Source organism: Pseudomonas sp. MHK4 (assembly GCF_054600775.1).
Map to the genome: position 1 here is coordinate 1,031,491 of NZ_BAAIAK010000001.1, position 54,993 is coordinate 1,086,483.

The window sequence follows — 54,993 nt, forward strand, 5'->3', positions numbered from 1 at the left end:
GGCGTACCTGTGACGTTCTGCAATGAATGAAGTGGCTACTAACGTAATAGCGGATTTTTGATCTTTTGCTAGCCATGTTCAGTAATTGCGACACGACTCCAGCCGCCCGCGATAGACCCCCGGCGCACACCCCAGCCACCGCAAGCACGCCCGGTTGAAGCTCTGCACGTCGCTGTAGCCCAAGCGGTCGGAAATCTCGACCAGCTCCAGGTCCGCCTCTTGTAAAAAATCTTCGGCGCGGCAGCGGCGGTACTCGTCCAGCAACTCGGAAAAACTCCAGCCCAGGGACTTCAGGCGCCGTGCCGCGGTGCGCTCAAGCATGTGCTGGCTTGTGCAGAACTGCTGCCAATGGGCGCCGGCCAGGTCGGCGATCACATAGTCGCTGACCTGCTCGAGCAGGGTCGGCTCACTGTTGCGCCGGGTTTGCTCCAGCAACTCCACGAGGGTCTGTTCCAACTCATGATTGCCGGGGGTGAGCGCGGTGACGAACAGTTGAGGATCAAGGTGAATCGCATGCTGCGCCATCCTCCAGCGTACCGGTACCCGGAACGCCTGCTCGTGATCCTGGGGGTTGGCTGGACAGGCGCCGACCAGGCAGATCGCGAGGATCGGATCACGCGCCAGGCCGCTGGCGAGGAATTTTCGGCGCAGCATGCTGCACAGGCTGATGAGGATGTAGTCGGCAATCGACGCACAGGCCTTGACGCTGCCGCCATCGAGCAGGCGCAGTTCGACCGCGTCCTTGTCGCGTACCACCTGTGCCTGGAAATGCCCGTTGAAAAACGGAAAGAACCGCTCGAAGTATTGACAGGCGCTGTCCAGGGACGCCGCGACGTCGAACAGGTAAGTCAGGCCGTTGGTGGCGGTGGACACGAAGCGTCGGCCGGCCGCCAGGCCGATCAGCGGGTCGCCGGTCTGTTCCAGCGCAAACGCCCAGAAGCGCCGCGACAGGAACAGCGGAACCCGTCCCAGATGACCTTGCCGGACGCATCCTTGACCTGGCCCTTGAACGGCGCGATCAAGCCCTTGCCGACCGACTCGTAATCGATGCGATCGCTGAAGGGCAGTTGTTGCAGCACGGCGCTGTTGCTGGCCGCGGTTTGCGCGCTGGCCGCCACAGGTGCATCGGCGGCGTAAACCGATTGCGCCAGGCAGGCGGTGATCAGGCAGGCCAACAGGCCGTGGGGGCTCAAAGTGAAACGAGGCATGGCGTCTCCGTTTTTTATCGTTATGGTTAGACCAGCCTCGAGGGTAGGGCGGTGGCCGGGCAGGGCCACAATCGGCAACGGACAAAAACCATTCCGGGCCGCTATCCTTGGCCCACGCTCATCGAACGGGTTCTCCCATGCTTGAAGTCCAGGGTGTCTTCAAAAGCTACGCCACCCCGCAAGGCCCATTGCCGGTGTTGCAAGGAGTCGACCTGAGCCTCAAACCCGGCAGCAGCCTGGCGCTGATGGGCGAGTCGGGCAGCGGCAAGAGCACCTTGTTGCACCTGATCGCCGGGCTGGACAAGGTCGATCGCGGCAGCATCCGCAGCGGTGAGCATCGGCTGGAGCAGATGAGCGAAGGGCAACTGGCGAGCTGGCGACGCAGCGAAATCGGCCTGGTGTTCCAGCAGTTCAACCTGATCGGCAGCTTGCGGGTGGAGGACAACCTGGCGTTTCAGGCGCGCCTTGCCGGCCGCCACGATCCGCGCTGGCAGGCGCATCTGGTGCAGCGGCTGGGCTTGGGCGATCTGCTGCGGCGCTATCCCGAACAACTCTCCGGCGGCCAGCAGCAACGGGTCGCCTTGGGCCGGGCCCTGGCCTCGCAACCGAAGTTGCTGTTGGCCGACGAGCCCACCGGCAGCCTCGATGAAGCCACCAGCGACGAAGTGCTGAAGTTGCTGCTGGAGCTGCTCGACGACAGTCCGACGACCCTGCTGATGGTCACCCACAGTCCCAGCGTGGCGGCGCGAATGGCCGAAAAAGTGGTGCTGCACGGCGGTCGGCTGGCGGCAGTGGACGAACGCTGAGATGCGCATTCTTCGCCAGACCCTGCGCGCGCTGCTCAGTCATTGGCGGCAGCACCCGGTGCAGTTTTTCAGCGTGCTGACCGGGCTGTGGCTGGCCACCAGCCTGCTCACCGGGGTGCAAGCGCTGAACAGCCAGGCGCGGGACAGCTATGCCCGGGCCAGCCAGCTGATCGGCGGTGAACCCCAGGCCAGCCTCAGTGCGCCCGGTGGCGGGACGTTCGCCCAGCAGTGGTTTGTCGACCTGCGCCGAGCCGGCTGGCCGGTGTCGCCAGTGTTGCAGGGCCGGCTGATGCTCAAGGGCCATGAAGATCAACGCCTGCAACTGATGGGGATCGAGCCCGTGTCGCTGCCGACCGGGTCCGAGGTGGCGGGGCGGGCATTGGCCATCGAGCAGGTTGTCGAGTTTTTCTCTCCACCGGGCAGTACCTGGATTGCACCGCAGACCTTGCAGGGACTGGGGCTGAAGGAGGGCGAGCGGCCGTTGGCATTGAACGGCCAGGCCTTGCCGCCGCTGCACGCTCAAACGGACATGGCGCCGGGGGTGTTGCTGGTGGACATCGGGTTTGCCCAGCAGGTTCTCGGTCTGCCGGATCAGTTATCACGTCTGCTGTTGCCCAAGGATTTCACCGCGAAACTGCCCGATCAGTTCAAGGGACAGTTGCAGTTGAAAACCAGCGGCGAAGAAAACAATCTGGCGCGCCTGACCGAGAGCTTTCACCTGAACCTGGACGCCCTGGGGTTTCTCTCGTTCGTGGTCGGTTTGTTTATCGTGCACGCCGCGATAGGGCTGGCGCTGGAACAGCGTCGCGGTTTGCTGCGGACTCTGCGCGCCTGCGGGGTCAGCGCGCGGATGCTGATCACCTGCCTCGCCGTCGAACTGGGCGGCCTGGCCCTGATCGGCGGCGTGGCCGGGGTCGTCAGCGGTTATCTTTTGGCCAGCGTGCTGCTGCCGGATGTCGCCGCCAGCCTGCGCGGGTTGTACGGTGCCGAGGTGGCGGGGCAGTTGAGCCTGAGCCCGCTGTGGTGGCTCAGCGGCGTCGGCCTGAGCCTGCTCGGTGCGGCGCTCGCCGGCGCTAACAGTCTGTGGCGGGCAGCGCGCTTGCCGTTGCTCGCCCTGGCTGATCCGCAGGCCTGGCATCAGGCCCATGCGCGCTGGTTGCGCCGCCAGGGCTGGGTGGCGGCGCTGGCCTTGTTTATTGCGTTGCTGGCATTGCTGCGCGGTGACAGCCTGGCCAGTGGTTTTGTGCTCATGGCCGCGTTGTTGCTGGGCGCCGCATTGGCGTTGCCGGTGGTCCTCAATGCCGTGCTCAATGGCTTGACCCGCCGCACGGCTTCGGTGCTCGGCCAGTGGTTTGTCGCCGATTGCCGCCAGCAATTGCCGGCCTTGAGCCTGGCGCTGATGGCGCTGCTGTTGGCCCTGGCGGCCAACATCGGTGCCGGCAGCATGACCGCCGGTTTCCGCCAGACCTTCAGCAACTGGCTCGAACAACGGCTGACCGCCGAGCTCTACCTCAATCCGCAAAACCCGGCCCAGGCTCGGGAGATGTACGGCTGGCTCAAGCAACAACCGCAGCCCACGGCAGTGTTGCCCAACTGGCAGGTCTCGATTCAATTGCAAGGCTGGCCCGCGGATGTGTTTGGCGTGATCGATCACCCGACCTATCGGCAACACTGGCCGTTGCTGGAAGCCCTGGACGACAAGCCCTGGGATCGCCTGGCAACGGACGACACACTGATGCTCAGCGAGCAATTGGCGCGGCGCTTGAAAGTGAAGCTCGGCGATCACTTGACGATAACCACGCCCAACGGCCCATGGTCGCCGCGCATCGTCGGGATCTACGCCGACTACGGCAATCCCAAGGGCCACCTGCTGGTCAACGTCGATCACTTGCTGCGCGGCTGGCCGCAACTGACGCCGAATCGCTTCAACCTGCGCATCGAGCCGGCCTTGATAACACCCTTCGTCACCGCACTGCAGGCACGCTTCGCCCTGGAGGACAGTCGCATCGTCGATCAGGCCCGGCTCAAGGGCTGGTCGACGCAAGTGTTCGAGCGCACCTTCGCCGCCACCGCCGCGCTCAATAGCCTGACCCTTTGCGTGGCCGGCGTGGCGTTGTTCATCAGCCTGCTGACGCAAAGCCAGAGCCGTCTCGGGCAACTGGCGCCGCTGTGGGCGCTGGGCGTGACGCGCCGGCAACTGATGCTGCTCAACCTCGGGCAAACCTGGCTGCTGGCTGTGCTGACCCTGGTGCTGGCGTTGCCGTTGGGCATCGCGCTGGCCTGGTGCCTGGACGCGGTGATCAACGTCCAGGCCTTCGGTTGGCGCCTGCCGCTGCAGGTGTTTCCCGTGCAATTGCTGCAGTTGATGGGGCTGGCGTTGTTGGCGACTTTGCTGGCGTCGGCGTGGCCGCTGTATTCGCTGTATCGCACGCAACCGGCGGACCTGCTGAGGACCTTTGCCCATGAGGATTAAGTTCGGGCTGTGCCTGGCCGTAGCGTTGCTCGCCGGTTGCGATCAGCCGGCGCCGGATGAAAAGGGTTTCGCCGGACTCGGCAATCAAGCGGTCGCGTTTACGCCCGTAGTGACCGGTCGGGTATTGAGCTTCCCGGCGGATCATGGCCCTCACGACGGTTTTCGCATCGAATGGTGGTACGTCACCGCCAACCTCAAGGATGAGCAGGGCCGCGAGTTCGGTGCACAGTGGACGCTGTTTCGCAGTGCCTTGAAAGCCACGCCAGAGGCGACTGGCTGGGGCAACCAGACGATTTGGCTGGGCCACGCGGCGGTGACCTCGGCCTCGGTGCATCATGCTGCCGAACGTTATGCCCGTGGCGGCGTGGGCCAGGCCGGCGTGAGCCTGACGCCGTTCAACGCGTGGATCGACGACTGGCATTTCAGCAGTCAGGCAACGGGCGCCGATCCCCTGGCCGATCTGCAACTCAGCGCCCGCGACAAGGGCTTTAGCTATCAACTGCGGCTGACTGCGAATCGACCGCTGGTGCTGCAGGGCGACAAGGGTTTCAGTCAGAAGTCCGAACAGGGCCAGGCTTCCTATTACTACAGCCAGCCATTTTTCCAGGCCAGCGGCACGCTGGAGATCGATGGCCAGCGTTTTCAGGTCAGCGGCCCCGCATGGCTCGACCGGGAATGGAGCAGCCAGCCCCTGACCGCCGACCAGAGCGGTTGGGACTGGTTTTCCCTGCACCTGGACGGCGGCGAGCAGGTGATGCTCTATCGCATGCGGCAAAAAAACGGCGAACCTTACCTGACCGGCACCTGGATCGACGCCCAGGGCCAGCCGCAACGGCTCAACGCCGACGACATCCACCTCACCCCGCAGGACACCGCCAGGGTGGCCGGGCGTTCGATGCCCGTGCGCTGGTCGATCCAGATCCCCGGCAAACACCTCGACATCGTCATCAGCGCCCTGAATCCCGATAGCTGGATGGCTCTGCGCATTCCCTACTGGGAGGGGCCAGTGCGCTTGAGTGGCAGCCATGGCGGGCAGGGGTATTTGGAAATGACCGGTTATTGAGGCGGAACTCTCGGCAAAGCGCTGCCCTCCTAAGTCAATAAGCCCTTTGCCCGGAGCCCGCCATGCGCGAAGACCTCACACCGCCCGACCTTGACGCGTGGCAGCGCCTGTTCGAAGACGAGGCTTACTGGCAGCAGTCTCCCGACTCCTATTACATGGATTTGCAGCGGCTGGCCGACGATCTGTTGGGGCAGGGGGCCATTGATCTCGAACAATGGCAGGCGCTCAAGGCCCGGGCGGAACAATCACACAAGGATTCACCAGCGATCAACGTTGCCCGGGAACTCGATGATCCCAAGGCATGATTGCCAGCGGCGAATCAACGGCACAAGAAACTGCGAACACTCCCTGATCAGCGTCTATGCTCATCCCTCACACGGCGTTGAAACTTCGTATCAGCGCCGTTTGTCATCCTCCATCACAGGGAATGTTCTGCCTATGAAACTCAACGCACTGACCAAAGCCGTCACCCTCGCCACCTTGCTGTCTGCCGCCAGTTTTAGTGCCGTCGCAGAAGACATCCCGTTGTCTGCCGTCGTGGAAGCTGATCAGATCAGCACCGAAGTCGTTTCGGTCGATGCCGCCAAACATCAAGTAGTGCTTAAGGGGCCGGAAGGTCGTCAGGTCCAGATACAACTGACCGACAAGGCGAAAAACCTCGACAAGCTCAAGGCCGGCGACCAGGTCGATATCAAGGTCACCCGCTCCGTCGCGGCCTACCTCGACACCGACGTCGACAAGGGCTTGCCAGGCAGCTCGGAGCGTGCCGGTGAAGCCCGCAACGCACCCGGGAACGTCCCTGGCGGCGAAGCTTATCGTCAGGTCCAGGTCCAGTTGCAAATCACCGGCATCGACCTGAAGACAAACCAGGTGTCTTTTAAAAACCCGCAGGGGCAGACCAAAACCATCACTGTCGAAGATCCGAAAGTTCAAGCCAAGCTCAAGGACCTGAAAGTGGGGCAAAGTGTCTACGTGACATACACCGACATTCTGCAAGTGACCACCAAAGCCAAAAGTTGATTGATCTATCCATTGATTGTTCCTGTACAAATTTTGTATAGGAACAATCAGTTACTTTGGTCGAGCTGGTGAGTTTAAGTTGTTGGTTTCGAATTGTATTTCAGGTGAAATATTATAAAAATTCGTATCAGCAAATTTCATGTTTCAGGCGCGGACATATCCATAAACATCTATTAAAATACACCCCGTTCGCCCAGTGTCAGGGTTCTTTACCAGTGCATGGAACGCCGAGGCCATAGCACTGGGCGAACACCTTTCCTCGAAATACGACTGCATGTTCAATCGAATGAATGGCGCAGTTGTGGCGCTCTGCATATTCCCCCAGGTTTAAACTCGTAACTGATTGTTATCTGTTTTGCCTGCAGCCCCGAGATGGAGTGACGACGACATGAAAATCCTGATGGTTTTAACGTCCCACGATCAATTGGGTAACACCGGCAAGAAAACCGGCTTCTGGCTGGAAGAATTCGCTGCACCCTATTACGTCTTCAAGGACGCCGGCGCACAACTGACCCTGGCCTCGCCCAAGGGCGGCCAGCCACCGCTGGACCCAAAAAGCGACGAGCCGGATGCACAAACCGAGGCCACCGAACGCTTTCGCCAGGACCCCGCGGCGCAATCCGCGTTGGCCTCGACCGTCGTACTGGGCACGGTGAAGGCCGGGGACTTTGATGCGATCTTCTATCCAGGCGGTCATGGACCGCTTTGGGACCTGGCTGAAGATCGTCATTCGATCGCCCTCATCGAAGCCTTCTACAACGCTGGCAAACCGGTCGCGGCGGTCTGCCATGCGCCGGGTGTGCTGCGCCATGCAAAGGACGCCGACGGCCAGCCACTGGTCAAGGGCAAGCAGGTGACGGGGTTCACCAACAGCGAAGAAGAAGCGGTACAACTGACCACGGTCGTGCCGTTCCTGGTGGAGGACGAGCTCAAGGCCAAGGGCGGGTTTTTTTCCAAGGGGCCTGATTGGGCGAGCTACGTGCGAACCGATGGGCTGCTGCTGACTGGGCAGAACCCAGCGTCTTCACAGGCCACGGCCGAAGCACTGTTGGCGAAATTGAAATGAACACTTTGTAGGAGCCGGCTTGCCGGCGAAGGCGTCCTCCAACATTGCGTTGATCTTGCGGACTTTTCGCCGGCAAGCCGGCTCCTACAGGGGAGGTTGTCAATTAACCAATGTGGCAAGACACTGCTCAATCGAGCGCTGTTGGGTTTGTGCATACAACTGCAGTTCATCAATCGTCGAACGCCCCAGGGCTTTTTCGAACGCCTGCTGGTTGGAGTGCTCGCCGTAGTGGGTTTGCGCAGCATCTCCCAGGTTTGACTGGAAGATCCCCGCCGCGCTGACCGGCAGGAAATCCTCGTACACCAACGGTTCAACTCGCAAATACCCGCCGCTGACCAGCGCTTCAAGGCTCAAGGTTTTCAGCCCATCGGCCACCAAGCCTTTTTCCGTCACGAAGTAACGAAAAAACGCCAGCTCCTGTTGGCGCATGCCCTCATGGGTGTCGGGAAATTCGCTGAAGTGCTGCGCCATTAATTCGTTGTAGCGGGCGGCGTTGGCTTCGTTGGGGAAATCCTTGAGTTCATCCCGTGCGGCATTGAGCAAACGGTCGTACAGCGCCCGGCCCTTGGGCGTCAGTGCCGCGCCGCGTTGTTCGATTTCCCCGAACCGGGCGCTGTGGCTGCCGCGAGTGTCGGCTTGATCGGTGAACGCGACCGGTTCGTCGAGTGCCTTGAAACTGGTCTGGCGCAGCAGGATAGGGCACTGGCGGCGGGGCGGACCTTCGATCACCGCTTTGGGGGTGATGCCGTGCGCCGGCATTTGTGCCTGCACGATGTCGATGTCCAGGGTGCGCGGCGTCAGGTGATTGATGTGTGGGCCCTTGAACGCCACCACATCGGCAATCAGCCGATGCTGGGCGCTGAGTTGCCGATATTGCGCGGCGGTGACCGTGGCGCTGTGGTGCCAGCGGAAGGTTTCCAGGGCCTGTTCGACGAATTCGTCGGCCTCTGTTGCGCTGAGGCCGCCCTGGGTTTCGGCGCGATCGATGAGCGTGAGCGCGGCGGGGGTGAAGATCGAGCGCTTTTCCAGCACCGACTGGGCAAACGCCCGCAGTTCCAGGTCTTCGATCAGTTCCAGGCGCAACAGCGAGGTGAACACCCGGAACGGGCTGACCTGCAACGCTGCCTCATGCACCGCACGGAACGCGGTGGAATGCACCGGCACCCCGGCCGGGGTCAGGTCGTAGTAACCCACCGGCTGCATGCCCATGACGGCGAACAGGCGGGCGAGGGTGGCCAGTTCCGCGGCGGTGCCGACCCGGATGGCCCCGTGGCGCTCAAGGTCCAGGCGCTCGATTTCCCCGGTGCTGTGCAACTGTTGGGCGATTTGCGGGTCGTTCTCCAGCACGTGGCGGTTGGTCTGTTCCACCAGTTCCATCAGCGCGCCGTACAGCGGCACTTCTTCGCGGTACATGTCGGACATCGCTTTGGAAAAGCGTTGGCGGATCAGGTCTGGACTGACGAAGCTGGGGTGGCTCATGAATGAATTCCTGGCGCGTTGACGTGAAGGATGGGAGAAAAGATCGCAGCCTTCAGCGACGCCGGCAAACGAAGTTTCTGACGAACTTCATTCTGCAAAGGACTGCCAGCTCAGTGCAGTCGTTGATCCTGCGGGCTTTCCGAGCGCAGCGATGCCAAAAACTCCCGATACAGGTGCGCCGAACCGGCAGGCGCCTCGACCATTGGCATGTGCCCGATGCCTTCCCATATCTCCACCCGCAGATCCGCCAGGCCTTTGCTCCAGATGGCCACGCTGCTGACATCGATCAAGCGATCCTTGCGCCCCCACAGCAACAGCGCTGGCGCCTTGATCGCCGGAAGTTTCGGTTCCATCGGTGGACTGGCGCGAAACTCGCGGAAGATTTCTTCCAGTTCGTCGCGCGACTGCTGGTAGCGATGGGCGATGGCATCCAGCACCACCCGCGGCACCCAAGGTGGTTCGGCCATGGTCATGCCATAGAAATATTTGAATTCTTCCCGTGAATGAATCAGGAACGGGTTGTGGCCCTTGGCCAAGTGCCGTTCCAGGTCACTGGGTTCCGGCGCGGCCACCCCGGCCGGGTCGAACAGGGCGAGCGAGGCAATGCGCTCCGGATAGTGGGCCGCCAGCCAGGCGGCGATGTAGCCGCCCATGGAGTTGCCGATTACATGGACTTTGTCGACTCCGCAGACATCGAGCAACTGGATCATCCGCTTGGCCTGCAGCGGGATGTCATAGCCGCCACCGGCCTTGAAGCCGGTTTCGCCATGCCCGGCGATGTCCGGAATGATCACCCGGTAGTTGCCGACGAAGTGCCGGGCAAATCGCAGCCAGAGATTCTTGTCGGCACTGAAGCCGTGCAGCATCAACACATTGCTGGACGCCTCATACGGCCCGCCTTGCCAGGTCGAGACGGTCATTTCGGCGATGGGCACGACAATCTTGTGCAGTTTGTACAACTTGGCCTCGACGGCCACGCTCAAGTCATACAGCCAGTACCCGATGGCCGGGTAGCTCAACCAGCTCCAGGCGGCGAAAACCGCGATAGCGACAACCAGTAAAAGCATCAGGCGCCTTCCTTCTATCTGATCAGGACACTATGTGATCGGCCGGTTTCAGGGTTCGGGTCAAACGGTGAAAGCTGAAACTGAACCCTGGAAACATGGCAATCACATGACCGCTCTTGCTTTGATACCAACTGTGGCAGCCTCCGGACTTCCACACCGTGCGCTGCATTTCTCTATGGATCATTTCAGTGTAGGTACGTTCTGCCTCGGGGCGTACTTCGATGCTGCGCAAACCTCGTGCTTTTAAGGTGCGAATACAGTCGAGGATGTAGTTCATCTGCGATTCGATGATAAACAGCGCCGATGTGTGGCCGATACCGGTGTTCGGGCCGGTGACGATGAACAGGTTGGGAAAGGCCGGCAGGCTGGTGCCGAGGTAGGCCCTGGGGTACTGCGCCCAGACGTCGCTGAGGCGGATGCCGTTTTTTCCGCTGACGGGGTAGGAAATCACCCCGTCAGTGGCGTCGTAACCGGTGGACCAGACGATAAGGTCCAGGTCGATGTGCTGGCCGTCCTGCATGACGATGCCGGTTTCATCGATGGCTTTGATGCCCTGTTCGCGGCTGTGCAATGTCACGTTGGGGCGACCCAGCGCGGGGTAAAGCGTGCTCGAGAGAATCACCCGTTTGCAGCCGATGGTGTAGTCCGGAGTCAGTTTTCGCCGCAGTTCGGCGTCCGGCACCTGGCGCTTGAGAAAGCGCTGGGCCTGATGTTGCACCATGCGGATGGCCGGTTTCGAGTATTTGAAGGCAATCACCCGGGTTTCAAATTGCCAGTAGATCATCCAGCGCAGCAGCGTGTAGGCCGGTTTGAGCCCGAGCAACCAGCGCTGGAAGCGGCCAAAGGTGCGGTCGGCCCTTGGCAGCACCCAATGCGGGGTGCGCTGGAACACATGCAGGTGCTCGACCTCCTTGGCTATCGCCGGAATCACCTGGGCTGCACTGGCGCCACTGCCGACGATGGCCACGCGCTTTTGCCGGTAATCGTAGGAATGATCCCAATTGTTGGTGTGAAAGCTCTTGCCCTGGAAGCGTTCCTGGCCTTCGAAGTGCGGCACCACGGGTTGGCTCAGGGGCCCGGTGGCATTGATCAGGAACTGCGCATGAAAGGTGCCCCTGGCGGTGTGCACCGCCCATTGTTTCTGCGCTTCGTCCCATTCGACGCGCTCGACATTGGCTTGCAGTTCCACCCGGTCCCGCAGGCCGAAGTGCTCCACCACGTAACGAGTGTAGCGGTGCAGTTCAGCCTGTTCGGCGAACATCTGCGTCCAGCGGTAGGGGGCGAACGACAGCGAATAGAGCGGCGAGGGCACGTCGACCGCCGCGCCCGGGTAGGTGTTCTGACACCAGGTGCCGCCGAAGAAATCCCGTCGTTCCAGCAGGCGAAAGTCGGTGATGCCGGCCTTGAGCAAATTGACCGCTGCGCACTGGCCGCCAAAACCACTGCCGATGATCAGTACTTGAAAGGTCTGCATGGGCCTCCTGTTCCGGCTTGTGAATCAATCCTTACCTTCATGTATAGCCGTTTATGCAGGTACAACTATGCAACAGGCGACGGTCGTTCGTTCCGTCAGGCGGTGATGGCTATTTGATCTTGCCCTGTTAGACTCCGAGCACACTTGCAATCCCGGTGTGAACAGGTTTCGTTCTGTGGTGCAGAGGTTCCAATGGGAAAGAAGGGAGGAAAAGGACTTTCACTGGCCAGGAGGCTCTACACATCACGCATCCTTGGCCTGGTGTTGGGTCTGATATGCGTGGGTGTGGCGATGTACCCGCTGGACCCGGCACCCTGGGTATGGGGGCTCATGCTGTTCAACGGCCTGCTCTGGCCGCACCTGGCCTACCTGTGGGCGCGACGCGCCAAGGCCGCTTATCACGCGGAACACCGCAACCTGTTGATCGACGCGTTCATGGGCGGCTTCTGGGTCGCCGCGATGCAGTTCAATCCGCTGCCCAGTGCAACGACCATTTCCATGATGGCGATGAACAACGTGGCCATCGGCGGACTGCGTTTTCTGCTGGCGGGTACGGTCGCGCAAGTGCTTGGGATCGGCGTCGGCTGGTTGATCTTCACGCCCCTGTTCATCCCTGAAACATCCCCGCTGCAGCTCTACGCCTGCTTGCCCCTGATGTGTCTCTACCCGCTGGCGCTGGGCCTGATCTGTTTTCGCCAGGCGCATACCCTCGGCCAGCAAAAGCGAGAGCTGCTGGCCCTGAGCCGCACCGACAGCCTGACCGGCCTGCTCAATCACGGCGCCTGGAAGGATCAGCTGGAAATCGAGTACCAGCGCTGTCAACGCCAACAACAGGGCGCGGCCATCGCGCTGATCGACATTGACCATTTCAAAAGCATCAATGACACCTACGGCCACGTGGCCGGTGACAGGGTGCTGCGCCAGCTGAGCAAGATGCTCAAGCAGAACCTGCGGGCCACCGATGTGGCCGGGCGTTATGGCGGCGACGAGTTCTGCGTGATCCTTCCCGACCTGCCCCTGGGCAGCGCCGCCACGGCCATGGACGCCCTGCGTGACCGCTTCGCAACCCTGGGCTACGAGCAGAGTCCGACCCTGAAAGTCAGCCTGAGCATCGGCCTGGCGGCTTTCAACACGCGCCACAGTGATGCGACCCTGTGGCTCAACGACGCTGACCAGGCGCTGTACGAAGCCAAGACCACGGGGCGTAATCGCGTTATCTGCTGCAGCAATGACCGGCCTCATCACGAGTTGCTCGACTCGGTCTGACCGTCACCGCGAAATCCCTGTAGGAGCGAGCTTGCTCGCGATGGAGGTCAACGATGACGCGAGGAACCTGACACGCCGTGGTGCTCTCAGGTTTTTCGCGAGCAAGCTCGCTCCTACAGGGTAGAGGTGATCCCAATGTAGGCGCTGCCGCAGGCTGCGATCTTTTCGGCGTCGGCGATTACTCTTTGACGTGCATGAACTCTTGCGCCCAACGGATATATTCCTCCGGCTGGGTGTAGGTATGCGTCAGTTCTGTCGCGCTCAGGTCCGATGCCTGGGTGAATATCTGACGCTGTTCGCGCAGGCTGTCGTACGTCGCCTTGATGGCGGCGAAGTAGGCACCATGGCCGTCGATGACGACGCGTACGCCCAGTTCGGCCAGGCGCTTGTCGTCACGCAGCAATGGATTGCCGTAGGTCACCAGCATCAGCGGTACGCTCAGGTGCTCGGCGATTTGTTCCAGGTGGTCGAAATCCTTCACCCCCACCATGCAGATGCCGTCCGCGCCCGCAGCCTGATATTGCTTGGTACGGCTGATGATTTCCTGGACCGGCAGAATGCCCGCGTGGGTGCGGGCGATGATGGCCATTTCCTTGTCGCACCGGGCCTCCAGTGCTGCGCGAATCTTGCCGACACCTTCGGCGACCGTGATCAGGTCCGTGGACTTGCGGCCGAATTGGGCTGGCAGCAAGGTGTCTTCGATGGTCAGGGCGGCCACGCCGGCACGTTCCAGTTCGACGATGGTGCGCATGACGTTGAGCGCGTTGCCGTAGCCGTGGTCGGCGTCGGCGATCACCGGCAATTGGGCGACGCGGCCGATGCGAGTGGCCTGCTCGGCGAACTCGCTGAGGGTGATCAAGGCAAAGTCAGGGGCGCCCAGTACCTGCAAGGACGCGACCGAGCCACCGAGGATCCCCACCTCGAACCCGAGGTCCGCGGCGATGCGTGCCGACATCGGGTCGAAGACCGACGCGGTGTGATAGCAGGTGTTGGACGCGAACAGTTGACGAAAATTGCGGCGCAAATCTTGATGAGAAAGCCTGGACATATGAGTTCCACCAATGGAAATGGAAGGGCTTGAGCAAAAGTGTCAACGCCGAAGATGTGAAAGGCTATCACGGGGGCAGGTCTGGAATGATGACGAATTTAGCGGTTTTCCGGCCACGGGCGACAATCTTGCAGCGAAGCCGGGCTCAATTACGCCGCCACGGCCTGCTGCTGTCGATTGGGCAACGGCACCGCACGCACCGAGTCGCCGGGTTGCAGCTGCAGGCGTTTGGCGGTAAGGCGGTCGACCAGCAGGCTGTCGCCGGTCCGTCGCGCCGGGGCGGCGGTGATGCGGCAGTTTTCCAGGCGGCGATTGTGGATCAGCCAGGTCGGTGCCTGGTCGTCCGGGGTGCCGATGGCCAATGCCAGGTGTTGACTGTCGCGCACGCTGCGAATGGCCGAAACCGGCGCTTCGATGACCGGGCCCGCGTCAAAGATGTCGATGTAGCCCTGGTGGGAGAATCCTTCGGCAGTGAGGATTCTCAGGGCCGCCTCGGCATCAGGATGTGGCTTGCCGATCACGGCCTGGGCCCGCTCGGTGAGCAGGCAGGTATAGAGCGGTTGACGTGGCATCAGCTCGGCGATGAACGATTTGTTGCCCAGTCCCGACAAATGCTCGGCATGACTGAAATCCATCTTGAAAAAGTGTCGGCCCACACTGTCCCAGAACGGCGAGCAACCTTTTTCGTCGGCACTGCCGCGCAGCTCGGCGATCAGTTTTTCGCCGAACAGGTGCGGGAACTCCGCCGCCAGCAACAGGCGCCCCAGCGAGAGCAGGCGGCCATTACTGCCCCGGCGCTGATCGGGGCGCAGGAACAGCGAGCAGAGTCCCGATTGACCGGTCATTTCATTGTTGAGGAACAAGGTCGGGATCTGCCGCGAAATACCCAGGTTGGGTGAAGAACTGACCGTCAGCCCGACCCGATAGTTGTACCAGGGCTCGCGCAGGCCAACCGCGCCGCTGATGGCGCTGACGCCGAGCACTTGCTGGTCGTCGTCTTCAAGGACAAACAGGTAATCGGCGTCGGCGCGTTCGACCTGTTCGGCGAAGGTTCTTTTGGCCCAGCGCAAGCGGTGGCTCAGGCGCTCTTCATTGACCAGAGGCGTCGAGCCGCGACCGGCCAGGCGTCCCAGCGCCAGCAAGGCGGGCAGGTCGGTCACCTGGACCGGGCGGACAATCATGCTGGCGTGCCTTGTGCACGGCCGTTCGGGCGTTGTCGATACTCGCTTTTGCTGCTCACAGGGCGATCAGCCGGATGCTGCTGCCTTCGGTGACCTGCAGCGCCTGGCACATCCCGCTGTCCAGCCCCACGGGTTGTCCGGCACGGTAGTCGAGATCGGCGACGATGGCGCGATAATGCTCAAGCGCATCGTTGCTGACCAGATAACGTCCGCGGGCGTCGATGGACGACACGGGCAAGACCTGTGCGGTTGCGCTCTGCGCGATCGAACGAATGTCGCCGGTGCGTGCCTGCAGCGTCGGGCCGCCATCGAACAGGTCGACGTAGCTGTTGGTTTCGAACCCTTCGCGTTCAAGGATATCGAAGGCTTCCTGGCCATCGGGGTGGATGCGCCCGATGCAGTCTTGCGCGGCCTGGGGCAGCATCGGCACATAGATCGGGTATTGCGGCATCAGGTGGGCGAGGAACGACCGGCTTTCCAGGCCGCAAAGCCGCTCGGCCTCGACGTAAGGCAGGTCGAAGAAGTGCTTGCCCACCGCATCCCAGAAAGGTGAGCGGCCGTCATCGCTGCTGAAGCCGACGATTTCGCTGATCACGGCGTCGGCAAAGCGTCGAGCATGGGCGGCAATGAACAGCAGGCGTGCCCGCGACAACAATTCGGAGTGCGGCGTGCGCACCAGCGCCGAATCGATATGAAAGCCGCGCAGCAAGGTGTGGCCGTTGAGGTCATGGCACAGCGACAGGGCAGGCACGCCGTGCTCGATGTTCAGCTCGCGCGAGGCGCTGGTAAAAGGGCGGTTGCGCAGGCTGTAGAAGGGTTCGCTGAAACCGGCCGTGGCGACGACTTCCGAACAGCCCACCAGGCGCCCGTCCGCCTGGTCTTGCAGGACGAAAAAGTAATTCTGCGGGCCGGGGCTCTCGGCGTTTTGTTCCAGCGATGTGCAGGCGTCGACAATCCTGTCGCGCAAGCGGGCGCTGTCATCGGGCAAGGATGTGACGCCCACCAGGCTTTCGCGGGCCAAGCGCTGCAATTGGGGCAGGTCGGTCAGTTGCACGGTGCGCAAGACCAGCATGGGTGCACTCCTGTATCAAAGAGCTCGGTGACCGGCCTTCGCATGAGGGCATCCCGGCTCCTGCTGGATGAGGTGTTTCGTTAATCCGTTGAAAACAGTATTTGTATAAGGCGCACTACATGTCTAGTTAATTTTGACGGGACATTTCCACGGTCGAACAGGCGGGAAATAGCTGTCAGCGGCAGACGAAGGGGATGTTGAAGTATCGTGTAGGGCGCCGCCCTTGATGCGCGTTTGAATCGTTGAAATGACGCCCCCTGACGAACTTTCTTACGGCACAATTGGCATCGGCTGACGGCCAGTTGCCGTTTTTCCTTTCTATCCCACAGAGTGATTTTTTTCGTGCAGGCGACCCGTCTGACCTTGATCTGCCACGCTCGAACCCTTGCACAGAAACTGGCGCGTTTTCCTGTGGACGAACCCCTGGAGATGGATTGGCAATCGGCGCGGGGTTCCCGGGGCGCTCGATTCAAGGAGGCTTCGCGCCTGTTGTGCGGGCCGGAGTTGCGCACCCGGCAGACCGCCGAGCTGTTCGGCAAGCCAGTGGAGATTGTCGCGGCCCTGCGCGATTGCGACTTCGGCGATTGGCGCGGCATGCGAATCAACGACCTGCAAAAGAACCAGGCGGAATCACTGCAGGCCTGGCTCGCCGACCCGCGCTCGGCGCCCCACGGCGGCGAGTCGGTGGTGCAAGTCGGCGAGCGCGTCGCCGCCTGGTTGAAAACCCTGGAAGCGCTGCCCGGCCATGTGATTGCCGTGACCCATCCATTTATCATGCGTGCCGCGTTGATGTACGTGTTGCAGGGGGCAGCATTCAACCTGATCGATGTCGAACCGCTGTCGATGATAGAACTGCAGTTCCATGGTTGCTGGCGGCTGCGGCTGCCGTGCAGTGATAACGAGGGGATGTCTTGATGAAAAAACTATTGGTCATCGGCATTGGTGCCGGCAATCCCGACTACATCACCCTGCAGGCCGTAAAGGCGCTGAATCGGGTCGATGTTTTTTTCATCATGGACAAGGGCCAGGACAAGGACCAGCTGATCGACCTGCGCCGCGAACTCTGCGAGCGCCATATCTCCGATCCGCACTACCGCTTTGTCGAAGCCCAAAGCCCGGAGCGCGAGCGCGGCGAGGTGGACTACAGAACCAGCGTCGATGAGTTGAACATGGCCAAGCAGCAGATCTTCGAGCGCCTGATCAATGAGGAGCTGGCGGACGACCAGTGCGGCGGTTTCCTGGTGTGGGGCGACCCGGCGTTGTACGACAGCACGATTCGCATCCTGCAGGCGATCCTGACTTCAGGCACCTGTGCTTTCGAGTTCGAGGTGATCCCCGGCATCACCAGCGTCCAGGCGCTGGCCGCGCAGCACAAGGTGACGCTCAATCAAATTGGCCGTTCGGTCGAGATCACCACCGGCCGACGATTGGCAGCGGGGCAGGTGAGCGACGCCGACAGCCTGGTGGTGATGCTCGACGCTCAGGATGCCTACCAGCATGTGGCGGATCGGCAGACGCAGATTTACTGGGGCGCCTACCTGGGGACGCCGGATGAAATCCTCATCAGCGGCAAGCTCGAGGACGTGGCGCAGCAGATCGAGCGGGTGCGCAAGGCAGCCCGACAAGCCAATGGCTGGATCATGGACACCTATCTATTGCGCAAACCCTGAAGTACGCGTGCGCCCAAACCGTTCCCGGTACACCGACGGCGGCACGCCGACCACGTTGCGAAACGCCACGCGAAAGCTTTCCACCGAACGATAACCGCAGTGCTGGGCGATCTGCTCGGTGTGCTGGTCGGTGCTTTCCAGCAATTCCCGGGCACGACCCAGGCGTTCATGTTGCAGCCAGGTCTTGGGCGACTGGCCGCTGGCTTCGGTGAAACGGCGCAGGAACGTGCGCTCGCTCATGGCGGCTTCGCTGGCCAGGTCGCGAACCTCCAGCGGTTCGTGCAAACGCTCCCGCGCCCACTGCATGACGCGCGAAAGATCGCTGCGCGGCGTTGGACTGACCGGCGTCGGAATGAACTGCGCCTGGCCCCCGGTGCGTTGCGGTGACATCACCAGGCGCCGCGCCACCGAGTTGGCGACCTGGGTCCCGAAGTCCCGCGCCACCAGGTGCAGGCAGGCGTCGATGCCGGCTGCGCTGCCGGCCGAGGTGATCAATTGACCCGAATCGACGTACAGCACGTCCGGGTCCACCAGGATGTTCGGGAAGCGTTCGGCCAGTTCCGCGGTGTAGCGCCAGTGCGTGGTGGCGCCGCGACCGTCGAGCAAACCGGTGGCGGCCAGCACGAACACCCCCGAGCAGATTGACAGCAACCGCGCGCCCCGCGCATGGGCCTGGCGCAGGGCGGTCAGCAGTGCCTCGGGTACGGCTGCCTGGCGATCGCGCCAGCCGGGAATGATGATGGTCCGCGCCTGTTCCAGCAGTTCCAGGCCACCATCGGCCAGTACCTGAATGCCGCCCATGGCGCGCATCGGGCCTTGGTCGACGGCAGCGATCTGATGGCTGTACCAAGGGAAGTCGAACTCTGGCCGAGCCAGGCCAAAGATCTCCACGGCGATGCCGAATTCGAAGGTACACAGGCCGTCGTAGGCCAGGATCGCGACCAGTCCTGGAGAATTTTGCATTTGGCGGAAAGTTCCCGGTGAGTGTCTTGTGCGCCACTTTAGCCGCTGAGGGCGGGCAGATAAAGTCTGTTCACACCCACCGCCATCCCGGAGCTCTACCCATGACCAGCCTCGTTCGCGAAATTCCCGCCGCCCCTTCGGCCATCGCCTTGATGCATTTCAGCAACCGCCTGACATTCGAAACCGATTGTTCCGACGTTTACGCCAGCCAACAGGCTGGGGAAGTCGATTTCATTCTGGTGGACGTGCGGGGGCCGTTGGCGTTCGAGCGGGGGCATGTGCCGGGTGCGATCAACATTGCGGGGCGACTGCTCACTGCCGAAGGTTTGCGTGGCTATCCGAAAACCAGCCTGTTCGTGGTCTATTGCGCAGGCCCCCACTGCAACGGCGCGAACAAGGCGGCGGTGAAGCTGGCGGCGCTGGGGTACCCGGTGAAGGAGATGATTGGCGGGGTGACAGGGTGGCTGGATGAAGGGTTTGAGTTGAGTGCGCCGAGTACCGCTATCGGCTGCGCCTGCTGAGCCCCCTGTAGATCCTGGTTTTCGGGTCGGCGCATCGCGGCGATGGCGGCGAAATGGCCACCATCGCATCGCCAGTAAGCCGGCTCCTACAGAGTCGCGTAACGCCACAGATTCAACATGGGCCCTGTAGGCGCTGGCTTGCCAGCGATCGCCTGCGGCTTGCCGGCCACTTTCTATAACTATTTGTCGCTTCGTAATAATTTACCCTGTGATAGCCGCTCTAGACTGCCGGCCACTTCGGTCCCCCGGCCACAAGCTACCGACCGAAAGCTGCCAATAAAAGTCTCCGCACACAGGAGTTATAAAATGAACAAGCTAGTGATGTTCGGTGCCCTGGCACTGTCGATGTTGTCCCTGACCGCCGTGGCCGCGGATATCAAGCCAATTCGCATCGGTATCGAAGCCGGTTATCCGCCATTCTCGATGAAAACCCCTGACGGCAAGCTCACCGGCTTCGACGTGGACATCGGCGACGCACTGTGTGAGCAGATGCAGGTCAAGTGCACCTGGGTCGAGCAGGAGTTCGACGGCCTGATTCCGGCACTGAAGGTCAAGAAGATCGACGCCATCCTGTCGTCCATGACCATCACCGACGATCGCAAGAAGAACGTTGATTTCACCATCAAGTACTACCACACCCCGGCACGTTTCGTGATGAAGGAAGGTTCCGACGTCAAGGACCCGTTGACCGAACTCAAGGGCAAGAAAGTCGGTGTACTGCGCGCCAGTACCCATGACCGATTTGCCACCGAAGTGCTGCAACCGGCAGGGATTATCCTGGTGCGCTACGGCTCCCAGCAGGAAGCCAACCTGGACATGGTGTCCGGTCGCGTTGACGCGCTGCTGGCCGACTCGGTCAACCTGGACGACGGTTTCCTCAAGACCGACGCCGGCAAGGGTTTCGCTTTCGTAGGGCCTGAGTACAACGATCCCAAGTACTTCGGCGGTGGTGCCGGAATTGCCGTGCGCAAGGGCGATACCGCCCTGGCCGAGCAGTTCAACAAAGCCATTACCGAGATCCGCGCCAACGGCAAGTACAAGCAGGTGCAGGACAAGTACTTCAAGTTTGACGTTTACGGCGAGTAATCGAGCCGTTCTGTAGGAGCTGGCTTGCCAGCGAAAGCGGCCTGACAGTCACATTGATGTCGAATGTGCTGGGCGTCTTCTCTGCCAAGCCAGGTCCTGCACAGGCTCCGGAGTTTTTATGCAACGCATCGACCATCCACTGCCCTGGAGCCACCTGGGAACCGAGCGCACCCTCAGCGTATTCCGTTATGGCGCGGGCACTCGCAAGGTCTATATCCAGGCCAGCCTGCACGCCGACGAATTGCCCGGCATGCGCACCGCCTGGGAACTCAAGCAGCGCCTGGCGGAACTGGAAAGCCAGGGCCAATTGCAAGGCGTGATCGAACTGGTGCCGGTGGCCAACCCGATCGGCCTCGATCAGCACCTGCAAGGCAGCCACATGGGCCGCTTCGAACTGGGCAGCGGCAAGAACTTCAACCGCTCGTTCGTCGAACTTAGCGTCCCGGTGGCGCAAAAGGTGGGTGATCGCCTGGGCAGCGATGCCGAGGCCAACATCGCCCTGATTCGCCAGGCCATGGGCCGGGTGCTCGACGACCTCCCGGCCCCGGCGTCGCAACTGGAGGCGATGCACCGCCTGCTGCTGCGTCACGCCTGCGACGCCGACATCACGCTCGACCTGCATTGCGACTTCGACGCGGCGATTCACCTCTACGCCTTGCCGCAACACTGGCCGCAGTGGCAATCGCTGGCGGCGCGCCTGAAGGCCGGGGTGGCGTTGCTGTGCGAGGATTCCGGTGGCAGTTCCTTCGACGAGTCCTGCTCTACGCCCTGGTTACGCCTGGCCCGGGCTTTCCCCGAAGCCGCCATTCCACCGGCGAACCTGGCGACCACGCTGGAACTTGGCAGCATGGGCGACACCCGGGTCGATCAGGCCCAGGCCAATTGCGAAGCGATCCTGGGCTTTCTCGCCGAACAGGGTTTCATCAAGGGCACCTGGCCGGCGGCACCGAGCGAATGCTGCGAGGGCATGCCGTTCCAAGGCACCCAATACCTGTTCGCACCGCATCACGGTGTGGTCAGCTTCCTGCGCGAGGCCGGTGAATGGGTGGAGCAGGGCGATGCGCTGTTCGAAGTGGTCGACCCGTTGAACGACAAGGTCAGCACCGTGCGCGCGGGCACCAGCGGCGTGCTGTTTGCGCTTGATCGCGGGCGCTATACGCAGCCGGGCACCTGGCAGGCGAAAGTGGCCGGGCGCGAGCCGATTCGGGTTGGGAAGTTGATTAACGATTGAGGAGGGAGGGTCATTGCACGCCGCGTGATCGGTGGATGCCCAAGGTAATCAGGTAGCGTTCTTCTGTGGGGCGTTTGTCGTACGTGAAGCGACTGACCACCAACATCAGCTGGTACTTGTCACCCGCTCGCCAATAGGCCGTTCCGCCTTTGTTCTCATCGCGCAATTGGGCCCGCCATTGCGGGGTGTCGGCGAACGATGGGAAATCCTTGACCCGGATGGGTACCCAGCCAGTGTTGCGCCATTGCTCCTGCAGATTCAGCACGACCTTGAGGGTGTCGTCGAGCAACAGTGGCTCGACTTGTGGGGACATGCGGACACCATCGATCAACTCATCATCGTACATTACCGTAAAAAAACGGGCCAATGGAGTTACAAAGCCGTACTGGGGATCAATGAAACGCAGGCGCGCATCTGATTTCGGAACACTGAACCATGAGTGCCCCGGTATGGCTGGATCGATTCTTGCGCTGGAGCGCTGGCGCATATCTTCGTGCGGCTCGCCAATCACGAGAGCGATTTCCGGCTCGTCCGAAAATATTTGAATCGCCGCCAGCGTCAAGACGGCGGCGACTGCCAACGCACAACGTCGCCAGCCCAAGCGTTGCAGCAGGCTCATTGCACACCCCGTGATCGGTGGATGCCTAAAGTCATGAGGTAGCGCTCTTCTGTGGGGCGCTTGTCGTACTTGAAGCGGTTGACCACCAGCATCAGTTGGTACTTGTCACCTGCTCGCCAGTAGGCCGTTCCGCCTTTTTTTGCATCCCGCAATTGGGCTCGCCATTGCGGGGTGTCGGCGAACGATGGGAAGTCATTGACCCGGATGGGGACCCAGCCAGCGTTGCGCCATTGCTCTTGCAGATCCAGCACGACCTTGAGCGTGTCGTCGAGCAATAGTGGCTCGACTTGTGGGGACATGCGGACACCGTCGATCCGTTCATCACGTCCAAAGCCTACGGTGAAGAAGCGGGCCAGCGGGGTCACAAAACCATACTCAGGATCTGCGAAACGCAGTCTGGCATCAGAATTGGGAACATTGAACCAGGAGTGTCCCTGTATGACTGGGTCAATTTTTGCGCTGGAACGCTGGCGCATGGCTTCGTACGGCTCGCCAATTACCAACGAAATTTCCGGTTCATCCGATAGAGCCTCAATCGCTGTCCACGTTAGGAAGGTAGCGACCGCCAGTGCCAACACGCCGCGTCGCCAGCCGAAGCGATGCATCAGCCTCATCGGACGCCTCCACCCCAGGCGATATCCCGAATCGATTGCTCAATCTGCTCGCGCTGGTCGCCGATTAGCAGATCATCAAACTGCTGCGCCGCCCTGAGCACGAAGGGCATGCGTTGGTTGATATCGGCCAAGTTGGCAACGGGGTTGTTGCCAAAACCAATAGTGCGCCCGTCATCGACGGGGCTGCATTGGCTGGCCAGCGTCAGTTCGATGGCTTGGGCAGCACCGGAGGGCAGGTTGGTGACGTATGAGGCATGGTTACCGCGCAGCAGCCATTTCAGCCCCCAGTTGTCATACATGGCGGGTTGCAGAATATTTCGCTGCTCGTGTTTGGCCAGATGCTCAACACTTTCGGCGATGTTACCCGCCTCAATTGCCTCAAAGGCCAGGAGAATTTCATCATGGTCAACTCCGAATTTTAGTGTTTCCTCTCCGACCGGCCACAGCACCGGATACTCACCACTGCCATAAATGTTTTTCCGCGAGGCCAGACAATCCTTCAGCGCCTCCAACCCACGTTCCCTGTAGAACACATGCAACGGATACACATCCAAAAACAGCGTGGTATTGCCCATCGCCAACATCTCGTACACAAACCGGTACATCCGTTGCGAGTACGACAACGGACTGTCGGCACCCCAATGGGTGAAGCCCCGCAGTTTGTCGCGGTTGGCCTGATCGTACTCGTGCTGGCGCTGCTCGAACTCACGAATTTTCGCGCGTTTTTCCCGCTCACTGCGGCTAAACAAACCACCCAGTCCTTGTCTGGCACTGTCTCTCAGTTGCTGTATCGCCTGTTCTTCCGCTTGCATCTTCTCGATCGTCTCGGCTGCGTGCAGCAACCCACAACCCACCTGTTTCGAGGCGAAAGCCGCCAGCCCGGCCCACTGGAATCGCGAATCGAGGCGCCACAACTGCGCATAGGCAGCATTGATCGCCTTGTTGCGCGCCTTGGGGTCGGCGATTAGCTTGCCGCCCGGTGCCACGACGTTTTCGACCCGAAGCTGGTACTCGCGCCAAAGGTTTTCACAGACCATCCCGGGCCGTTCGCCGAGCGTCGGTGAGGGCGCCCGCGCTGAAGTGAACCCAGATTGACGCGGCGCGACCGGGTTGTTGGGGGCAACGGGCGCGGCCTCCTGTTGCGGGGCACTCCTCACGGCATGCGGTGAAGCACCCTGACTGGACTCATAGGTGGCGGTGGTAAACGAGGGGTAGAGCCCGGCCTTGCAGGGGCAGCTGCTGTGGCTGTCCAGCGAGCCAGCGAACAGCCTGCCATGGCTGTTCATGTACGAGATGCCACCGACGATTTCATAGGTTTCGTCGTTCTTGCCACAGGAAACCGGGTCACCTGCGCGAGCATGGGCGAAGCCAAACATCATGATGCGGGTATCGGTGTCCAGCACCTTGCCACCGCAACTGGTCTTGTCGCCCTTGCGAATGAAATACCCCTTGGCCATGGCTGCAACTCCTTGTCTGATGACGATCAAATTGCCCGCGCTCCCAGGGGGTCGAGGCATGGCAAAATGCCGCGCACAGGGTTCTATGCGCGGGTGTCAGGCGTAAATCAGACGTTTCCTTGTCTGCTGTAGGTCGATTCCGTAATCGGGTCGGTGCTGGGAGTCGCTGCGACGAAGGTGCTAGGCTCTACCCCGAATCCTGCGCTCGGTGAAGGAAGGTTTATGCTGAAGTTTCTCGCTCTGTTCACGCTGCTGGCATCCGCCACTGTCCACGCTCAATCCCCCCTGCAAACCGATCTGCCGCTCAAGTACCTGGAGCAGGCCAACCCCGATTCCCACGCGCAGCCGCTGGTGATTTTTCTCCACGGCTACGGCAGTAACGAGCGGGATCTGTTCGGCATCAAGGATGAGTTGCCCAGCGAGTACAACTACTTGTCGGTGCGGGCGCCGATGGTGATGCAGGAAGGGAGTTACCAGTGGTTTCGCAAAAAAGGCGAGGGTGCCTACAACGGCGAAACCGATGACCTGAAGTCCAGCGGCCAGTTGCTGCTGGAGTTCGTCGTACAGGCGGCGAAGAAATATCACACACAACCGGAGAAGGTGTTCCTGGTGGGTTTCAGCCAGGGGGCGATCATGTCCTACGAAGTGGCCCTGCGACATCCCGAGGCGGTGGGCGGAATAGCCGCGTTGAGCGGGCGGATTCTGCCGGTGCTCAAGTCTGAATTGAAGCCGGATGAAAAACGCCAGTCACTGGCGATTTTCATCGGCCATGGCGCGGCAGACCAGCGTCTGCCCTTGAGCGATGGCACCGAGGCCAACAGCCTGTTGCAGAGCGTGTCACTGGAACCCGAGTTCCACGCCTACCAGGGTGTCGGCCACAGTATCAGTACCGAAGAACTGCATGACTTGAGCGCCTGGTTGCAACGCCGCAACCCTTGAGGCTCATTTGCCGCTGACGATCTGCTTGATCAGGGTTTCGTGGGCGGCCATGTCGCCGGGGCGGGAAATGACCTGAATCACCGTCATGTGGTTTCCCGATGCCGCCATCAACGTGGTGTTGAGGGTCATGCCGCCGCCCTGGGTGGCGGTGCTGTCGACCTGGCGCACGCCCAGGCCTGTTTTCTTCAGGGTCAGGCTTTTTTCACTGAGCTTGTTGTAGTCCGCCAGGGCCTTGTGTTGCGCCGCGTCGAAGTCGGCCGCTGTGCCGTCGAGGAATTCACCGTCGTTGTCCTTGACCTTGACCCCCTCGGGAAGGCTGTTCTGCGCAGCGATCACCACGGTCTTGGTGGTTTCATTGGAATACATGGTGCCGCTTGCGCCGGTGGGGCTGGCGGGCAACGGGTTGGCAACGAAACCCTTGGGCAGGGTGAAGGTGAACTTGCCGTCGAGCAGCGAAACTTTCTGGCCCTGCACCGTCTCCTTCGCAGGGGCCTTGGCCGCCTGCACATTAAAAGCCCCCAGGCTGGCAGCCGCTGCCAGCAACAGGACAACGGCTTTTTTACTCAACAGTGACATCGGAATCTCCAGGGATGGTCGCGCGGTGGGTGGCGATCATCCCATGGAGGTTGTGACGCATTCCAGTGTGGGCTAACGGACGGTCACTCCAGAGAATCCGGCGCAGCTACACGTCCGCATATCGGCAACGGCTTACTCAGCCTGGTTCTGCGGAAACAGGTTACGACGGGTTTCTTCGTCGAACTCGGCTTTAAGCACCAGTTTCTCTTTCAGGCCCTGGGCGCGTCGGGCTGCCGGGCGGGCGCTGATTTCATCGAACAGGCGCTTGACGTTCGGGTAGGCCGCCAGGCCGTTTTCGCCGAGGATGTAAGGTGCGTAGTTGGCCCAGCCCCAGAGGGCCATGTCGGCGATGCTGTAGGTGTCGCCGGCCAGGTACTGATGGTCGGCCAGACGCTGGTCGAGCACGCGGTAGTGGCGTTCGACTTCCTTGAGATAACGGTTTTTCGCGTAGGGCAGGTCTTGCGGCGCGTGATGGAGAAAATGCACGGCCTGGCCGGAGAAGGGCGACAGGCCGGTGGCGATGAACATCAGCCACGACAGCAGTTCGGCGTTACCGGCGGCGCTTTGCGGCAGGAAGCGCTGATGCTTTTGCGCCAGGTGCAGCAGGATGGCCTGGGAGTCGAAGACTGTCGCGTCGCCATCGACCAGGGCCGGAACCTTGGCGTTCGGGTTGATCGCGAGGAAGGCTGGCAGGTGTTGCTCGCCCTTGAAGGTGTCGACGCCGATCAGCTCATAGGGCGTTTGCAATTCTTCGAGCAACAGGGCGACTTTCATCGGGTTCGGCGAAGGATGGAAAAAGAATTTCATGGTAGAGGCCTCAGTCGGGAGTGGTGTGGAACTGAGGCTGATGGTGGGGCAAACCTGTTCGATTGACGTACGAGGATGCTGCATTACTCGTTCGAAATTGTTGAACGTGTTGCAAGCGGAGCGGGTTTTGCCAGTAACCGCCGGGTGACGCCGAGCATGGCCACCGAGACGGCGACTCCAACACCAAAGCCCATCAGGCCCAGGCTGGGCACGGTCAGTGTTACGACCAGGCAGAAAGCCGAAAATGAATACATCCCGGTGGCCGTCGCCCGCAGCAATGCGGCGGTAAACGCCGGGCCTCGGGTTTGCTGGGAGAACACGGCCATCACGCTGCCAAGCACCGGGAACACGGCGAGCAGGCCGCTCCAGCGGTCGCCGACGCTGCTGGCGAGCCAGGTGACGGCCAGGGTCAGCAAGGCGCCGGCGACCATTCGCAGCAGCAGTTTGTCGGACTTCGGTGCCGGGCCTGAAACAATCGGCTGCACCGCCGGGAACAAGTATGGCGCGGCCAGCAGTGCAGTGGCGGCGGCAATGATCGAGAGGGGCAGCGACGGCGGGAGCAACGACAGGACCACGGCGACCAGGGCCCAGACCAGCAACGAGAGCGTCAGTGCCAGTGGCCATTTTGCCCGTTGTGCGACCTGCGCATAGGTCACGCAGAAGGCAATCATGGCGAACATCGCCGACAGCGCGGCCATGGCCGATTGGGCGGCGAACGCCTGGCCCTGCTCGATGGCGAGGAAGAACAGAATCGGCCCGACCACCACCGGCAATCCCGACAACCAACCCGCCACGCTTGGCCCCCAGCGTTTGCCGGCCAGGGAAATGAGCAGCAGAAAGCCTGGAATCACCAGCAGTTTGAGCATCAACACGTGCACTTCTCCGTCCTGTGAGTGGCAGCAACGGTAGCATTTTGCGGGGTGATTTGCTCTACAGGTTGGCGGGTTTTGTATACAAAGCTATATCCGCTGGCTCCTGCAATGAAATGCGTCTACATAGAGATCTCTTCCACCTGCGGATGGATCATTGCGTGAAATTCAGTCTACCCAGCGTTGGCACTGCGCCATTTTGCCCGCCGGAGGTGGCGGGGACCGTTGCCGTCGACCCTGGTGCCTCGTTCTTCAAGCGGGTCCTGCGCTTTGCCGGCCCCGGTTTGCTGGTGTCTATCGGCTACATGGACCCGGGCAACTGGGCGACCGCCATCGAGGCCGGGTCGCGCTTTGGCTACAGCCTGCTGTTCGTGGTGCTGTTGGCGAGCCTGGCGGGCATGGTGGTGCAGTGTTTGTGTTCGCGGCTGGGGATCGCCACCGGCCGCGATCTGGCGCAATTGTCCCGAGAGCGCTATAGCACCCGCACCGCGCGCACCCAGTGGCTGTTGGCGGAAATCTCGATCATTGCCACCGACCTCGCCGAAGTGCTCGGTTGTGCCCTGGCGTTTCATCTATTGCTGGGGTGTTCGCTGACATTCGGCATTGCCCTGACGGCGTTCGATACCTTGCTGGTGCTGGCCTTGCAGAATCGGGGCTTCCGGCGCCTGGAAGCGATCATGCTGGTGTTGGTGGCGACCATTGGCCTGTGTTTTTTCGTCGAGTTGCTGCTGATCAAACCCTACTGGCCCGACGTTGCCCAAGGCTTCAGGCCATCGCTTGCGGCCATCAGCGATGCGGCGCCGTTGTACCTGGCCATCGGCATTCTGGGCGCCACGGTGATGCCGCATAACCTCTACCTGCATACCTCGATCGTCCAGACCCGGCTGATTGGCAAGGACCTGGCGAGCAAGCAGGATGCGGTCAACCTGGCCCGCATCGACACCATCGGTTCCCTGGCGCTGGCGCTGCTGGTGAATGCGGCGATCCTGATCCTCGCCGCTGCGGCGTTTCATCAGAGCGGGCATACCGATGTGGTCGATATACAGGACGCCTATCACTTGCTTGATCCGTTGGTGGGCGGGGCGTTGGCCAGTGTGCTGTTTGGCGTTGCGCTGCTTGCTTCGGGGCAGAGTTCGACCTTCACCGGCACCATCGCCGGCCAGGTGATCATGGAAGGGTTCCTCAACCTGCGGCTGCCGTGCTGGCAACGACGCTTGATCACCCGTGGGTTGGCCTTGATTCCGGCTTTCGTGGGCGTCTGGCTGATGGGCGACGACGCGGTGGGCAAGCTGCTGGTGCTGAGCCAGGTGGTGCTGAGCCTGCAGTTGCCGTTTGCGCTGTATCCGCTGATCCGCATGACCAACGATGAAAAGCTCATGGGACCCTTTGTCAATCGCCTGCCGACCCGGGTGTTGGCGTGGGGTCTGTTCGTCGTGATCAGTGGGGCGAACAGCTGGTTGATCCTGCAGCTTTTCAGCTGACGATCATTTTTCAGGACCGACAAAAAGAACCCGGTACGACGTGAATCGTACCGGGTGTTTTGCCAGGCGGTCGCGGATCTTCGTGGGTCCCCGCGCCGTCTGTTAAACGCTGTCGGCTTAAGCGCGTTCGAGCGCCAATGCCACGCCCTGACCACCACCGATGCACAGGGTGGCGAGGCCTTTCTTGGCGTCACGCTTGATCATTTCATGCAGCAGGGTCACCAGCACGCGGCAACCCGAGGCACCGATCGGGTGGCCGAGGGCGATGGCGCCGCCGTTGACGTTGACTTTGTCCAGGTCCCATTCCAGGTCCTTGGCCACGGCCAGCGATTGCGCGGCGAAGGCTTCGTTGGCTTCGATCAGCTCAAGCTGGTCGATGGACCAGCCGGCCTTGTCCAGGCAGCGGCGGGTGGCCGACACCGGGCCGATGCCCATGATCGCCGGATCGACGCCCGCGTTGGCGTAAGCAGCGATTTTCGCCAGTACCGGCAGGCCCAGGGCCTTGGCCTTTTCGGCGCTCATCAGGATCACGGCGGCGGCGCCATCGTTCAGCGACGAAGCGTTACCGGCGGTCACCGAGCCGTCCTTCTTGAAAGCAGGCTTGAGCTTGCCCAGGGATTCGGCGGTGGTGCCGGCCCGTGGCTGCTCGTCGGTGGCGAAGGACAGTGGATCGCCCTTGCGCTGCGGGATCAGGATCGGCGTGATTTCATCGACAAAGCGTCCACCTTCGATGGCAGCCACGGCTTTGTGCTGCGAGGCAGCGGCGAAAGCGTCCTGTTGCTCACGGGTCAGGTTGTACTTCTCGACCAGGTTCTCGGCGGTGATGCCCATGTGGTAATCGTTGAACGCATCCCACAGGCCGTCGCTGATCATGGTGTCGACGAGTTGCGCGTTACCCATGCGCAGACCGGTGCGGGCGCCAGGCATGACGTAGTTGGACAGGCTCATGTTTTCCTGGCCGCCGGCAATGATCACCTCGGCATCGCCGCAGCGGATCGCCTGGGCGCCCAGGTGCAGGGCCTTGAGGCCTGAGCCGCAGACCTTGTTGAGGGTCATGGCTGGCACGGCGAATGGCAGGCCGGCCTTGATCGACGCCTGGCGCGCAGGGTTTTGCCCGGCGCCGGCGGTCAGTACCTGGCCCATGATCACTTCGTCGACTTCGGCCGGGTCCAGGCCGGTTTGCGCCAGCAGCTGACGGATCACCGCCGCGCCCAGGTCAACGGCGGATACGTTCGCCAGGGAACCCTGGAAACTGCCGATCGCGGTGCGCGTGGCGGCAACAATGACGACTTCTTGCATGGAATGATTCCTCACTGGTCAGCAAACTGCATTTCGGGCACATGGTCCGGGACGATCAGTTTACCAGCGGTTTTGGCGACGATTTCCTCGACGCTGACACCCGGTGCACGCTCTTTCAAAATGAACGCACCGTTTTCGATTTCCAGGTAGGCCAGGTCAGTCAGCACGCGCTTGATGCAACCGGCACCGGTCAGCGGCAGGCTGCAGTGATCCAGCAGCTTGGACTCACCGTCCTTGGACGCGTGGGTCATGATCACGATGATGTTGTCTGCGCCAGCCACCAGGTCCATGGCGCCGCCCATGCCCTTGACCAGTTTGCCGGGGATCATCCACGAGGCGATGTTGCCTTGTACGTCGACTTCAAAGGCGCCCAGTACGGTCAAGTCGACATGGCCACCGCGGATCATCGCGAAGGACTCGGCGGAGGAAAAGATCGAGGCGCCGGTACGGGCGGTCACGGTCTGCTTGCCGGCGTTGATCATGTCGGCATCGATGGTTTCTTCGGTCGGAAACGGACCCATGCCAAGCAGGCCGTTCTCCGACTGCAGCATGACTTCCATGCCTTCGGGGATGTAGTTGGCGACCAGGGTCGGAATGCCGATGCCCAGGTTCACGTAGAAGCCGTCCTGCATTTCGCGGGCGACGCGTTGAGCCATTTGTTCGCGGGAAAGTGCCATTGTTGTTATTCCTTCATTCGGTCCGGGGGCAGGGGATCACTTACGTACGGTGCGCTGTTCGATGCGCTTCTCGAACGTGCCGCAGATGATCCGGTCGACGTAGATGCCAGGGGTGTGGATCTGCGCCGGGTCCAGCTCGCCGGGTTCGACGATTTCTTCGACTTCGACCACGGTGATCTTGCCGGCGGTAGCGGCCAGCGGGTTGAAGTTCTGGGCGGTATGGCGATAGATCACGTTACCGAAATGGTCGGCTTTCCAGCCTTTGACGATGGCGAAGTCACCGGTGATGGACTCTTCCATCAGGTACTTGCGGCCATGGAATTCGCGGACTTCCTTGCCGTCGGCAACCGGGGTGCCGACGCCGGTGGCGGTGAAGAAGGCCGGGATGCCGGCGCCGCCTGCGCGCATTTTTTCAGCGAGGGTGCCTTGCGGGGTCAGGGTGACTTCGATTTCGCCCTTGAGCAGTTGCTCTTCGAACAGCTTGTTTTCGCCGACGTAGGAGGCCACCACTTTGCTGATCTGGCGGTCGGTCAGCAGAACGCCGAGGCCGAAACCGTCGACGCCGCAGTTGTTGGAAACCACGGTGAGGTCGCGGGTGCCCTTGCGCTTGATCTCGTTGATCAGGTTTTCCGGGATACCGCACAGGCCGAAGCCGCCAGCGATCACGGTCATGCCGTCTTCAAGACCGGCCAGGGCTTCCTCGTAGGAACTCACGCGCTTGTCGAAACCTGCCATATGCACCTCTTTTATTCTTTGTGGGCGGCTGGCTAGCCGAATGGGATGAGTGTCGCGCTATCAAATTGATTTGTTAAGTTGATTTTTAAGGTTGATTAATAGATAAAACTCAACAGTGTAGGAGAGCGTGATTAATGTAGTTACCCTGGAGAGCCTGCGCATGACCGTCAAGCAGATCCGTGCCTTCCTGGCTGTGGCCCAGAGCCTGAGCTTCGCGGTGGCCTGCGAACGCCTGCACCTGTCGCAATCGGCGCTGAGCCTGACCATCAAGGCCCTGGAAGAAAGCCTGGGCGGGCGCTTGTTCACCCGCAACACGCGCAATGTGGCGCTGACCGCCGAAGGCGAAGCCTTGTTGCCGCTGGCGCGCCGCCTGATCGCCGATTGGGACAATGCCGAGGATGAACTGCGCCAGCGTTTCACCCTGCAGCGCGGGCGTGTGACGCTGGCGGCCATGCCGTCGTTTGCCGGCAACCTGCTGCCGCCGATCCTCAAGACATTCCGCGCGCGGTACCCAAAAGTCAACGTCACGGTCAACGACGTGATCAACGAGCAGGTACTGGAAATGGTCCGCGACCGCCAGGTGGAACTGGGCGTGGCGTTCGAGCCGACCCAGAGCTCGTCGCTGCAGTTCACGCCGTTGTACATCGATCGCTTCGTGGCGGTGGTGCCCGCTGATTCGCCGTTGGTTGAGCTGGATGAAGTCGACTGGTTGACCTTGCTCAAGGAGCCGTTCATCACGTTGCAGCGACCGTCGACGGTGCGAGTGATGCTGGAGGAACACTTGCAGGCCCGGGGCATGAAGTTGCCGGTGGAGTTCGAAAGCCATCAACTGGCGACAGTGGGGCGGATGGTTGCCAGTGGGTTGGGCGTGAGCGCCGTCCCCGCACTGTGCGCCGGGCAAATGCGTGAACTGGGTGCGCGTTGCATAACCTTGCGCGACCCGGTGGTGGAACGGGCGCTTGGGGTACTGACCTTGCCAGGAGGGGAGTTGTCGGCGGCGGCGCAGGCGTTGTTTGATGTGCTGAAAGAGGAAAACCTCGGCGAACGCTACATTCGGTAAATACCTCCACCTGTAGGAGCTGGCTTGCCAGCGATGGCGTCCGCAAGATCGCCATCGCTGGCAAGCCAGCTCCTACAGGTGGGGAGGTCTTCAGTCATTGAGGCGTTGGGCCAGTATGGGCAAAAGCTGTTCGCACGACCCCTCGATCTTCATATCCAGAATCCCGTCCGCCCGGGTCTTGCCCAGGTTGATCGCCAGCAGCGGCTTGCCCTGATCCACCACGGCCCGGCACAGGCGAAATGCCGAATATGCCATCAGCGACGAGCCGACCACCAGCAACCCGGCCGCCTTTTCCACCGTGGCCATCGCTTTTGCCGCGGTTGCCTGTGCGACGTTCTCACCAAAGAACACCACGTCCGGCTTCATCCTCTCACCGGCGCAATGCGGGCAATGCGGAACCTGGAAGCGTGCTTCGAAGGCGGCGTCCAGCAGGGTATCGCCGTCCGGGGCCTGCACCGCGTCAACGCCCGCCAGGTAAGGGTTCTGCGCTTCCATCAATTGCTGGATCGAATCGCGCTCGCTGCGTTTTCCGCAGTCCAGGCACAGCACCCGGTGCAGGCTGCCATGGAGTTCGATCACGTCATGGCTGCCGGCCTGGTCGTGCAAGGTATCGACGTTCTGGGTGATCAAGCCGCCGATTCGCCGGGTGCTCTGCAAGCGGGCGAGGGTATCGTGGGCCACGTTCGGTTGCGCCTGACGCACCCGTGGCCAGCCGAGCATCGCCCGCGCCCAGTAACGCCGGCGGGATTCCGGTGCCGAGAGAAACTCCTGATACATCATCGGCTGACGGCCACGGCGCACACCCTGGTTGTCGCGATAGTCGGGAATGCCCGACGGGGTGCTGATGCCGGCGCCGGTCAGGACCGCGAACGGCTCGTCGGCCATCAGGTGCTGGAGGCGATCGAGTTGTTCGTGGATCAGACTGTCGAGCATCTTCAACACTCCGGGACCCTGTAGGAGCGAGCTTGCTCGCGAAGGTGTGTCAGCCACATAAATGTACCTGATACACCATCGCGAGCAAGCTCGCTCCTACAAAGTCAGGGTGTTTATTTCCGCGCCTCCAGGATCAGGTTGAACGGCGTTTCCGTGGCCCGGCGGAAACTCGAGAACCCGGCTTCGCTGAACACCTTGCGCAACCGCGCCTCGCCTGCCTGGGCGCCGAGGCCGAGGCCGACTTCCTGGGACAGCGAGTTGGGCGTGCAGATGAAGGTCGAGGCGGCATAGAACAGCCGGCCGACCGGGGTGATGTTGTCGTCCAGCGAGTCGTTGGCGAAGGGTTCCACCAGCAATACCGTACCGTCCGGTTTCAACGACTGAAAGGCATGCTTGGCCGCGCCCACCGGGTCGCCCATGTCGTGCAGGCAGTCGAAGTAGCAGACCAGGTCATAGTCATCGCCGGGGTAGCTCTTGGCCGTGCCCTGGAAGAACTGCGCGCGGCCGGACACGCCACCTTCTTCGGCGCGCTGGGTGGCGACGGTGACGGACGGCGCATGGTAGTCGAAACCGACGAACCGCGAATTCGGGTACGCCTGAGCCATGATCACCGTCGACGCACCGTGGCCGCAGCCGATGTCGGCGACTTTGGCGCCTTCCTCCAGCTTGGCCACCACGCCGTCCAGGGCCGGCAACCATTCGGCGATCAGGTGTGCCTTGTAGCCGGGCCGGAAGAAGCGTTCGGTGCCGCTGAACATGCATGGATGGTGATCGCCCCAGGCCAGGGCGCCGTCGCCGCGCATGGCCTTGACCAGTTTGTCCTTGTCATGGAAAAACGATGCAACCACCCCGATGCCACCCGCTATGTAGACCGCAGAGTCTTCGATGGCCAACGCCAGGGCTTGCTCTTCGGGCAGGCGGAACTGGCCATCGCGGTGTTCCATGTAGCCAGAAGCCGCGTGGGCGCTCAGCCATTCGCGCACCAGGCGGGGGTTGCAGCCGGTCTTGTCGGCGAGCACTTGGGGGCTGACCGGCTGGCTATCGGCCATGGCCCGGTACAGGCCGAGCTCTTCACCGAGGATGACGTTGGCAAGCATCGCCGCACCGCCCATGTCACCCACAAGTTTGCCCATGAAATCGTTGAGTCTGGCCTCGTCCATCACGTGTGCTCCTTTGGAAGGATCACGGTCCGGAGGCTTTGTTCGTCCGGGCGGTGGTCGTGGGAATGAACAGGACGCTGAGCAGGTCCTGTGTGCATTAAGTTTAGTTCGCAGGCCGAAAGCCGTTTTTCCAGGCGACGAAGGTCCCTGTGGGAGCGGGCTTGCCCGCGATAGCGGCGTGTCAGGCACCAAATATCCTGGATCTGCTGGCCTCATCGCTGGCAAGCCAGCTCCCACAGGGATTGTGGTCATCCGCAAATGTGTGTGTATCCCACTGTATCTAACCGGCCTCTGGATACAGTGCCCACTCATTGCAGGCCACCCCCGAACACAGACCAGATACAAACCTGCGCTGAACTGTGAGGACCATTCGCTCCCGACACCGAAGGTGATCACCATGACAACGCTTGTGCCTCAACCCACTCTCAACGCCACGCCGGTCAATCGCCTGCGGGTCGATCGCTACACCAACGGCATCATTGGCCCGAGTCAGCCGATGCTCGGTCCACTGGCCGACGGCGGCACCCTGATCACCGGGACGCCCCCAGGTTGCTGGGGGCCGATGATCACGCCGGCCTTCGAGGGTGGACATGAAGTGACGCAGCCGGTGGCCATCGCCGGGGCGCAAATCGGCGATGCCGTGGCGATCACGATCAAAAGCATGCGCGTCACGTCGCTGGCCACTTCGTCCGGGGTCATGAGCTTCGTCGAGGGACGCTATAACGGCGATCCGTTCGTCTCCAAGTTCTGCGCCAAGTGCGGCACCGAGCATCCGGCCAGCCATGTCGAAGGCATTGGCGAGGACGCGATCCGCTGCAACCACTGCGGTGCCGAGGTCAGCGCCTTTCGCTTCAGCCACGGTTATGTGATTGTGTTCGACGCGCAGAACCAGGTCAGCCTGACGGTCAACCAGGGCATCGCCAATCAACTGGCCGGCAACGCCAGCGAGATGTCGGCGCTGCCGCAATTCGCCGCGCAGCATTCGATCCTGTCCCTGGCCCGCGCCGATATCCCCGGCGTCGCCGCGCACATGCGCCCGTTCCTCGGCAACATCGGCACCATGCCCTCCCGGGATATCCCCGATTCGCACAACTGTGCCGACTTTGGCCAGTACCTGATCAACGCCCCGCACCGCTTCGGCATGAGCCGCGAAGAGCTGCACGCGGCCAAGACCGACGGCCACATGGACACCAATTCGATCCGCGAAGGCTGTGTGCTGATCTGTCCGGTGAAGGTGCCGGGGGCGGGAGTGTACATGGGGGACATGCATGCGCAGCAGGGCAACGGCGAGATCGCCGGCCACGCCACCGATTGTTCCGGGGAAACCGAGGTGGTGGTGCAAGTGGTGAAAAACCTGACGCTGGAAGGGCCGATCCTCCTGCAGAACCTCGATGACCTGCCACCGATGGCGCGGCCGATGAATGCCGAGCAACGGGCGAAAGTCCGCGAGCTGGGCGAGCGTTGGGGGCAACACGAGATCGAACAGAGCGGCCCGATCACCTTCATCGGCAGCGGCGAGAACCTCAACCTGGCGGTGGAGAACGGTTTGACGCGCGCCGCCGCAGTCACTGGCCTGCCTTATGACGAAGTGCTCAATCGCGCCACGATCACCGGCTCCATCGACATCAGTCGCCTGCCAGGCACGGTGCGCGTGACCTTCCTGTGCCCGATGGACGTGCTCGATGCCATGGGCATCGGTCATCTGGTGCGCGAGAAGTACGACCTGGCGTAATGCCGGGCAGCGGGTCTGTATCAAAGTGTATACAGACCCGCTGCCGATACATGCCTTGCGGTTTTCTCTCAGCTCGCCACACAAGCCCGATACATCGCTTCGATTAACTGTGATGACGTTCTGACAACCTTGGAATCGACATCATGCAAACCTCCTTCACATCCACCAAGGCCAGCGCCGGGCTCGGCCTGCGTCGCGGCTTGATCAAGGACCTGCTGGCCGCCCCGGCCGGCCATTTCAATTTTCTCGAAGTTGCACCGGAGAACTGGATCGGCATCGGTGGCGCCCACGGCGCGGCGTTGCGCACCCTGGCCGAGCGCTATCCGTTGTCCTGTCACGGCTTGTCCCTGTCCCTGGGCGGGCCCTCGCCACTGGACGTCGAGTTTCTCCGGGAGGTGCGGGTTTTCCTCGATCACCACCAGGTTCCCCTGTACAGCGAGCACCTGAGTTACTGCAGCGACGACGGCCACCTGTATGACCTGTTGCCGTTGCCCTTCACCGAGGAAGCGGTGCATCACGTCGCCGCGCGCATCCGCCAGGCCCAGGACATTCTCGGCCGCCGCCTGGCGGTGGAAAACGTTTCTTACTATGCCGCCCCGCAGCAGGACATGGACGAGGTGACCTTCACCAACGCCGTGCTGCGCGAAGCCGATTGCGACCTGTTGCTGGACGTCAACAACGTGTACGTCAACTCGATCAACCACGGCTTCGATCCGCGCACCTTCCTGGCCGGGATCGATGCGAACCGGGTGGTGGCGATGCACATCGCCGGGCACTTCGATGAGTCCGATACCCTGAAGATCGACACCCATGGCGCGTCAGTGAAACCGGCGGTGTGGTCGCTACTGGCCGAGGCCTATGGCCGATTCGGCGCGCAACCGACCCTGCTGGAACGGGATTTCAACTTTCCGGCGTTTTCCGAACTGGTCGCCGAGTTGCAGACCATTCGCCGCTTGCAGACCGAGGAGGTGAACCATGGCTAAGCGCACGCTGCATGAACAGCAAAACAGCATGGGCCTGTACTTGCGCGACCCCGAGCGCTACGCGCCACCGACGGAAATGGACCCGGCGCGGGCCGGGGTGTATCGCGACCTGGTGTTCGCCAACCTGTCGTCGTTGATCAGCGGCACCTTTCCGGTCCTGGTGAAGATTCTCGGCGATGAGCACTGGCGGGCGCTGGTGCGGATCTTCCTGCGCGACTACCGCGCCCACACTCCGAAATTCGGCGAAATCGCCGAGGAGTTTGTAGAGTTTCTGGCTTGCGAGCCTGAGGCATTGGCCGATGGACCCTGGCCGCCGTTCATGGTTGAGCTGGCACATTACGAATGGGTGGAAATGGCCCTGCAACAATCCGAGGCCGAGCCGCTGGCCTGCGGCGATACCGAGGGGTTGCTGGATCGTCCGTTGCAGGTTTCGCCGTTGGCCTGGCTCTTGGCGTATGCCTGGCCGGTGCAGTTGGTCGGGCCGCAGTTTCAGCCTGATGCACCACTGGATCAGCCGACGTTGCTGTTGGTGCGCCGGGATCCGGATTTCAGTGTGAAATTTTCAGAATTGAGCCCGTTGGCGTTTCGGTTGTTGCAGCGTATCGAGGAATTTCCCGGGCAGACCGGACGTGTGCATCTGCAGGGGTTGGCGGCGGAGGCGGGGATGACGGATTCTGTGGCGTTCATGGATAGCGCAATGGGCTTGTTGCGGCAGATGCAGGGGGAGGGCGTCGTTGCCTGAAGGAAAACTGATCGTTCCCATGCGCGTGGGAACGATCAGTTTGAAGGTATCAGCCGCGCAACTTGAGCTCCGCACACAACCCACCACCCTCGCGATTGCTCAACGTTAACGACCCTCCGATCGCCAATGCCAGCTGCTGCGCAATTGCCAGGCCCAACCCGGTACCACCGGTGCTGCGGTTGCGCGAATTCTCCACGCGGTAGAACGGTTGCATGACCTGGGCCAGTTCCGCTTCGGCAATCCCCGGTCCGCGGTCCATGACCTTTACCGACACGCCGCCATCGGTTTGCTTTTCCACCAGCAGCTCGGCCGCTCCGGCGAATTTGAGCGCGTTGTCCGTCAGGTTCACCAGCACTCGCCGCAAGGCGTGGGGGCGGGTGTCGATGACGGTGGTGCTTTTGCCGATCAGCTGCACTTGCTTGCCCATGTCCTGATAATCGAACACCAGGCTGTCGAGGAACGAGTCCAGGTCGGTGCGCCGGCTTTCTTCGGTGGCGCCATGGACGCTGCGGGCATAGGCCACGCCTTCGCGCACCAGGTGTTCCATCTCGCCCAGGTCGTTCCACAGCTTGTCTTTCTCCACCGAGTCGTCCATGAATTCGGCGCGCAGTTTCATCCGCGTGATCGGCGTCTGCAGGTCGTGGGAGATCGCCGCCAGCAGTTGCATGCGTTCTTTCAGGTAGGCGGCGATACGGACCTGCATGGCATTGAAGGCCTTGGCGGCGTGGGCCACTTCGGTCGGGCCTTTTTCGTCCAGCAGCACCGGGTGGGTGTTGGGGTCGAGGGTGTCCACGGCTTCGGCGAGGCGGGTCAGGGGGCGGATGGCGATCCGCACGGCCAGCCAGGTGCAGGCAAGCATCAGCGCCAGTTGCCCGAGCAACACCATGGGCAGCCAGGGCGACAGCGGTACCATCGAAGGCCGTACGTCGATGGTCAACGGGCTGCCGTCCGCCAGTTTCAGGTGCACCTGGAAGTGTTTAACCGGCCCTGGAATATCGGTGAAGGTCATCGGGTAATCCTTGCCGATGGCGTCCTTGATCGAGGCCATCGCGATGGGCGCATTGGGCGTGTCCATGCCCATGGGCGTACCCGCCGAGCCCTCGCTGAGCAAGTAACGGTAATTGCGCCGCTCCAGTTGCTGCAGCCAACTGGCGCGCTCCTCGCTGGGCAGGCGATCGAGGATGGCAATGGAAGTCGAGACGTCGGTTTCCAGATTGCCGAGCATGGTGTTCTTCGCACTTTCGTAGCGCTCGTAATACTGCGCACCGAAGGACAGCGCCTGGGCGAGGATCAGGCCGATCAGGAAGATCAGCGACAGCCTTGACGCCAGGGTGCGGGGCCAGCGCAGCGAACGGTTCATGCTGGCGCACCGACGATTTCCACCGGCAGGGAAAACACATAGCCCTCGCTGCGCACGGTCTTGATGTAGGCCGGTTCGCGCGCATCGTCCAGCAGGCGCTGGCGCAGGCGACTGACCAGCAGGTCGATGGAGCGATCGAACAGGTCGGCGTCGCGGCCCTGGGTCAGGTTGAGCAACTGGTCGCGATTGAGCACCCGCTGCGGGTGATCGAGGAACACCCGCAGCAACCGATACTCGGCACCGCTGAGGGCGACCATGGTGCCGTCGCCATCGAGCAGGTGCCGGGCGGAGGTGTCCAGGCGCCAACGACCGAAGGCCAGCAGGCGGCTGGATTCGGTCACCACCAGGTTCGGTGGCAGCATGCGCGTGCGACGTAGTACGGCGTTGATCCGGGCCAGCAGTTCACGGGCGGCGAAGGGTTTGACCAGGTAGTCGTCGGCGCCCATTTCCAGGCCGATGATGCGGTCGGTTTCATCGTTGCGCGCGGTGAGCATCAATACCGGGGTGGCCTTATGCTTGCCCGTGCGCAGCTCGCGGCAGAGCATCAGCCCGTCGTCGCCGGGCATCATGATGTCCAGCACGATCAGGTCCACCGGCGTGGATTCGAGGAAGCTGCGCATCTGCCGGCCATCGGCCACGACCGTGGTGCGCAGGCCGTTTTTCTTCAGGTAGTTGCCCACCAGTTCTCGTATCTCGCGGTCATCGTCAACGATGAGGATGTGATCGACGTGCTCCATGGGAGTTGCCTCTGTCAGTGGGGGATGTCGCACAGTCTATCGAGCCTTGGCCCGCTCGCCCGCCGCCCTTTGTATTGCAGTGTATCTGGCCCGTGGGCGGATACACGCCGACGCAAAAACAGGTATTTCCCGGGGTTTTGTATCCCTCTGTATCCCGGCCCGGTCCAGATACTTGCCGATTTACCCGCGCCTGTTCCCGACACAAGCGGGATACCTCACGGGCTTTTAATAGGTTCCAACGAGGCAAACCAGACCGCCTCTACCCAACCAACGATCTACGTGTCGAACCTTGAGGAAACCACCATGAACACCAAAGCCATCTACGCCGCTTGCCTGTTTGCCGCCCTGAACATCTGCACCTTGTCGGCCCGTGCCGAAGCTGATGTTACCCCGATGAGCTACAGCTACGGCACGCACCTGGATATCAAGCAAGTAGTGTCGCTGAAACAGGATGCCTCGCCTTCCTGCGGCGTGGTCAATGCGCAGCTGACCTACCTGGATTCCCAGAGCAAGACCCAGGTCCTGGACTACCGCAAATTGGCTGACAACTGCAACTCGGACAACTGAGTCCGGTAATCACGACGCCGATCCCCTGCAGGAGCTGGCTTGCCAGCGATGACGGAGGCACATTCACCATGGGTGTGACCTGTTGACCGCTATCGCTGGCAAGCCAGCTCCTACAGGGGGCAATAAATGCCACCCGAAATTTTCCAAGGTGATCCCCATGTTACTCATCGCTTTCCTGGGCGGCATATTGACCGTCCTCAGCCCCTGCATCCTCCCGGTCGTGCCGTTCCTGTTCGCCGGTGCCGACCGTACGCGCTCCTCGATCATGTTGACCCTCGGCGGCATGGTCCTGACGTTTGCCCTGATCTCCAGCCTGGCCGTGGTCAGCAGTGAATGGGTAATCGAAGCCAGCAACACCGGGCGCCATGTGGCCCTGATCGTGATGGTGCTGTTCGCCCTGTCGCTGATTTCCGCGCGGGTCGGCGACTGGTTGGCGCGTCCGTTCGTTGCCCTGGGTAATCGGATCGACCCCAACAGCCGCAAGATGTCCGGTCCGCTGAGTTCGGTGATGATCGGCGTCGCTACGGGGTTGCTGTGGGCACCGTGTGCCGGGCCGATCCTCGGGGTGATTCTCACCAGCGCCATGCTCCAGGGCGCGAACGCCGGGACCAGCCTGTTGCTGGTGGCCTACGGCCTGGGTAGCGCATTGTCCCTGGGCACCCTGATCTTCGCCGGTCGTGGCCTGGTCAATCGCCTGAAACCGTCGATCCCGGTCACTGGCTGGCTGCGTCGGGGTGCCGGTGTCGCGGTGTTGGCCGGTGCGGCGGTGATTGCCACCGGAGCCAACGATGTGCTGCTGGCCAACACCTCGTCCGAGGGTGTCAGCAGCGTCGAGAAAGGCTTGCTGGAAACCGTGCCGAAAGTCGTCGACTACTTCGTCAGCAAGGTCAAGGCCGAGTCCATGGACAACGCCCAGGGCGCCATGCCGTCACTGAGCGGTGCGGTGCAGTGGCTCAACTCACCAGCGCTGACCAACGAGTCGCTCAAAGGCAAAGTGGTGCTGGTGGACTTCTGGACCTTCGACTGCATCAACTGCAAGCACACCCTGCCGTACGTCAAGGACTGGGCGAAGAAGTACGAGAAGGACGGCCTGGTGGTGATCGGCGTGCACACCCCCGAGTACGGGTTCGAGCGCATCATCGACAACGTCAGGGACAAGGTGAAGGAATACGGCATCACCTACCCGGTGGCGATCGACAACGACTACGCGATCTGGCGCAACTTCGACAACCAGTACTGGCCGGCTCACTACCTGATCGATGCCAAGGGGCAGGTGCGGTACACGCACTTTGGCGAGGGTAGCTATGAGACCCAGGAGAAGGTGATTCAACAATTGCTGGAAGAGGCGAAGGCCGCTGCTCCAGCGGCTTGAAAGCAATAGACCGCATCAATGGCTCACCTCACCGTGGGCCATTGTTCGTTTCTCCTGGCTGCGCCGCCACGCCGCTGGCGGCGCCCCGTACTCACGGCGAAAGGCCCGGCTGAACGCCGTGTCGGTCTGGTAACCCACTTCTTCGGCGATGCGTATCAACGAACTGTTACTGCTGCGTAACAGGTTGGCCGCCAGCAACATGCGCCATTGCGTCAGGTACTGCATCGGCGTAACCCCCACCAGTTGCGCAAAGCGTTCCGCGAGGACTGATCTCGAGGTGCCAGCCGTGCGCGCCAGTTCATCCAGGGTCCAGGCATGGCAGGGCTTCTTGTGCAAGGCGTTGAGGGCCGCACCGACGATCCGGTCGTTCACCCCGGCCAGCCAACCGGTCCGACCCTCGCCGAGTTCGTGCATGTACAGGCGCAGCACTTCGATGAACAGCACCTCGGCCAGTTTCGCCAGCACGCCTTCGCCCCCAGGCCTTGGCGAGCGCGCTTCGGCCAGGGCATAACGCACCGAAGACTCCAGCCAGATGCCGGCGTTCGAGCCACGCACATTGACCCTGACCACGGGCGGCAGCCCAGCCAGCAACATGCCGGCCAACCGCGTGTCGCAGGCCAGGTAACCGCACACCAGGCGCGTCACCGCGCCGCCACCGCCATGACTCAACTGCCGCGGGCGCCGCGCCAGCACCTCATCGAGCCGCGCACCGCTGGCGGGGGGCAACCCGGGTCGCGAACTCATGCGATGGGCGTGTCCCTGGGGGAAGATCACCACGTCGCCGGGGTTGAGCAGCAACGGCGGATCATCGCCCAGTTCGACGTAGCACTCACCCTCGGTGATCAAGTGAAAGATCACCACCCGTTCCGCGCCAGGTTCCAGGAACGGCGCCGCGGTGTCTGCGCTTGGTGACTGATAACACCAAGGCGCGGTGAACCTGGCGTTGATGAAAATCGCGCCGACCAGGCGGACGACGCGCAGGGTCTGTGACAGGGCGTCCATGGGTGTATTTCCGTGCGGGGGTTCCTGATTGTGAACGCGTCACGGCATAACGTGAATTCTCCGGACGATCGGGCAAGGTTGGCCGACGATCGGACAGGACGTCAGTGAGCGGCGGAGAGATAGTTCGCACACAGGGCCACCGGGCCCTGTCATCAATAACAATAAAGTGAGGTTGCCATGCCCAAGTTCGTCATTGAACGCGAGATTCCAGGCGCCGGAGCACTGTCGGAAAGGGATTTGAAAGCCGTCTCGCAAAAGTCCTGCAAGGTGTTGCGCGATTTGCCAGAAGTGCAATGGCTGCAGAGTTATGTCACGGGCGACAAACTGTATTGCGTGTACATCGCGCCAAACGAGGAGCTCATCAGGGAGCATGCCAGGCAGGGCGGCTTCCCGGCCAATCGCATTTCCCAGGTCATGAACATCATCGATCCGACCACGGCTGAGTGAGCGTGCGCCCGATCCTGTTCCAAACCAGAGATTGTCTCCATGAGTACACCTATTGATCTTGCTGCCTTGAAAACCCGCCAAATGGCCGCCTGGGCCAGTGGCGACTACGCCGTGATCGGCACCACGTTGCAGATCGTCGGCGAGCAACTGGCCGAGGCCTGCGACCTGCTGTGCGATGAGCAGGTGCTGGATGTCGCCGCCGGCAACGGCAACGCGACCCTGGCCGCCGCGCGTCGCGGTTGCCGGGTGATGTCCACCGACTACGTCGCCGCACTGCTCGAACGCGGCGAAGACCGCGCCCGGGCGGAGCGCCTGAACGTGACCTTCCAGGTGGCTGACGCCGAGGCGCTGCCATTCGCCGATGGCAGTTTCGACGCCGTGCTTTCAACCTTCGGCGTGATGTTTGCCCCCGATCAGGCCAAGGCCGCTTCGGAGCTGGCGCGGGTGTGTCGCCCGGGCGGGCGGATCGGCTTGGCCAACTGGACGCCGGAAGGTTTCGTCGGCCAGATATTCAAGACCCTGGGGCAGCACATGCCGCCACCCCCCGGCGCGCAACCGCCGTCGTTGTGGGGCACTGAAGCCTGGCTGCACACGCACTTCGACGAGCGCGACTTCCTGCTGCAGGTCACTCGCCGGACCTTCAACTTCCGCTATCGCTCGGCCGAGCATTTCATCGACACCTTCCGCAGCTGGTACGGCCCGATCCACAAGGCCTTCGCGGCACTGCCCCCCGATGGCGCCAAGGCCCTGGAAGACGACCTGACCGAACTGCTCAACCGGCTTAATAGGGCGGGCGAAAAGTCGATGGTGGTGCCCAGTGAATACCTTGAGGTGGTGATTACGAGGCGTTGAGCCCTCTCGGCCACGGATGGCCGATGGCGGCGGGCCCCCTGTATGAGCAGCCGGTCGACGCTCGATTGCTCGCGAAAAACCTGAGAGCACCGCGGTGTATCAGGGGGCCCGCGTCATCGTTGATCTCCATCGCGAGCAGGCTCGCTCCCACAGTAGATCGGGTACGGCCGCAGTAGATGGGGCGTCTGGCAGGACGCCTTCGCTGGCAAGCCAGCTCCTACAGTAAATAGGGTACGGCCGTGAGCTGCGTGGACAACCTCCGCCCCGGTTTGCGCGGGGAGCCGAGCCGCACGATAGGGATAGGCATGGCGCTTTATTTGAGCCGCGATTCGTCGAACCACTCAAGCGCCGTGCGCCAGAAGCAGATCCCCAGAAAGTACGCCGACATCAACAGCCAAAGCCCCATGACCAGGGGATTGATCACCGGGTGGTTGAGCACCAGTGACAGGCTGCACAGCAGCCAGATCGCCGTCACGGCAATGTTGATCGGCATGAAGCGGCGCACCCGGAACGGATGCAGGAATTTCATCCGGGTCAGCGTCAACAGCGCCAGGCCGATCACCGTCAGGAAAGTGATCCAGGGGGACGGCGCGATGATGTACAGGCACAGGGCAACCACGTTCCACGCGGCGGGGAAGCCCTGGAAATAGTTGTCCTTGCTTTTCATGTTGACGTTGCAGAAGCAGAACAGCGACGACACCAGGATAAGCGACACGGTCAACAGCAGCGTGTAGTCCGGCAGCGGGATGTAGCGATAGATGAACAGTGCCGGGATGAACACATAGGTCAGGTAGTCGATCACCAGGTCGAGAATCGAACCGTCGAAACTCGGCAGTACCGTCTGCACATTGACCTTGCGTGCCAGTGCGCCGTCCAGGCCATCGACGATCAGGGCCACGCCCAGCCACAGCAGGCAATTGGTCGGCTGGTTGTCGAGCAGGGCGAGGGTCGCCAGGAAGGCGGTGACCACGCCGGTGGCGGTAAAACCATGGGCACCCCAGGCTTTGAGCCTGGCGATGTGTAGGGTCGATATCACGGGGGCGCTCTCCAGAAAGTGCAGCAAGCCAGTCATCGCCCTCATCTGGCGGGCGGCGGCAAACCGGGTAGGGTTGCAGGTATCGACCGGGTATCCGGGAATAAGGTTCACCACCTATGAATCTTAGCTGCGCCGCAAAAAAATACTGCGGATAAATCGGTGCGGTGTCAGCCAGACGGTGGTAGCACATTTACCCGCGAGGGCTATCGTTGTCTGAATGGATTACTCCCTTCGATGAGGACGTCGTCATGAACACCAGCGATCTGCTCGAACAATTACTGCGGGCCGGCCAGGGCTCGATGGCGCAACAGGGCGGCGGTGGTGCGTCGGCTCAAGGCGGCATGGGTGACCTGGGCGGACTGCTCGGTGGACTGTTGGGCGGTGGCGGCGCCAGCAATGCCGGGGCGGGCGGCATGGGTGGCCTGGGCGGATTGCTCGGCGGCTTGCTGGGCGGCGGTTCGCCAATGGGCGGTGCGCCGCAATCGCGCTCCGGCGGTGGTACCAATTATGCAGCGCTGGCCTCGCTGGGGATGATGGCCTTCCAGGCTTATCAAGCCTGGCAACGCAGCCAGGCCGCGCAGCAACAACAGGCGCCGCAACAGGCGATGCGTACGGTGGACATGCTGGCCGGGCCGGAAGTCGAGGAACACAGCCATGCGATCCTGCGCGCATTGATAGCGGCGGCCAAGGCCGATGGCCGGATCGACGATGCCGAGAAGCAGATGATCGGCAAGGAAATCGGCCGTCACACCGACGACCCGGAGCTTCAGCAATGGCTTGATGAGGAAGTCGCCAAGCCGCTTGACCCTGCCAAGGTGGCACAGTCGGCAACCGACCCCGGTATGGCCGCCGAGATGTACCTGGCCAGCGTGATGCTGGTGGATGATCAGCAGGATGCCGAGCGTAATTACCTGGATGAACTGGCGGCGGCGCTGGGCATAGAGCCGGACCTGCAGGTGCATCTGGAACAGCAGGCCCACGGCACCGCCTGACGAAACGCATACCCTTGCAGGCGCTGCCGCAGGCTGCGATCTTTTGATCTTGAAAAACCAAGGTCAAGAGATCGCAGCCTGCGGCAGCTCCTATAGGGATGACGATCAAGCGTTCGGCGGTTCGGGCACCAGGAACGTCACGCCAAAGCGCTCGGCCACCTCGAATATCCGCGGCAGGTCCTCGGGTACCTTGAACTGATCCATCGCGGTAAAAAACTGCCCGCCCCGGGGATCGGACACCACGCCAATCATCTTTGCAGTGGGACTGACGTTCTTGTAGGCATGGATCGACCCGGCCGGAATATGCACGTAGCCGCCGGCCGAGACGACGTCGGATTTGCCTTCGACGGTCACCTCGACCTGACCCTCCACCACGTAGAACGCCTCGTCCCACGGGTGAAAGTGCGGGGGCGGGCCGCCACCTTGCACGCCTTCCTGGATGTGCATTTCAAAGGGTTTGCTCAGATCGCCGCCGGCCAGGACAGTGATCGTTTCGCCAACGACATTGACCGGTGCCGGTGGGGCTTGCAGGACGTGAACCGTGCGCATGATTGCTCTCCGCAGGTGAGGCTGCACCCGCCGATTGTAGGCGCTTGAACGCCTGCCGACAGCCGCGGCACGGGACCGTCTGTCCGAGCAACTTTTGCGTCAGAAGTCGAAGAACACGGTTTCCGCTTCGCCTTGAACGTGAATATCGAAGCGGTAGGCCAGCTTGCCATCAACCGTGCAACGGCTGGCCACCAGGGTTTCGCGGCGATGGGGTTGTTCGATCAGGTTCAATACCGGATCTGCCGCATTCGCCTGGGGTTCGTCGTCGAAATAAACCCGCGTCTGCAGGTGGATGTTGATGCCCCGGGCAAACAGGGACACGTTGATATGGGGGGCCATGGGTACGCCTGAGGCGTTTTTCACCACGCCGGGCTTCACGGTTTTCACCGTCCATTCACCGACATCGGTCGTCGCGGTACGGCCAAAACAATTGAACGGTTTTCCCAGGTCGAAAGCGCTGTCGTAGACGCCTTCGTGATTGGCCTGCCAGCACTCCAGGAACGCGTCACGAATCAAGTGACCATTGCCGTCATACACGTGGCCCAGCAGTAAAATGTGCTCACCGGGTGCGCCGGGTTTGGCCATTTCGTTGCAGATTTCCTGCTCACGCGGCGCGTTGCCGGCCGCTTCCAGCGCGAGGCCGATATGGACATAGGGGCCGGCGGTTTGCGACGGGGTTTCAGGCAGAAGTTGAACGGGCATGCGCAGGCCTCCTCAGCAGTTTTCGAAGTGGGTCTTGCGCTGGCCGCGCAGGACGATATCAAAGCGATAAGCCAGGCAATCCATGGGATTGGCCATGCTCATATCCAGCCTGGCGACCAGACTCTGCACCGCCTCCTGATTGGCGATCGATTTGACGATCGGGCACATGGGGATGAGCGGATCACCTTCGAAATACAGCTGGGTAACCAGGCGCGTGGCAATGGACGGGCCACTGATGGAAACGTGGATGTGCGCGGGGCGCCAATCGTTGGGGCCGTTGCGCCAAGGGTAGGGGCCGGGTTTGACGGTGCGGAAACTGTAGTTGCCATCGCGGTCGGTCAACGCACGGCCAACGCCGCCGAAATTCGGGTCAAGCGGGGCCAGATAGCTGTCTTTCTTATGCCGGTATCGGCCACCGGCATTTGCCTGCCACATTTCGACCAGGGTATGGGGAATCGGCTTGCCGTACTGATCGCACACCCGGCCCGCGACGATGATGCGTTCGCCAACGGGCAGGCCGCCGTGGTTGAAATTCAACAGCAGGTCGTTATCGTGACGGCCCATCTGCAAATGGGAAAAATCCGGGCCGCTGGTTTCGGATACAGATTGCGGGATGCTCACCAGTGCCTGGCGCGGGGAGCGCAGGATGGAAGTCTTGTAGTCAGGCGTCAGGGCTTTGGGATGCCAATTACGGTCACGAATGACGAAGCGGCTGTCGTGCGCATCAGACATGTCGTTTTTCCTATTGTTATGGGTGGACAGAGGCAGGTGCTGCGTTGGCAGCGATCCCAGTTTCCCCTTGTACGACCCAGCGCAAAATTGAAAAAACCGACCTTATCCATATCCAGATGGTTATGGATATTTGCCTTCGCGATATTCCTGGCCTACCTCGCGCAGTGCCTCCACGCACCACTGCGCCGCGGGTGTCAGCGCCAACGCGGGATTTGTGCAGAGCCCCACGGAGCCCCCAGGCTCACGCATTCCCAGATCCAGCTCCACCAATTCACCTTGCCTCAAGTCCTGTCTGACAGCGTCGAAAGGCGCGACCCAGATAGCCTGGCTGCTTTGTACATAGCGTCGACTCAAGGCGACAGACAGGGTTTCCAGGCGTTGGCGTGAGGGAGTTATCCCGTGTTGCACAAACAGGCTGTCGGCGAATTTGCGGATCGTCGTTCCGGCCGACGGCAACACCAGCGGATAGTCTTCGAGGTTTTTCTGCCCCTGCGGATCAGCGAGCACCGGATGGCCGCTTCGCACCACCAGGGTCATGGATTCGCTGTAGAGGTGTTCGAACGCCAGCCCGAGAATCAATGGGCTATCGGTCATCCGGCCCACCACCAGGTCCAGCTCACCGACACGCAGTCGGGACAACAGGTAGGCACTTGGCCCCGTCACGACACTGACCACCAACGCCGGGTGGCGGGCGTGCAGACGGCAGACCACTTCAGGGACCAACAGGCTTTCGACGGTGGACAGCACACCGAGCTGCACGCTGATGGGCTCATGCACCCCGGAGCGCAAACTGTTCACCCCGTCGCGCAACGATTGCACGCTCGGCCCGGCGTATCGCAGGAAGGCCATGCCGGCCTCGGTCAGTGTCGAGCCCTTTTTACTCCGTTCAAACAGCGTGGCATCCAGCAGGGTTTCCAGCTCCTTGAGGGTCTTGGAAAGCGCCGGCTGGCTGATTGCCAACTTGTCGCAGGCACGCGCCAGGCTGCCCTGGCGCGCCACCTCGAGAAAACACAACAGATGACGGAATTTGATGCGGGTATCGATGTTCAATCTGCTGTTCTGCCTGGGTGGTTTGGCTTCCATGCTATCGGTATCACCGATGAATGGAAGAGAGCGGCGTCCTGGATTTTACTTACCCTTCCAGTACTTCTGCATTTCCAGGAACAGGAAGGACGCGGTCCATGTGATGAGCACCAGCCCCGTGAGGGCTTGCAGACCGGTCAGGTACTTGAGGTTGCCCACCGGCGAAATATCGCCAAAACCTATCGTCGTGTACGTCGTGAAAGAGAAGTACACGCAGTCCATCAGCGAACCGTCGAAATTGCCTGTCAGGCTGCCCCATTTCCCGGAATGCACCATCAGGTAATAGACCAGGGCAAAGCACCAGACTTCTATCGCGTGGGCCAGGAGGGCGCCGAATACCCCGACCACTATCCTGAAGCGGCTCCACAACTTGAGCCGTGGCAGCCAGTCATTCATGCGTAACAGACATTCGTAGTGGATCACCACGGCGATGATGACCACCAGCGTATTGATCAGCGTGACTGCCAGCATGGCAAATCTCCTGCGAAAAAGGACTGAACCTTCGCGCACACACCCGGGGTCTCATGACAATAACGGTTTGACTCAAGTCATGAACCCGGCGGAGGCGCCATGGACAAGCCGCTCGATAAATACAACGACATGCGGGACTTCGACAAAAGTCCCGAGCCTTCCGGTGTGTCCAGGTCTAGCGGTCGAAAGGGCAAGGCCCATGCGCTGCTGTTCTGCATCCAGAAGCACGATGCAACCCGGCTGCATTACGACTTCCGCCTGGAACTCGAAGGTACGCTCAAAAGCTGGGCAGTGCCCAAGGGACCGTCCCTGGACCCCAAGGTCAAGCGCCTGGCGGTGCATGTCGAAGACCATCCGCTGGATTACGCCACCTTTGAAGGCAGCATCCCCGAAGGCCATTACGGTGCCGGCGATGTCATCGTCTGGGACCGAGGCGTGTGGATTCCCCAGGAGGATCCGGCCAAGGCCTACGCCAAGGGCCGGCTCAAGTTCGAACTGCAGGGCGAGAAGCTCGCAGGATTGTGGAACCTGGTGCGCACGCATATGCCGGGCAAGCAGGAGCAGTGGTTCCTGATCAAGCATCAGGACGGTGCCGCCCGGCCGGAAAGTGATTACGACGTGGTGGCCGCCGAGCCCGACAGCGTGCTCAGCGAGCGGACCCTCATAACCAAATCAGCCAAGTCGTCTAATCCCAAGGCCGTCAAGCAGCCCGCTGCACCAAAGCGTAAAGCGCCACGCAAGGAAGAGTCCGCACCACTGACCGGCGCGCACAAGGCCAAATTGCCGGACCAGATCAAACCGGAACTGGCGACGCTGGTGGAAAAGGCCCCGGGCGGTCAGTGGAGTTATGAGGTCAAGTTCGACGGCTACCGGATCATGGCGCGTATCGACCACGACGATGTCAAACTCTTCACCCGCAACGGCCACGACTGGACCCACAAGCTGCCAGGCCAGGCCAAGGCGCTGGTCGGCCTGGGCCTGGAGTCAGCTTGGCTCGACGGCGAGATGGTGGTGGCCGACGAGCAGGGCGTGCCGGACTTCCAGGCCTTGCAAAACGCCTTTGAGGCCGGGCGCAGCGGCAATATTCTCTACTACCTGTTCGATATGCCCTACCTCAATGGCGTTGACCTGCGCGAGGTGCCCGTCGAGGAGCGCAGGGCTGCGCTGGCGACTGTGCTCAAGACCAGCAAGGACCCGTTGCTGCGCTTCTCCGACGCCTTCGGTGAAGACCCGGAGGCCTTGCTCAACAGCGCCTGCCAGATGCAAATGGAAGGCCTGATCGGCAAACGCCTCGGTTCACCCTATGTATCAAGGCGCAGCAGTGACTGGGTCAAACTCAAGTGCAAGCATCGACAGGAATTCGTCATCGTCGGCTTCACTGACCCCAAGGGTTCGCGCAGCGCTTTCGGTGCGTTGCTCCTGGGGCTGCATGACCGGGACAGCGGTGAGTTGCGTTATGCGGGCAAGGTCGGCACCGGGTTTACCGAGGCGACTCTCAATAGCATCCATCAACAACTCAAACCCCTGAAGACGAAAAAACCCGCCGTGGTCAACCCGCCGAGCGGTGCCGAGTTCAAGGCCGTGCACTGGCTCAAACCCAGCCTGCTGGCGGAAGTGGCCTTTGCCGAAATGACCAAGGACGGTTCGGTGCGTCATGCGGTGTTCCATGGCCTGCGTGACGATAAACCTGCCAAAGACATCACTGAGGAGCGTGCGACTGCCGTGAAATCTGCCCCTGGGAAAAAAACCGCCGCCGCCAAGCCTTCCCCCGCCAAGGCATCCGCCGCGAAAAAGAAACCCGAACCTGCGCCGTCGCAGATCGGCCTTGACCAGGGCAAGGTGCGCATCACTCACCCGGACCGGGTCATCGACGCCAGCAGTGGTGCAACCAAAGTGCAACTGGCGGAGTATTACGCCAGCGTCGCGCAGTGGATTCTGCCGCAGCTCAAGGACCGTCCCGTAGCGCTGGTACGAGCACCGGACGGCATCGCCGGCGAGCTGTTTTTCCAGAAAAACGCCGAGCGCCTGGCGATCCCCGGCATCACCACCCTTGACCAGGAACTTACGGGCCAACCGATGATGGTGATCAACAATGCCGAAGCCTTGATCGGCGCCGTGCAGATGAGCACTGTCGAGCTGCACACCTGGAACGCCACCTCGGACCACCTCGACAAACCCGACCGCTTCATCCTCGACCTCGACCCGGACCCGGCGCTGCCATGGAAACGCATGGTCGAGGCTACCCAATTGACCCTGACGGTGCTCGATGAACTGGGGCTCAGGGCCTTCCTCAAGACCAGCGGCGGCAAGGGCATTCACCTGGTGGTGCCGCTGACCCGCAAGCTCGGCTGGGACGAGGTCAAGGAGTTCAGTCATGCCATTGTCAGCCACATGGCCAAGATGCTGCCGGAGCGTTTTTCCGCGGTATCGGGGCCGAAGAACCGGGTAGGGCGGATCTTCATCGATTACCTGCGCAACGGCTTGGGCGCGACCACCATTTGTGCCTACGCCGCGCGTACTCGCGAAGGGCTGCCGGTGTCGGTGCCGATTTTTCGTGAAGAGGTGGAAGAGCTCAAGGGCGGCAACCAGTGGAACATTCACAACGTGCATGAACGCCTGGCCGAAGTGGGCGATGAGCCTTGGGCAGACATGAAGAAAACCCGGCAGACGATTACTGCCGAGATGCGCAGGCGCGTGGGAATGAAAAAAACCTGACACCAGGTCCTGTAGGAGCCGGCTTGCCGGCGAAGAACGTTAACGCGGTGCAACAGTTGCACCGAGGTGTCTTGTTCGCCGGCAAGCCTGGCTCCTACAACACAATCGTATTATTTGTTGATGAACGCCTGGAAGTCGCTACCCAGTTTGTCGATCGCCGTCTTGAAGTCCTGGGAGGTGATTTTCTGTTTGTCGTTTTCCAGCGTGGTGCCAAAGACCTTGCGCACGACCCGGCCTACGGACTGATTGTTCTTGGCGTCGATGAACTCGGCCTCGATATACAGTTCGGTGTTTTCATCGCGGATACCGGTCGCTGCGGACACACCGCCCACCACCGCTGCGATTGGCACCACTTCATACCAGTGCATGCCTTCAGGCGAGGCACTGACCCCGGTGATCGCCGCACGCATGACCAGGGTTTTCGCGCCGGCCGGCGCGGCGGCCGGGCTGGAAACGACCCGGTACTTCTGGCCCAGCGTGGTCTTGGCCTTGTTGGTCATGTAGTTCTGGATTTCGGTCAGCGTCTGCTGGTTTACCCGCTCATTGGGCTTGGGCGCCGGGTACATTTCCAGGCGGGTGAATGCCACGGTGTCATAGGCATTCGGGTTGAATGACGGGCTCACCCAGCGCATCGCTGTACCGCCGCTAGGCGTCTCGACTTCCTGCAGGTTGTTGTAGGTGGACAGGTAGCCGGAGTACTGCTCCTTCTCGGTGACTTTGGACGTACAACCGCCGAGCATGAGCCCGGCCAGGGCGGTGCCAACAAGCAATTTGCGGGTCAGGTTCATAGTGCTGTTTACTCCTTGGTTGAAATCGTTTTTTTTTTTAAATCAGAATCGCCAAGTCATGTTGCCGGTCACGGCCGAAATCCAGGCGGTGTCGAACTGACCGGAAATCCGATTGCCCGACGGGGATTTAGTCTGGTCAACCGGCATATCACCAAGATAGACCATGGCCCAACTGACGTTGACATCGGTGTCCTTGTTCACAGCATAGGTGGCTCCCGTGGCAAAGCGCCAGGATTCTGCCATTGGTACGGTCAACGTGCGGTCGCTGTCCGAAACGGGACTGCTGTCGTACGCCACGCCGACGTTCCACAGCAGTTGCGGCGTGGCCTGGTATTGCGCGCCGAGCGCCAGTTGCCAGGTGTCTTTGTAGTTGGCGTCGATTGTAGTTGAGCGCGCGTCGATAGCCGTGGTGTCGACCTGTACGCCGACCTCGCCGAACTCTGACCAGTCCTGCCAGTTGACCGAGGCGAGCAAGGCCCACTGCCGATCCAGTTGCTGGAACAGACTCAGGGTCACGGTTTGTGGCACCGTCAGATCGAGCTGGGTGTTCAGGCCGTTGAGCCTGTTCAATGCCGGCCCATTGCCCTTGATATCCAGCCCGTCTTCGAAGTCCAGATCGACCTTGCTGGTGTAGGTCAGGCCAATCCGCGTGCCGGTTTGTGGAGCGTAGATCACCCCCACGTTCGCGCCAAAACCCCAATCCTCGTCCTTGTACTTGAACTGGCCGTCGCCGCGGTCGGTGAAGCCCAATGGCGAGCGGTCAATGGCGGTCTGGGCCTGCAGCATGCCGTACATGGCCTTGACGCCGACGCCCACCGACCATTGCTCGTTGAAGCGGTAAGCCACGCTCGGCACCAGGGACAATCCCCCGAGGCTGGCGTTCTGCGAGAAGTAGCGCCCGGACCAATCGTTGTCGTAATTGACCGCCAGGCCAAAGTCGGCGTACTGGCCGAAGCCGATGCTCCAGTGGTCGTCCAGCTCATGGGTGATGAAGAAGCTGCCGCCGGGAATCGGATCGAGGGCGTTGCCGCTGCCACTGCCCGGCACGTTGGTGTCGCCGTCGCGATTGAACTCCAGGTTGCCGTAGAGCACCTGCAGGCCACCGGTGATTTGCGTGCCCGGCAGGTAGCTCATGCCCGCCGGGTTGCTGGCAATCGTCGAGGGACCTTGCGCCCGGGCCGCGGCACCGGCGTTGGCCAGGCCGGCGTTAT

General features: G+C 61.6%; 55 protein-coding genes (1 of these 55 only partly in view). 24 read left to right on the forward strand and 31 right to left on the reverse strand.

Annotation, left to right across the window (positions count from 1 at the left end):
* Positions 1 to 78: 78 nt before the first annotated feature.
* Together ACYP2Q_RS04445 and ACYP2Q_RS04450 are read right to left on the reverse strand one after the other, a co-directional pair.
* Complete coding sequence (locus ACYP2Q_RS04445) at positions 79 to 972, reverse strand: helix-turn-helix transcriptional regulator (protein ID WP_459729479.1); 894 nt, start codon at positions 970 to 972, stop codon at positions 79 to 81.
* The gene (locus tag ACYP2Q_RS04450) at positions 900 to 1,208 is read right to left on the reverse strand and encodes a hypothetical protein (protein ID WP_459729486.1); all 309 of its coding nucleotides are present in this window, start codon (positions 1,206 to 1,208) and stop codon (positions 900 to 902) included. The genes ACYP2Q_RS04445 and ACYP2Q_RS04450 overlap by 73 nt, the downstream gene beginning before the upstream one ends.
* A 137-nt stretch (positions 1,209 to 1,345) precedes the next feature.
* Here ACYP2Q_RS04450 and ACYP2Q_RS04455 point away from each other — a divergent pair, with 137 nt between their 5' ends.
* From ACYP2Q_RS04455 to ACYP2Q_RS04480, 6 genes are all read left to right on the forward strand, one after another.
* Positions 1,346 to 2,014, forward strand: a complete 669-nt coding sequence (locus tag ACYP2Q_RS04455; RefSeq protein WP_459729374.1) for an ABC transporter ATP-binding protein — start codon at positions 1,346 to 1,348, stop codon at positions 2,012 to 2,014.
* Between the two features lies 1 nt (position 2,015).
* Positions 2,016 to 4,487 (forward strand): ABC transporter permease, encoded by a 2,472-nt coding sequence (locus ACYP2Q_RS04460; RefSeq protein WP_459729375.1) that lies wholly within the window; start codon positions 2,016 to 2,018, stop codon positions 4,485 to 4,487.
* Positions 4,477 to 5,550, forward strand: coding sequence for a lipocalin-like domain-containing protein (locus ACYP2Q_RS04465; RefSeq protein ID WP_459729376.1), 1,074 nt, complete (start codon positions 4,477 to 4,479; stop codon positions 5,548 to 5,550). The genes ACYP2Q_RS04460 and ACYP2Q_RS04465 overlap by 11 nt, the downstream gene beginning before the upstream one ends.
* 62 nt (positions 5,551 to 5,612) lie before the next feature.
* Positions 5,613 to 5,855, forward strand: coding sequence for a hypothetical protein (locus ACYP2Q_RS04470; protein ID WP_459729377.1), 243 nt, complete (start codon positions 5,613 to 5,615; stop codon positions 5,853 to 5,855).
* Positions 5,856 to 5,988: 133 nt separating this feature from the next.
* A complete protein-coding gene (locus ACYP2Q_RS04475) occupies positions 5,989 to 6,570 on the forward strand; it encodes a hypothetical protein (RefSeq protein ID WP_459729378.1) in 582 nt (193 codons plus the stop codon).
* 388 nt (positions 6,571 to 6,958) lie between these two features.
* Positions 6,959 to 7,636 carry a type 1 glutamine amidotransferase domain-containing protein gene (locus ACYP2Q_RS04480; protein WP_459729379.1) on the forward strand — a complete coding sequence of 226 codons (678 nt, stop codon included), beginning with the start codon at positions 6,959 to 6,961 and terminating at the stop codon, positions 7,634 to 7,636.
* 99 nt (positions 7,637 to 7,735) lie between these two features.
* Here the strand turns inward: ACYP2Q_RS04480 and hglS are convergent, their stop codons facing one another.
* From hglS to ACYP2Q_RS04495, 3 genes are all read right to left on the reverse strand, one after another.
* A complete protein-coding gene (hglS, locus tag ACYP2Q_RS04485) occupies positions 7,736 to 9,115 on the reverse strand; it encodes a 2-oxoadipate dioxygenase/decarboxylase HglS (RefSeq protein ID WP_459729380.1) in 1,380 nt (459 codons plus the stop codon).
* Positions 9,116 to 9,225: 110 nt separating this feature from the next.
* Positions 9,226 to 10,182 carry an alpha/beta fold hydrolase gene (locus ACYP2Q_RS04490; RefSeq protein ID WP_459729382.1) on the reverse strand — a complete coding sequence of 319 codons (957 nt, stop codon included), beginning with the start codon at positions 10,180 to 10,182 and terminating at the stop codon, positions 9,226 to 9,228.
* A 22-nt stretch (positions 10,183 to 10,204) separates the two neighbouring features.
* Positions 10,205 to 11,656, reverse strand: coding sequence for a flavin-containing monooxygenase (locus tag ACYP2Q_RS04495; protein WP_459729383.1), 1,452 nt, complete (start codon positions 11,654 to 11,656; stop codon positions 10,205 to 10,207).
* Between the two features lie 192 nt (positions 11,657 to 11,848).
* Here ACYP2Q_RS04495 and ACYP2Q_RS04500 point away from each other — a divergent pair, with 192 nt between their 5' ends.
* The gene (locus ACYP2Q_RS04500; RefSeq protein ID WP_459729384.1) at positions 11,849 to 12,922 is read left to right on the forward strand and encodes a diguanylate cyclase; all 1,074 of its coding nucleotides are present in this window, start codon (positions 11,849 to 11,851) and stop codon (positions 12,920 to 12,922) included.
* Positions 12,923 to 13,100: 178 nt separating this feature from the next.
* Here ACYP2Q_RS04500 and ACYP2Q_RS04505 read toward each other — a convergent pair whose 3' ends face one another.
* The 3 genes from ACYP2Q_RS04505 to ACYP2Q_RS04515 all read right to left on the reverse strand — a co-directional run bounded on the left by ACYP2Q_RS04505 (position 13,101) and on the right by ACYP2Q_RS04515 (position 16,223).
* The gene (locus ACYP2Q_RS04505) at positions 13,101 to 13,970 is read right to left on the reverse strand and encodes an isocitrate lyase/PEP mutase family protein (RefSeq protein ID WP_459729385.1); all 870 of its coding nucleotides are present in this window, start codon (positions 13,968 to 13,970) and stop codon (positions 13,101 to 13,103) included.
* 149 nt (positions 13,971 to 14,119) lie between these two features.
* On the reverse strand, positions 14,120 to 15,151 hold the full coding sequence (gene astA / locus ACYP2Q_RS04510; protein ID WP_459729386.1) for an arginine N-succinyltransferase: 1,032 nt from the start codon (positions 15,149 to 15,151) through the stop codon (positions 14,120 to 14,122).
* Between the two features lie 55 nt (positions 15,152 to 15,206).
* Positions 15,207 to 16,223, reverse strand: coding sequence for an arginine N-succinyltransferase (locus ACYP2Q_RS04515; protein WP_459729387.1), 1,017 nt, complete (start codon positions 16,221 to 16,223; stop codon positions 15,207 to 15,209).
* A 342-nt stretch (positions 16,224 to 16,565) separates the two neighbouring features.
* Between ACYP2Q_RS04515 and ACYP2Q_RS04520 the strand changes: the two genes are divergently transcribed.
* The gene (locus ACYP2Q_RS04520; protein WP_459729388.1) at positions 16,566 to 17,138 is read left to right on the forward strand and encodes a histidine phosphatase family protein; all 573 of its coding nucleotides are present in this window, start codon (positions 16,566 to 16,568) and stop codon (positions 17,136 to 17,138) included.
* Complete coding sequence (gene cobF, locus ACYP2Q_RS04525; protein WP_459729389.1) at positions 17,138 to 17,893, forward strand: precorrin-6A synthase (deacetylating); 756 nt, start codon at positions 17,138 to 17,140, stop codon at positions 17,891 to 17,893. Before ACYP2Q_RS04520 ends, cobF begins: the two co-directional genes overlap by 1 nt.
* Here the strand turns inward: cobF and ftrA are convergent.
* Complete coding sequence (ftrA, locus tag ACYP2Q_RS04530) at positions 17,876 to 18,856, reverse strand: transcriptional regulator FtrA (protein ID WP_459729390.1); 981 nt, start codon at positions 18,854 to 18,856, stop codon at positions 17,876 to 17,878. The genes cobF and ftrA overlap by 18 nt on opposite strands.
* A 101-nt stretch (positions 18,857 to 18,957) precedes the next feature.
* Between ftrA and ACYP2Q_RS04535 the strand changes: the two genes are divergently transcribed.
* The 3 genes from ACYP2Q_RS04535 to ACYP2Q_RS04545 all read left to right on the forward strand — a co-directional run bounded on the left by ACYP2Q_RS04535 (position 18,958) and on the right by ACYP2Q_RS04545 (position 21,694).
* Positions 18,958 to 19,377 (forward strand): rhodanese-like domain-containing protein, encoded by a 420-nt coding sequence (locus tag ACYP2Q_RS04535; protein ID WP_459729391.1) that lies wholly within the window; start codon positions 18,958 to 18,960, stop codon positions 19,375 to 19,377.
* 306 nt (positions 19,378 to 19,683) lie between these two features.
* Positions 19,684 to 20,463, forward strand: a complete 780-nt coding sequence (locus tag ACYP2Q_RS04540) for an ABC transporter substrate-binding protein (RefSeq protein WP_459729392.1) — start codon at positions 19,684 to 19,686, stop codon at positions 20,461 to 20,463.
* A 118-nt stretch (positions 20,464 to 20,581) separates the two neighbouring features.
* A complete protein-coding gene (locus tag ACYP2Q_RS04545) occupies positions 20,582 to 21,694 on the forward strand; it encodes a M14 family metallopeptidase (RefSeq protein ID WP_459729393.1) in 1,113 nt (370 codons plus the stop codon).
* A gap of 10 nt (positions 21,695 to 21,704) precedes the next feature.
* Here the strand turns inward: ACYP2Q_RS04545 and ACYP2Q_RS04550 are convergent, their stop codons facing one another.
* The 3 genes from ACYP2Q_RS04550 to ACYP2Q_RS04560 are packed head-to-tail and all read right to left on the reverse strand — an operon-like array spanning position 21,705 to position 24,384.
* Positions 21,705 to 22,313 carry a hypothetical protein gene (locus ACYP2Q_RS04550; RefSeq protein ID WP_459729394.1) on the reverse strand — a complete coding sequence of 203 codons (609 nt, stop codon included), beginning with the start codon at positions 22,311 to 22,313 and terminating at the stop codon, positions 21,705 to 21,707.
* Entirely contained in the window at positions 22,310 to 22,927 is a 618-nt protein-coding gene (locus ACYP2Q_RS04555; RefSeq protein ID WP_459729395.1) for a hypothetical protein, read from the reverse strand. Before ACYP2Q_RS04555 ends, ACYP2Q_RS04550 begins: the two co-directional genes overlap by 4 nt.
* Positions 22,924 to 24,384 carry a PAAR domain-containing protein gene (locus ACYP2Q_RS04560; RefSeq protein WP_459729396.1) on the reverse strand — a complete coding sequence of 487 codons (1,461 nt, stop codon included), beginning with the start codon at positions 24,382 to 24,384 and terminating at the stop codon, positions 22,924 to 22,926. Before ACYP2Q_RS04560 ends, ACYP2Q_RS04555 begins: the two co-directional genes overlap by 4 nt.
* Before the next feature lie 222 nt (positions 24,385 to 24,606).
* On the opposite strand from ACYP2Q_RS04560, the gene ACYP2Q_RS04565 reads away from it, so the two are divergent.
* On the forward strand, positions 24,607 to 25,323 hold the full coding sequence (locus ACYP2Q_RS04565) for an alpha/beta hydrolase (RefSeq protein WP_459729398.1): 717 nt from the start codon (positions 24,607 to 24,609) through the stop codon (positions 25,321 to 25,323).
* 3 nt (positions 25,324 to 25,326) lie between these two features.
* On the opposite strand, the gene ACYP2Q_RS04570 is transcribed toward ACYP2Q_RS04565, so the two are convergent.
* The 3 genes from ACYP2Q_RS04570 to ACYP2Q_RS04580 all read right to left on the reverse strand — a co-directional run bounded on the left by ACYP2Q_RS04570 (position 25,327) and on the right by ACYP2Q_RS04580 (position 27,578).
* Positions 25,327 to 25,899: a DcrB/PsbP domain-containing protein gene (locus ACYP2Q_RS04570; RefSeq protein ID WP_459729399.1), complete on the reverse strand. Its 573-nt coding sequence runs from the start codon at positions 25,897 to 25,899 to the stop codon at positions 25,327 to 25,329.
* 132 nt (positions 25,900 to 26,031) lie between these two features.
* A complete protein-coding gene (locus tag ACYP2Q_RS04575; protein ID WP_459729400.1) occupies positions 26,032 to 26,706 on the reverse strand; it encodes a glutathione S-transferase family protein in 675 nt (224 codons plus the stop codon).
* An 83-nt stretch (positions 26,707 to 26,789) separates the two neighbouring features.
* Positions 26,790 to 27,578, reverse strand: coding sequence for a hypothetical protein (locus tag ACYP2Q_RS04580; protein WP_459729401.1), 789 nt, complete (start codon positions 27,576 to 27,578; stop codon positions 26,790 to 26,792).
* Between the two features lie 158 nt (positions 27,579 to 27,736).
* Between ACYP2Q_RS04580 and ACYP2Q_RS04585 the strand changes: the two genes are divergently transcribed.
* Positions 27,737 to 29,056: an Nramp family divalent metal transporter gene (locus ACYP2Q_RS04585; RefSeq protein WP_459729402.1), complete on the forward strand. Its 1,320-nt coding sequence runs from the start codon at positions 27,737 to 27,739 to the stop codon at positions 29,054 to 29,056.
* Positions 29,057 to 29,173: 117 nt separating this feature from the next.
* Here ACYP2Q_RS04585 and ACYP2Q_RS04590 read toward each other — a convergent pair whose 3' ends face one another.
* Genes ACYP2Q_RS04590 through ACYP2Q_RS04600 form a run of 3 tightly spaced genes read right to left on the reverse strand, consistent with a single transcriptional unit; the run spans position 29,174 to position 31,767 of the window.
* Entirely contained in the window at positions 29,174 to 30,355 is a 1,182-nt protein-coding gene (locus tag ACYP2Q_RS04590; protein ID WP_459729403.1) for an acetyl-CoA C-acetyltransferase, read from the reverse strand.
* Between the two features lie 11 nt (positions 30,356 to 30,366).
* Positions 30,367 to 31,032, reverse strand: coding sequence for a CoA transferase subunit B (locus ACYP2Q_RS04595; RefSeq protein ID WP_027925229.1), 666 nt, complete (start codon positions 31,030 to 31,032; stop codon positions 30,367 to 30,369).
* 36 nt (positions 31,033 to 31,068) lie between these two features.
* On the reverse strand, positions 31,069 to 31,767 hold the full coding sequence (locus tag ACYP2Q_RS04600; RefSeq protein WP_034150336.1) for a CoA transferase subunit A: 699 nt from the start codon (positions 31,765 to 31,767) through the stop codon (positions 31,069 to 31,071).
* Between the two features lie 160 nt (positions 31,768 to 31,927).
* Between ACYP2Q_RS04600 and ACYP2Q_RS04605 the strand changes: the two genes are divergently transcribed.
* Positions 31,928 to 32,827, forward strand: a complete 900-nt coding sequence (locus ACYP2Q_RS04605) for a LysR substrate-binding domain-containing protein (RefSeq protein ID WP_459729480.1) — start codon at positions 31,928 to 31,930, stop codon at positions 32,825 to 32,827.
* A 90-nt stretch (positions 32,828 to 32,917) separates the two neighbouring features.
* On the opposite strand, the gene ACYP2Q_RS04610 is transcribed toward ACYP2Q_RS04605, so the two are convergent.
* The gene (locus ACYP2Q_RS04610) at positions 32,918 to 33,760 is read right to left on the reverse strand and encodes an NAD-dependent protein deacetylase (protein WP_459729404.1); all 843 of its coding nucleotides are present in this window, start codon (positions 33,758 to 33,760) and stop codon (positions 32,918 to 32,920) included.
* Between the two features lie 113 nt (positions 33,761 to 33,873).
* Positions 33,874 to 34,920, reverse strand: a complete 1,047-nt coding sequence (locus ACYP2Q_RS04615) for a class I SAM-dependent methyltransferase (protein ID WP_459729405.1) — start codon at positions 34,918 to 34,920, stop codon at positions 33,874 to 33,876.
* A gap of 397 nt (positions 34,921 to 35,317) precedes the next feature.
* On the opposite strand from ACYP2Q_RS04615, the gene ACYP2Q_RS04620 reads away from it, so the two are divergent.
* From ACYP2Q_RS04620 to ACYP2Q_RS04630, 3 genes are all read left to right on the forward strand, one after another.
* Entirely contained in the window at positions 35,318 to 36,652 is a 1,335-nt protein-coding gene (locus ACYP2Q_RS04620) for an acetamidase/formamidase family protein (protein WP_459729406.1), read from the forward strand.
* A 143-nt stretch (positions 36,653 to 36,795) separates the two neighbouring features.
* The gene (locus tag ACYP2Q_RS04625) at positions 36,796 to 37,635 is read left to right on the forward strand and encodes an HvfB family MNIO-type RiPP peptide maturase (protein ID WP_459729407.1); all 840 of its coding nucleotides are present in this window, start codon (positions 36,796 to 36,798) and stop codon (positions 37,633 to 37,635) included.
* Entirely contained in the window at positions 37,628 to 38,377 is a 750-nt protein-coding gene (locus ACYP2Q_RS04630) for an HvfC family RiPP maturation protein (protein ID WP_459729408.1), read from the forward strand. The genes ACYP2Q_RS04625 and ACYP2Q_RS04630 overlap by 8 nt, the downstream gene beginning before the upstream one ends.
* Positions 38,378 to 38,426: 49 nt before the next feature.
* Here ACYP2Q_RS04630 and ACYP2Q_RS04635 read toward each other — a convergent pair whose 3' ends face one another.
* Positions 38,427 to 39,737, reverse strand: a complete 1,311-nt coding sequence (locus ACYP2Q_RS04635; RefSeq protein ID WP_459729409.1) for an ATP-binding protein — start codon at positions 39,735 to 39,737, stop codon at positions 38,427 to 38,429.
* The gene (locus tag ACYP2Q_RS04640) at positions 39,734 to 40,474 is read right to left on the reverse strand and encodes a response regulator (protein WP_046816306.1); all 741 of its coding nucleotides are present in this window, start codon (positions 40,472 to 40,474) and stop codon (positions 39,734 to 39,736) included. The genes ACYP2Q_RS04635 and ACYP2Q_RS04640 overlap by 4 nt, the downstream gene beginning before the upstream one ends.
* Positions 40,475 to 40,777: 303 nt before the next feature.
* On the opposite strand from ACYP2Q_RS04640, the gene ACYP2Q_RS04645 reads away from it, so the two are divergent.
* Together ACYP2Q_RS04645 and ACYP2Q_RS04650 are read left to right on the forward strand one after the other, a co-directional pair.
* Positions 40,778 to 41,041: a DUF2790 domain-containing protein gene (locus ACYP2Q_RS04645; protein ID WP_459729410.1), complete on the forward strand. Its 264-nt coding sequence runs from the start codon at positions 40,778 to 40,780 to the stop codon at positions 41,039 to 41,041.
* 157 nt (positions 41,042 to 41,198) lie between these two features.
* Positions 41,199 to 42,413, forward strand: a complete 1,215-nt coding sequence (locus ACYP2Q_RS04650) for a cytochrome c biogenesis protein DipZ (RefSeq protein WP_459729411.1) — start codon at positions 41,199 to 41,201, stop codon at positions 42,411 to 42,413.
* 15 nt (positions 42,414 to 42,428) lie between these two features.
* Here ACYP2Q_RS04650 and ACYP2Q_RS04655 read toward each other — a convergent pair whose 3' ends face one another.
* Positions 42,429 to 43,415, reverse strand: coding sequence for an AraC family transcriptional regulator (locus ACYP2Q_RS04655; protein ID WP_459729412.1), 987 nt, complete (start codon positions 43,413 to 43,415; stop codon positions 42,429 to 42,431).
* A gap of 177 nt (positions 43,416 to 43,592) precedes the next feature.
* Between ACYP2Q_RS04655 and ACYP2Q_RS04660 the strand changes: the two genes are divergently transcribed.
* Positions 43,593 to 43,862 (forward strand): DUF4242 domain-containing protein, encoded by a 270-nt coding sequence (locus tag ACYP2Q_RS04660; protein ID WP_459729413.1) that lies wholly within the window; start codon positions 43,593 to 43,595, stop codon positions 43,860 to 43,862.
* Between the two features lie 39 nt (positions 43,863 to 43,901).
* A complete protein-coding gene (locus tag ACYP2Q_RS04665) occupies positions 43,902 to 44,714 on the forward strand; it encodes a class I SAM-dependent methyltransferase (protein WP_459729414.1) in 813 nt (270 codons plus the stop codon).
* Between the two features lie 313 nt (positions 44,715 to 45,027).
* Here the strand turns inward: ACYP2Q_RS04665 and pcsA are convergent, their stop codons facing one another.
* On the reverse strand, positions 45,028 to 45,750 hold the full coding sequence (gene pcsA / locus ACYP2Q_RS04670; RefSeq protein WP_459729481.1) for a phosphatidylcholine synthase: 723 nt from the start codon (positions 45,748 to 45,750) through the stop codon (positions 45,028 to 45,030).
* A gap of 248 nt (positions 45,751 to 45,998) precedes the next feature.
* Here pcsA and ACYP2Q_RS04675 point away from each other — a divergent pair, with 248 nt between their 5' ends.
* Positions 45,999 to 46,742, forward strand: coding sequence for a tellurite resistance TerB family protein (locus tag ACYP2Q_RS04675; protein ID WP_459729415.1), 744 nt, complete (start codon positions 45,999 to 46,001; stop codon positions 46,740 to 46,742).
* Between the two features lie 105 nt (positions 46,743 to 46,847).
* On the opposite strand, the gene ACYP2Q_RS04680 is transcribed toward ACYP2Q_RS04675, so the two are convergent.
* The 5 genes from ACYP2Q_RS04680 to ACYP2Q_RS04700 all read right to left on the reverse strand — a co-directional run bounded on the left by ACYP2Q_RS04680 (position 46,848) and on the right by ACYP2Q_RS04700 (position 50,279).
* Entirely contained in the window at positions 46,848 to 47,291 is a 444-nt protein-coding gene (locus ACYP2Q_RS04680; protein WP_459729416.1) for a cupin domain-containing protein, read from the reverse strand.
* 99 nt (positions 47,292 to 47,390) lie between these two features.
* On the reverse strand, positions 47,391 to 47,993 hold the full coding sequence (gene pcaG / locus ACYP2Q_RS04685) for a protocatechuate 3,4-dioxygenase subunit alpha (protein WP_459729417.1): 603 nt from the start codon (positions 47,991 to 47,993) through the stop codon (positions 47,391 to 47,393).
* A 12-nt stretch (positions 47,994 to 48,005) separates the two neighbouring features.
* Positions 48,006 to 48,725, reverse strand: coding sequence for a protocatechuate 3,4-dioxygenase subunit beta (gene pcaH / locus ACYP2Q_RS04690; protein WP_459729418.1), 720 nt, complete (start codon positions 48,723 to 48,725; stop codon positions 48,006 to 48,008).
* A gap of 120 nt (positions 48,726 to 48,845) precedes the next feature.
* Entirely contained in the window at positions 48,846 to 49,775 is a 930-nt protein-coding gene (gene pcaQ, locus ACYP2Q_RS04695; protein WP_459729482.1) for a pca operon transcription factor PcaQ, read from the reverse strand.
* A gap of 78 nt (positions 49,776 to 49,853) precedes the next feature.
* Positions 49,854 to 50,279, reverse strand: a complete 426-nt coding sequence (locus ACYP2Q_RS04700) for a potassium channel family protein (RefSeq protein WP_459729419.1) — start codon at positions 50,277 to 50,279, stop codon at positions 49,854 to 49,856.
* 99 nt (positions 50,280 to 50,378) lie between these two features.
* On the opposite strand from ACYP2Q_RS04700, the gene ligD reads away from it, so the two are divergent.
* Entirely contained in the window at positions 50,379 to 52,994 is a 2,616-nt protein-coding gene (gene ligD, locus ACYP2Q_RS04705) for a DNA ligase D (RefSeq protein ID WP_459729420.1), read from the forward strand.
* Positions 52,995 to 53,104: 110 nt separating this feature from the next.
* Here the strand turns inward: ligD and ACYP2Q_RS04710 are convergent, their stop codons facing one another.
* Together ACYP2Q_RS04710 and ACYP2Q_RS04715 are read right to left on the reverse strand one after the other, a co-directional pair.
* A complete protein-coding gene (locus ACYP2Q_RS04710) occupies positions 53,105 to 53,782 on the reverse strand; it encodes a DUF3313 domain-containing protein (protein ID WP_459729421.1) in 678 nt (225 codons plus the stop codon).
* Between the two features lie 42 nt (positions 53,783 to 53,824).
* A protein-coding gene (locus ACYP2Q_RS04715) for an OmpP1/FadL family transporter (protein ID WP_459729422.1) crosses the window boundary here: on the reverse strand, positions 53,825 to 54,993 show its 3' portion. It continues 100 nt past the right edge of the window; 1,169 of the gene's 1,269 nt are visible here — the last part of the coding sequence; its start codon lies beyond the right edge, outside the window; the stop codon is at positions 53,825 to 53,827.

Coding starts and splice junctions, on each gene's coding strand:
- ACYP2Q_RS04450 (WP_459729486.1), bottom strand. CDS start 1,208: ATGCCTCGTTTCACTTTGAGCCCCCACGGCCTGTTGGCCTGCCTGATC.
- ACYP2Q_RS04455 (WP_459729374.1), top strand. CDS start 1,346: ATGCTTGAAGTCCAGGGTGTCTTCAAAAGCTACGCCACCCCGCAAGGC.
- ACYP2Q_RS04460 (WP_459729375.1), top strand. CDS start 2,016: ATGCGCATTCTTCGCCAGACCCTGCGCGCGCTGCTCAGTCATTGGCGG.
- ACYP2Q_RS04465 (WP_459729376.1), top strand. CDS start 4,477: ATGAGGATTAAGTTCGGGCTGTGCCTGGCCGTAGCGTTGCTCGCCGGT.
- ACYP2Q_RS04470 (WP_459729377.1), top strand. CDS start 5,613: ATGCGCGAAGACCTCACACCGCCCGACCTTGACGCGTGGCAGCGCCTG.
- ACYP2Q_RS04475 (WP_459729378.1), top strand. CDS start 5,989: ATGAAACTCAACGCACTGACCAAAGCCGTCACCCTCGCCACCTTGCTG.
- ACYP2Q_RS04480 (WP_459729379.1), top strand. CDS start 6,959: ATGAAAATCCTGATGGTTTTAACGTCCCACGATCAATTGGGTAACACC.
- hglS (WP_459729380.1), bottom strand. CDS start 9,115: ATGAGCCACCCCAGCTTCGTCAGTCCAGACCTGATCCGCCAACGCTTT.
- ACYP2Q_RS04490 (WP_459729382.1), bottom strand. CDS start 10,182: ATGCTTTTACTGGTTGTCGCTATCGCGGTTTTCGCCGCCTGGAGCTGG.
- ACYP2Q_RS04495 (WP_459729383.1), bottom strand. CDS start 11,656: ATGCAGACCTTTCAAGTACTGATCATCGGCAGTGGTTTTGGCGGCCAG.
- ACYP2Q_RS04500 (WP_459729384.1), top strand. CDS start 11,849: ATGGGAAAGAAGGGAGGAAAAGGACTTTCACTGGCCAGGAGGCTCTAC.
- ACYP2Q_RS04505 (WP_459729385.1), bottom strand. CDS start 13,970: ATGTCCAGGCTTTCTCATCAAGATTTGCGCCGCAATTTTCGTCAACTG.
- astA (WP_459729386.1), bottom strand. CDS start 15,151: ATGATTGTCCGCCCGGTCCAGGTGACCGACCTGCCCGCCTTGCTGGCG.
- ACYP2Q_RS04515 (WP_459729387.1), bottom strand. CDS start 16,223: ATGCTGGTCTTGCGCACCGTGCAACTGACCGACCTGCCCCAATTGCAG.
- cobF (WP_459729389.1), top strand. CDS start 17,138: ATGAAAAAACTATTGGTCATCGGCATTGGTGCCGGCAATCCCGACTAC.
- ftrA (WP_459729390.1), bottom strand. CDS start 18,856: ATGCAAAATTCTCCAGGACTGGTCGCGATCCTGGCCTACGACGGCCTG.
- ACYP2Q_RS04535 (WP_459729391.1), top strand. CDS start 18,958: ATGACCAGCCTCGTTCGCGAAATTCCCGCCGCCCCTTCGGCCATCGCC.
- ACYP2Q_RS04540 (WP_459729392.1), top strand. CDS start 19,684: ATGAACAAGCTAGTGATGTTCGGTGCCCTGGCACTGTCGATGTTGTCC.
- ACYP2Q_RS04545 (WP_459729393.1), top strand. CDS start 20,582: ATGCAACGCATCGACCATCCACTGCCCTGGAGCCACCTGGGAACCGAG.
- ACYP2Q_RS04550 (WP_459729394.1), bottom strand. CDS start 22,313: ATGAGCCTGCTGCAACGCTTGGGCTGGCGACGTTGTGCGTTGGCAGTC.
- ACYP2Q_RS04555 (WP_459729395.1), bottom strand. CDS start 22,927: ATGAGGCTGATGCATCGCTTCGGCTGGCGACGCGGCGTGTTGGCACTG.
- ACYP2Q_RS04560 (WP_459729396.1), bottom strand. CDS start 24,384: ATGGCCAAGGGGTATTTCATTCGCAAGGGCGACAAGACCAGTTGCGGT.
- ACYP2Q_RS04565 (WP_459729398.1), top strand. CDS start 24,607: ATGCTGAAGTTTCTCGCTCTGTTCACGCTGCTGGCATCCGCCACTGTC.
- ACYP2Q_RS04570 (WP_459729399.1), bottom strand. CDS start 25,899: ATGTCACTGTTGAGTAAAAAAGCCGTTGTCCTGTTGCTGGCAGCGGCT.
- ACYP2Q_RS04575 (WP_459729400.1), bottom strand. CDS start 26,706: ATGAAATTCTTTTTCCATCCTTCGCCGAACCCGATGAAAGTCGCCCTG.
- ACYP2Q_RS04590 (WP_459729403.1), bottom strand. CDS start 30,355: ATGCAAGAAGTCGTCATTGTTGCCGCCACGCGCACCGCGATCGGCAGT.
- ACYP2Q_RS04595 (WP_027925229.1), bottom strand. CDS start 31,032: ATGGCACTTTCCCGCGAACAAATGGCTCAACGCGTCGCCCGCGAAATG.
- ACYP2Q_RS04600 (WP_034150336.1), bottom strand. CDS start 31,767: ATGGCAGGTTTCGACAAGCGCGTGAGTTCCTACGAGGAAGCCCTGGCC.
- ACYP2Q_RS04605 (WP_459729480.1), top strand. CDS start 31,928: ATGACCGTCAAGCAGATCCGTGCCTTCCTGGCTGTGGCCCAGAGCCTG.
- ACYP2Q_RS04610 (WP_459729404.1), bottom strand. CDS start 33,760: ATGCTCGACAGTCTGATCCACGAACAACTCGATCGCCTCCAGCACCTG.
- ACYP2Q_RS04615 (WP_459729405.1), bottom strand. CDS start 34,920: ATGGACGAGGCCAGACTCAACGATTTCATGGGCAAACTTGTGGGTGAC.
- ACYP2Q_RS04620 (WP_459729406.1), top strand. CDS start 35,318: ATGACAACGCTTGTGCCTCAACCCACTCTCAACGCCACGCCGGTCAAT.
- ACYP2Q_RS04625 (WP_459729407.1), top strand. CDS start 36,796: ATGCAAACCTCCTTCACATCCACCAAGGCCAGCGCCGGGCTCGGCCTG.
- ACYP2Q_RS04630 (WP_459729408.1), top strand. CDS start 37,628: ATGGCTAAGCGCACGCTGCATGAACAGCAAAACAGCATGGGCCTGTAC.
- ACYP2Q_RS04635 (WP_459729409.1), bottom strand. CDS start 39,737: ATGAACCGTTCGCTGCGCTGGCCCCGCACCCTGGCGTCAAGGCTGTCG.
- ACYP2Q_RS04640 (WP_046816306.1), bottom strand. CDS start 40,474: ATGGAGCACGTCGATCACATCCTCATCGTTGACGATGACCGCGAGATA.
- ACYP2Q_RS04645 (WP_459729410.1), top strand. CDS start 40,778: ATGAACACCAAAGCCATCTACGCCGCTTGCCTGTTTGCCGCCCTGAAC.
- ACYP2Q_RS04650 (WP_459729411.1), top strand. CDS start 41,199: ATGTTACTCATCGCTTTCCTGGGCGGCATATTGACCGTCCTCAGCCCC.
- ACYP2Q_RS04655 (WP_459729412.1), bottom strand. CDS start 43,415: ATGGACGCCCTGTCACAGACCCTGCGCGTCGTCCGCCTGGTCGGCGCG.
- ACYP2Q_RS04660 (WP_459729413.1), top strand. CDS start 43,593: ATGCCCAAGTTCGTCATTGAACGCGAGATTCCAGGCGCCGGAGCACTG.
- ACYP2Q_RS04665 (WP_459729414.1), top strand. CDS start 43,902: ATGAGTACACCTATTGATCTTGCTGCCTTGAAAACCCGCCAAATGGCC.
- ACYP2Q_RS04675 (WP_459729415.1), top strand. CDS start 45,999: ATGAACACCAGCGATCTGCTCGAACAATTACTGCGGGCCGGCCAGGGC.
- ACYP2Q_RS04680 (WP_459729416.1), bottom strand. CDS start 47,291: ATGCGCACGGTTCACGTCCTGCAAGCCCCACCGGCACCGGTCAATGTC.
- pcaG (WP_459729417.1), bottom strand. CDS start 47,993: ATGCCCGTTCAACTTCTGCCTGAAACCCCGTCGCAAACCGCCGGCCCC.
- pcaH (WP_459729418.1), bottom strand. CDS start 48,725: ATGTCTGATGCGCACGACAGCCGCTTCGTCATTCGTGACCGTAATTGG.
- ACYP2Q_RS04700 (WP_459729419.1), bottom strand. CDS start 50,279: ATGCTGGCAGTCACGCTGATCAATACGCTGGTGGTCATCATCGCCGTG.
- ligD (WP_459729420.1), top strand. CDS start 50,379: ATGGACAAGCCGCTCGATAAATACAACGACATGCGGGACTTCGACAAA.
- ACYP2Q_RS04710 (WP_459729421.1), bottom strand. CDS start 53,782: ATGAACCTGACCCGCAAATTGCTTGTTGGCACCGCCCTGGCCGGGCTC.